We start from the raw sequence: 57,671 nt of genomic DNA on the forward strand, positions 1-57,671 counted from the left end.
CTCGGCCAGGCACTGCTTCGCCAACGACGCGTGCTGCTGAGGAGGAGTGCACACGTGGACCACGTCCACCTCCTCCTCCAGCAGCATTTCCGCCAAGCTGGCGAAGACACGCGGCACGCCCCACTTGTCGGCGAAAGCTCGTGCCCGGCCGGCGTCCACATCGACCACCGCCGCGAGGCTGGCGCGCTCTGCTGCGGCCTGGACGGCCCCGGCGTGGGCATTGGCGATTGCACCGGTTCCGACGATCGCCGTCCGATAACTGCGTTGGGACATTACCTCGTGCTCCTTTACCAGTCTTCCCTGCCGGTTCGGCAGGGAAGATACTGATCTCGCGTTGAATCAGGCCGCGTCGATCTCGGACTGAAGCTCTTGGATGAAGCTCTCGGCCGCGTCCTCGGGCGTGATCTGCCCGAACAACACCTGCTCGGTGTAGCGGCCGAGAATCGCCTCGATGCCGCTCCCACCGTTGGGGGTCACCCGCGGAGTCTCACCGACGGTGATCTCGTCGATGTACTGCAGGGCCGCGGTGTCCGTGTCGGTCAACTCACCGGCGATCGCCGAACGGACATTCTCGTTGGCTGGGACGCCTCGGTCGGTCAGCAACACCCCACCCGCTTCTTCGCTGTTGGCGAGGAAGTCGACGAACAATGCCGCCTCGTTCGGATGATCGGTGCGCGCGGAGATCGACCAGTACATCGACGGCTTGTAGTACGCGCCCGGGGCGGTCGCATCGGCCTCACCTGGCAGCTTGAGCAGCTGTAGCTCGGACCCGCTGGCTGCGGTGAGAGAGCTGAGCTGCGTGTTCCACCAGGTGGCGAAAACCGAGTTGTTGGTGGCCGTGCCGGACTGATCGAGTCCTGCGGTGGACCGCTCGATGGTGGTGGACGCGTCCGGCGCGATGCCTTCCTCGGCCAGATCGCTCAGGTAGGTCCAGTAGTCGGCCAGCACCTCCGGCGGGATGACCACGTTTCCGTCGTCGTCATACACCGATGCCCCGGCCTGGCGGGCCCAGATGTTCACCCCGCCGGCATCGAACCCCCAGGACTGCACCCCGGTCACGGCACCGCCGCTGGCCTCGGAGATCTCCCCGCCGATTTCCTTCAGGTCATCCCAGGACCAGGTGTCGTCGTCGGGCAGGTCGAATCCGTACTCCTCGAGAAGGTCGACGTTCACCACGAACGAATACGCCGACAGCCCCACGGGCAGGGCGTATTGACCGCCTTCCACGACACCGGTGGCCAGTGCGTTCTCGTCGAAGCCCGATGTGTCGAGGTGCCCGTCGACTGTTCCGAGGTCCAGCAGGGCGCCACGCTCGGCGTAGGAGGCCAGATACAGCTCGTCCATCTGGATGATGTCCGGCGCGTCGTTGGCGGCGACGGTGGTGGCGAGACTGTCCCAGTAGCCGTTCCAGTCCTTGAACTCCCCACGAACGGTGATGTGGGGATACTCCGCCTCGAACAGGTCGATGACATCCTGGGTCCGCTGGTGCCGCTCATCCGAGCCCCACCAGGTGAAACGCAATGTCACCGGGTCGTCCGACAGCTCCGTCTCCGCGCTGGCGTTGTCGTTGTCGTTGTCGTTGTTGTTGTCCGAGCCGGCGTCATCGCTTCCGCAGGCGGTCAGCGCGAGCGATGCGGCAACACCCAGCAATACCGCACGGGTAGCGAGGCGACGTGGATGAGGGTGGCGCATGGTAGATCCTCCATGTGGTGTGTGTTCGACATTGAACTGGCCGGCCGGTGTCACCGGTTGCCTACTTGCCGCCGGTGGTGGCGATCCCCTTGATGAGGTATCGCTGGCCGATGAGGAAAGCGAGGAAAACGGGGATCAGAGACAGCACACTCATCGCGAACATCGAGCCCCACGAGGTGGCGACCGTGGAGTCGACGAAGGAGCGCAACGCGACAGGCACCGTGTACATCTCTGGATCGGTCAGATAAATGAGCTGGGAGAAGAAATCGTTCCACGTCCAGATGAACGTGAAGATCGCCGTGGTGGCGAGCGCGGGGATCATCAGCGGCAAGATGACCTTCAGGAAGATCCGGCCGTGGCCGCAGCCGTCGATCCTGGCCGCCTCGTCCAGCTCACGCGGAAGCCCGCGGATGAACTGGACCATGAGGAAGATGAAGAACGCGTCGGTGGCCAGAATCTTCGGGATGATCAGCGGCAAGAACGTGTTCACCCACCCCAGCTGGGAGAACAGGATGTACTGCGGCACGATGATCACGTGGATCGGCAGCATGATGGTGCCGAGCATGATGGCGAACCACAACCGCTTGGCGGTGAACTCGAGCCTGGCGAACGCATAAGCCGCCATGGAGCACGCCACCAGGTTGCCCACGATGCAGCCGAGCACGACGATCGCTGAGTTGATCATGTAGTGCCCGAAGGAATGGGACAGCGCATCCCAGCCTTCGCTGTAGTTGTCCACCTGGAGCGTATCCAGGAAGACGCCCGTCTGCCGGAAGATCTCGGCGCTGGGGCGCAGTGAGCTGACCACCATCCAGACAACCGGATACAGCATGAGAAGAGCGGCCAGTATGAGCCCGGCATGTTTGGCCACCGAACGCACGGCCGCGGGCAGGACCGGATCTCTGGGCCGTCCCGACCTGCGGCCGGGCCCGCCCCGCCCCAGCGACACGTCAGCGCCCGGCCGGCCATGCCACCCACGCGGGGTGCCGTCGGCGGAGGTGCCGGGGACCTGCCCGGAACGAAGATCAGTCATCGTAGAACACCCAATACTTGGCCGCCCAGAAGTTCAGGACGGTGAATCCGGCAATGATCACGAGCAGCAACCACGCGAGCGCCGAGGCGTACCCCATGTCGAAGTTGTTGAATCCGCGCTGATACAGGTAAAGCGTGTAGAAGAGCGTCGAGTCCGACGGCCCGCCGCTGCCACCCGAGACGACGAACGCCTGGGTGAAGGACTGGAAGGCGTGGATCACCTGGAGCACCAGGTTGAAGAAGATGATCGGCGACAGCAGCGGCAACGTGATCCGCCAGAACTGGGTCCAGCGCCCGGCGCCGTCGGTTGCCGCGGCCTCGTAGTACATCCGCGGAATCTGCCGGAGGCCGGCCAGGAAGATGACCATCGGCGCACCGAAGGTCCAGACGTTCAGCACGATCAGCGTCGACAATGCCGTACTCGGATCGGAGATCCAGCCCCGTCCCTCGATGCCGACCATACTCAACACCTGGTTGATCAGGCCGTCCGCGCCGAAGATCTGCCGCCACAGCACCGCGATGGCGACACTCGAACCGAGCAGTGACGGAAGATAGAACATCGAACGATAGAACGCCAGCCCGCGCAACCCCCGGTCCAGGAGGAGGGCGAGCGCAAGCGCACACGCCAGCTGCAGTGGCACCGATATGCCCACATAGCGGAAAGTCACCCCCAACGACGCGTGGAGCCGGGAGTCCGACAGCATGCGGGTGAAGTTGTCCAAACCGCTGAACGACGGTGCTTGGATCAGGTTGTAGTCGGTGAAACCGAGCGCGAACGAGGCGGCGATCGGTCCGACGGTGATGACGAACAGACCGACGAACCACGGCAACAGGAAGACGGCAGCCGCCTTGTTGTCCCGCTTCCGCGCAGCAGCACCACCGCCCCCTCGCAGCCGCTGAAGCTCCCCGAGAGCACTCATGTCACTCCGTTCAACAAAGCTCTTGCCACCCTCGTGACCAGCCGGATCATGAAACTTGAAAGGTTGGGAAAACGTATTCCGTAGAAACGTATTCCACAGTTTGCATCCTGTTCGCCCCGGCGTCAAGAGTTCTGGCCGAAGCGCTGAACGCCGGCGCGGCCGCGCCACCCAGCGTCCGCGCTCAGCCCAGCAACGACAAGGCTCCCGGTGTGACCATTGCGGGCATTTCCGTCGAATCTGGGGAGGGGTGGGGGGGGTGGGCGCTTTGATAGGCCGACTGACTGGCGGCCGGTGTGTGCCCCCTCGTGTGAATCCTGACGGCCCACAGCGGCATTCCCTGGCACGACGATCATCACGACCCCCGTACTGGCCCGGCGGCCGGCGGGATTCACACAACGATCTTCACGACCGGTGTGTGCCCCCTCGTGTGAATCCTGACGGCCCACAGCGGCTTTCCCTGGCACGACGATCTTCACGATCCCTGAATACCGCCCGGCGGCCGGCGGGATTCACACAACGATCTTCACGATCCGCCCCCGCCGGCCACACACTGCCCCGCCGCCACACGGCCACGTTCACGACCAGCGACAACAGGCCCACGTCCGCAAGGCCAGGCGCGATGACCTGGGTCGTGAAGATCGTCGTGTCAAGAACGCCCCCCACGGACACTCGGCAGAACCCGCCCCAGCGATCCGTCCATGAACCCACCCACCGACACGTCACAAGCGCCTAAATGCGCTTCGGGCGAGCTTGCCCGAGGCGCGATCCGTCGCTCAGAGGCGGGTGATCGACCCGTCCGAGGTCCGCGCGACCGTACTGTCCCGCACGATGAGTCTCCCTCTCAGGACCAGGTGGACGCGGTCGGACCGGGCGCTGACGGCGAGCCGGATCGCCTCCGCCCCTGCCTCGGCCAGAGGCACCCCGATCGTGGTGAGCCGGGGTGTGACGTCCACGGCCAGCTGGATATCGTCGAAGCCGGTCACTGACAGCTGACGTGGTACGGAGATCCCCTCGGCGCGGAGCGCGCCGAGCCCGCCGATGGCGAGCAGGTCGTTGGCGGCCACCACCGCGTCGACACCCCCGCGAGCACCGGAGATCAGCTCTCGAACGGCGTCAAAGCCACCCTGCCGGGTCAGCTCGGAATAGACGATCCTGACCTGTTCGTGGCCAGCTCCCGTATCCTCCAGCCCGGAAACGAACCCCTCCACGCGGGCCGTCATCGCTGCCTGACCGGCCGGACCGGCCAGAACCGCGACCCGGCGATGTCCCGTCGCCCCGACGTATACGCCCATCTCCCGGGCCGATCCGCGGTTGTCGAAGCGGATGGAGTCAAAGTCGGTGTCGGTGTCGCCGACGATCACCACCCGACCGCCGTCACGCTGGTAAGCGAGCAGTTCCGCGGTGAGGCGACCGCCGAGTGCAGCGGCCTCCACCCTGCCCGTAGTGAGGACAAGCGCGCGCGGGCGAAGCGCCCGCAGCCGGCGGATCGTCTCCAGCTGCCGTTCCGGTGTGCCGCCCGTCGGCGAAACGGTGACGAAGGCTCCAGAACTGCGCGCCTCCTGCTCCATAGCCGCAACGAGAAGACCGATGGACGGCGTCGTGAGATCATCGGCCACCAGAGCAATCGAGTCACTGACCCGGCGCATGGCCCTGGCCGCCGCGTCGGCGGTGTATCTCAATGCCGACGCGGCGGCCAGGACCCGTTCTTCGTATTCCGGCGCCACACTGCGGGAGCTGCCGCCGAGCACCCGAGACGCGGTGGCTACCGACACTCCAGCCGCAGCCGCGACGTCGCGCAAGGTAACCGTGGGTCTCGAAGCGTGCGGCACTCGCCGTTCCTCCCGAACATGCAGCTCAGAGCATGATCACAGTCGTGCTCCGGCAAGTGGAGTCTCGCCTCGCCCAGCGGACTCGCTCGTACCTCGCTCGCCGATGCCCGCCACACCATGACGAGACTCCACTTGCCGGTGCCCCCTAGCCCACGCAGGCACCGTGGGACCTCTGGTCTATCGCTGTGACAATACTCGATGTTGCGGTCACGCAAGCGCCTCCCGCGCCCTCTCCGCGAACACGATCAGCTGCTCGCGAGCGTCCTCGTCCTCAACCTCTGAAGCGATCGAGATGAACCGGTCAAGGGCATCCCTGGCCTGCTGGTACTGCTCTCGCCCGGCGGCACGTTCGGCGATGGCCAGCTGGGTCCTGAGCTTGTTGTACTGACGCCGTTCAACCGCTCCTTCCGCGTGGAGTTCTTCGAGCAGCCCGGACAGCTCCGCGAACGGATCACCCCCGCCTACGTCCGGACGGTACACCGACAGCACGTAGGTGTGGGTTGACGTGCCGTCCGCGGACTGCACCTCGACGACGACGGTGCTCTGGCCCACCGGCACCTCGATGGCCGCCGACACCTCGCCGCTGGGCACCACGGAACCCATCACCGTGATCGTGGCGTCCGGGTTGACGGCCGTTGGCGTCAGGGTCAGCGTCTCGACCTCACCCGGCACCTCCAGCGCATACTCGAGTGAGTCCGGATCGAAGCCAGGCTCGAGAGTTCCAGTACTCGGTGCCAGATCGGTCAGCCTGGAGTCATTGGCCAGGTCCTGCCGGCTGATCTGGAGGAGGTACTCCCCTTCGGTGCCGTCCTCAGCGGTCACGACGATGACCACGTCCTGTCCATCCGGGCCGAGCTGCACGTTCTGTGTAGCCTCCGCACCCGGGCTCTGCTCCGCGCCGATCGACACCGACCGCGCGAACGGGCTGCGTGCGACCGCGGTCACCTCGACCTCGTCGACGCTGGCCGGCACATTGAGCCGGTAGCTGCCGTCAGCCGACTGGCTGGGCGTTCCGTGGCCGGTGGTGAGGGCCGCCAGCCCGGCATCATCCGGGGCGACGGCGACACCGTGGGCCACCCGAAGGTCGTCCACGTGCACGCTGCCATAGTTCGAGCTGTCGGCGTAGTAGTCCACCTGTGCGACGCCGTCCAGGGAGTTCCGGAACGTCGCCTCCTCGAAAATCTGCTCACCGTCGAGGAACAGGTCGAAGGTCTGGTTGACGGTGTCGAGCACCACCATGACGTGATACCACCGGCCAGGCTCGTAGCTCGTGATCGTATGTGTTGCCGTGCCCGAGTACGCCACGATGTTGTTCCTGGTGAACGCCACACTGACGACGTTCTGACCGCTGGAGTTGCGGATGTAGGGCACACCCCACCAGTGGTTCCCCGAGACGTAGGGCTCGTCGATCATGATCTTGGCCTCCACCGACACGATGCCGGTCAGGCCGGGGTCGAACGGCTGCAGCAGACTGGTCCGGCCGCTGTTGACCGTCCGGGTCAGCTTCGCGCTCTTGTTCGTGGCATCCGGCGCCTCCACGACGTCGACCCCGCCGCCGGAATGGCTGACCGAAAGCCCATCCGTGCCGTCGGCCAGCTGGCCGGTGGGCAGGTCGTCGAAATCGTGCACGACGACGTAGTCCGGAACCGGCTCGACCAGCAGCAGCCCACCGACGTCGGTGGTCATCAGCGGTTCGACATCCACACCGGATCGCTGCGCCGGTACCAGCCCGTCGGCTTCGGCCCGGACGGTGTAGCCCTCGCCGATGGGCACGTCGGCGGCGACGAACGTGCCGTCCCCGCCGCTGGTTGCCGTCCCGATGGCGTGGTCCCCGTCGAGAACGGTCACCACCGCTCCGTCCACGGGCTGGGCGGTCTGATCCAGCACTTCACCGGAGACGGACCCGATCTCGCTCGCCGACTCCAAGGTGAAATGAACGGTCGTGATGTTGCCGTGCCGCACGTCCGCGGTTTCGGTGACGCTCTCGTAGCCGTGCCGCTCCGCCGTCACGGTCAACCCGTCGGCGAAGGCCACGTCGTGCACCACGAACCTGCCATCCGAGCCGGTGGTGACGCTCTCCGGCACACTTTCGACGGTGACTGTGGCGCCGGAGACCGGGGAGCCCGCGGGGTTGCGAACCGTTCCCGTGACCGATTCGGTGGTGGCGTCGTCCGCCGTGGTGTACTCGAACGCACCACGGTCGGGGTTGCCGTTGTACAGCGGCGTCCCGGCATAATCGCGGCCGCCGTTGTGCTCGATCTCGACGCCGGTGTCGATCGCTGGCGATCCGGACTGGACCCGCAGGCCATGGGCCGTTTCCAGCTGCGGCCCCGTCTCGGGTGAGCCGGAGGGGCCGTCGAGCGGCGCATCGACGAACAGCGGATCCGCGACGATCGGCGCGTCGTCGTTGGCGGGAATCAGCAGGTCGGCGCCACCGTAGACGTTGTTGCTGTACCGGACCGATTCGGTGGTGCTCAGCGCGGCGTCCGGACGGGTCGAGTACAGGACGTTGTTGGTGATGTTGTACGTCGACTCCAAATACTGCCCGTAGCCGTAGATGAGGTAGTTACTGCGGTCGTTGTAGATCGTGTTGTTGTAGATCTCGGAGCGCGACTGCCGGTTCGAATGCAGGTAGATCTGGTATCGGGTGTTGCCGACGATGACGTTGTTGCGAACCACCGAGTCGCCGAACCCGAACTGCGCCAGCAGGATGCCGTCGCCGTTGCCGTGCACGAAGTTGTACTGCACCAGGACGTTGGTGGTGCCCCTGTCGGGGCCGATGCCGTTGTGGTCCGCGCCGCCGGATTTCCGGACGGTGCCGTACACCTCGTTGAACTGGATCGTCACGTCGTCGGCGTAGTAGGTCTCGATGCCCGACGTGCCCGTGCGAGCCACCACGTTGTGCTCGACCACCGCGCCACGGACGTTGGTCAGATAGACCCCGTTGGCTCCGTAGTCGCTGTCCGCCTGGGTGATGTAGTTGTTCCGGATCACCACGTTGGTGTGCGGCGCGAAGTCGGGGTCGCTGGAGTTGTTCCGGGTGCCCCACCCCGTCCGCTCGGCGATGATCTGACCGTCCTCGTTGCGGGCGTCCCCGGTGTACTGCTTGATGCTGATGCCGGCGAACGAGGTGTTGGCGATGGTCGAGTTCTCGATGACCACGTCGTTGAGGATGGTGGGGGTCGACGGTGGGGTGAAGATGTCCGGCACTGTTGTGTCGAACACGATCCCGCCGGTCCGCTTCGAGGCGTCCCAGCCGGTCTGGAACCGGATACCGGTCCTGTTGTTGGCCGTGCTGCCCCCGATCCAGTTCACCTCGCCGGTCACGTCGTGCACGTCGACGCTGTCGATCACGAAGCCGCTCAGTGTCTGGCTGTTGTCGCCGCTGACGTAGATGCCGCGGAAGTCCCCGAGGTTCTCGCCCGGTTCGCTGAGTGCGGGCGCCTCGTTGGTGAGTTCGAGGTTGCGGATGGTCCAGTGTTCCTGGTTGAACAGCCGAACCGCCTCACCGACTTCGCCCTCCCCGTCGATCCGAGGTTTGGGCCCATCGCCATAGCTGTCGATGGTGATCGGTGAACCGGCCGAGCCGGAGCCTTTGGGCCACAACTGTCCGCTCCACTGCTCCCCGGATCGCAGCAGAATGCGATCACCGGGTTCAAAAGTGGTCTCGTTGACCCGGTCCAGGCTCTGCCACGCTTGCCCTTCGTCCAAGCCGGACGCGGCGTCGTCACCCCCGGACGCGTCGACGTAATACGTTGTCCCGTCCGCTTCGGAAACCTCGGCTCCCGCTGCCCGGTCAGGTTCGGCAGCCGCCGCCTGCGGGGCCAGAACCAGCAGCGATCCCAAGACGGCGGCCGCGGTCGCACCGCACGAGATCATTCGCGCCGAGCGGCTGAGACGGGCTCGGATGTGGTCCCTGATGGATGGCATCAGTTCTCTCCTCCCTTGGCGCTCGACCATTCGGCACGAAGCGCCTCGGCGAATTGGGTCAGCTGCTCACGCGTCTCCTCGTCATCGATCTCATTCGCGAACCCGATGAACCGGTCGAGTGCGGCGTCGGACTCCTCGATCCGGCCGTGGCCGGCAGCACGGTCGGCGACCGCCAGCTGTGTGCGGAGCTTGTTGTAGTGACGGCGTTCGAGCTTGCCCTCGGCATAGAGGTCGTCGAGAAGGTTGCCGTCGTCATCACCGGGCGTGAAGGCCTCGCCCTGAGTGACGAAGACGTCGTCAACGTGGACCGCGCCGCGCTCACCCCCATTCGCGTACCAGGCGATTCGTGCGACACCGTCCATGCGAGTGCGGAACGTCGCATCGCTCAGGACACGTTCACCATCGATGTCCAGGTCGAACCGCTGGCCGATGGTGTCGACCGTGAGGCTGATGTCATACCACTTGCCGCGGGTGTACTGCCCGATCGTCTGCGCCGAGCCGCCATTGAAGGCCAAGATGTCGCCCCGCGCGAATGCGACGCTGATCGCCTGTTGACCATCGGCGTTGTACACGTAGGGCAATCCGAACCAGCCGGCCTGATCATCGTCACGCATGACCCTCCCGTCGATCCTGACCAGACCTTCAAGTGGCGTGTCGAACACCCGTGCCAGGTTGGTGCCCGCCGGATCGCCTTGTCCGGTTGTCCGGTGCAGGCGGACGCTCTTGTCGGTTGCTGACGGCACCTCGACCACGTCCACCGCGTTGCCGACCGAGACCACTCGCCATCCCTGCGTTCCGTCGGCCAGCGGCCCGGTCGGCAGGTCGTCGAAGGTCTCCGACACCCATTCCTCGGTTCCGCTGCTCCGGATGTACAGAGCGCCGACGTCCACGATGGCGGTGGGTGTGACGGAGACTCCGCCCCGCGGGAAACCTGTGTGCTCGCCGATCGACGCCGTCACCGTGAGCTCGGTGTCGGCTTCGACGCCGGTGACGGCGAACCTGCCATCAGCGCCGGACTGCTCGGCCGCCACCGGGGTGTCGTCGACGGTCACGGTCACCGTGGCGCCTGGGACTGGGTTCGCCTGCTCGTCCACCACCACACCGGTCAACGTGCCAGTGCTGAACTGCGCGGTCATCTCGAAGTCGTGGCGCACAGCGCTTCCCGGGGACACGGTGATCGTGGCCGAGTAGTCGTCGTAACCCTCGGCAGTCGCGGTGACCGGTGCATCGTCGGCGAACGGCACCTCAGTGATCCGGTAGAAGCCGTCATCCTCCGTGGTCGCCGAGTGTGTCTCCCCGTCAACCGTGACCGACACCTGCGCGCCGGACACCGGCACCTCGTACTGGTTACGTACGAGCCCGGACACGGTCTCCCACGTCTGGCCGGGCGGCGTCGTGTACTCGAAGGCCCCGATATCGGCGGCCGGCCCCGTGGGAACCGGTGTCCCCAGGAGATCCCGGTCACCGCGGTCCGCCATGTCACCGGCGGCGTTGACGAACACCGACTCCGGCGTCAGAGCGAAGCCTCGTGCCGTCTCCAGAATGGGACCGGTGTGCTCGTCGCCATGTGGTCCGGAAACGTCCGGGTCGAGGAACCGAGGCTCGCCCACCACGGCGGCGCTATCGCTGGAGGGGACGGTGAGCCCGGGTGAGTATCCGTTGTTGTCGTACGTCACGTTCGAGTTCTGGAGAAACGACACAGGTCGTGGCGAGACGAACAGATTGTTCCGCAGCTCGACCCGGCCGCCTACCCCACCGGAGACCATATTCGGCGCGTCGGTGCTGTAGAACGTGTTGTGGTAAACCTCGGCGAACGAGCCAGACTGCTGGCTCATGTGGAGGTTCCAGCGCTCGCTGTTGACCACGACGTTGTAGCGGACCACCGCGCTGCCGAAGTTGACGCCGCTCCGGCACGCGCAGAGCAGGATCCCGTCTTCGTTGCCGTGCAGATAGTTGTACTGGAAGAGCTGGTTGGTGGTGGCGATGTCCGGGTCCATCCCGTTGCCGTCCGCACTTCCCTGCGCGCTGCGGGTCCCGGAGATCTCGTTGAACTGGACCGTGACCTGGTCAGCGGCAAAGGTCTCGACGCCCGACACACCAACCCTGTCGATGACGTTGTGTTCGACCAGCCCACCGCGGACGTTGGTCAGATAGACCCCGTTGGCGCCGAAGTCGGCGTCCGCCTGGGTGAGGTAGTTGCCGCGGATCGTGACGTCGGTATGTGGTGTGAATCGCGAGTCGTTCTCCGTTCGGCGCTCGCCCCAGCCAGTGGTGACGGCGCCAGGGGCGTCGCCGGTGTACTGCTTCACGGCGATGTTGGAGAACGACGTGTTCTTGACCGTCGAATTCTGCACGGTGATGCCGTTCAGGATGGTGGGGTCACCGGGATCGGCGATGTCGGGCACCGAAGTCAGGAAGATGATGCCGCCGGTGTTCTTCGACCGGTCCCATCCAGTTCCCCAGGTCACGCCCGGTGAGTTGTTGCCCGGATTGCCGCCGATCCACTTGATCTCGCCACTGACGTCATGCACGTCGACGGAGTCGATCACGAAATGGCTGAGTGTCTGGCCGTTGTCGCCCAGCACACCGATGCCACGCAGGTCACCGAGGTTCTCGCCGGGGACGCTGCCCACTGGAACCTCGTTCGAGACGTCCAGGTTGCGAATCTCCCAGTGTTCCTGGTTGAACAGCCGAACCGCTTCCGCGACTTCGCCCTCCCCGTCGATGCGGGGTTTCGGCCCGTCGCCATAGCTGTCGATGGTGATCGGTGTTCCAGCTGCCCCGGAGCCCTTGGGCCACAACTGTCCGCTCCACTGCTCCCCGGATCGCAGCAGAATGCGATCACCGGGTTCAAAAGTGGTCTCGTTGACCCGGTCCAGGCTCTGCCACGCTTGCCCTTCGTCCAAGCCGGACGCGGCGTCGTCACCCCCGGACGCGTCGACGTAATACGTGGTCCCGACCGCTTCGGAAACCTCGGCTCGCTCCGCCCGGTCAGCTTCAGCTGCCGCCTGCGGGGCCAGAACCAGTAGCGATCCCAAGACGGCGGCTGCGGTCGCACCGCACGAGATCATTCGCGCCGAGCGGCTGAGACGGGCTCGAAAGCGAACCCTGATGGATGGCATCAATGCACTCCTCCTCGATCGTTGAGGTCGGGCCGTGCTGTGTCGTGCAATGGGAAAACGTATTCCACCACAGCCGCCAGGTATGTTCAAGGGGCATTTGGTGCAACCGGTACGAGCGTCCAGCACCACGAGAGGCATCGCTGGTGCACAATGTCGGACATGCGCAAGGGAAAGAAAAGTCCTGCTCAAGCTCCAGGTGACGGGCCTGGACCGACGGCCGCGAACGGCCCCCGTCGAGCTGTCACCTTGCGCGACGTGGCCCGCGAAGCCGGCGTCTCTCCGGCCACCGCCTCACGGGTGCTCAACGGCAGCATCCGCAACGTACGCGACGCAAACGCCGCCCGGGTTCGGGCCGCGGCCGCCAAGCTGAACTATGAGCCACACATGTCGGCCCAAGCCATCGCCCGGGGCTCGACCGCCACGGTCGCACTCGTGGTCCGAGGCATCGACGACCCCTATTTCTCCTCGATCGCCGCCGGTACCGTCCAGCGGGCCGAGCAGGCTGGCCTGATCGTCACCATGGCGGTGGCCGATCGATCGCCGGAGCGGGAACTCGAGATCGTCCGGACGTTGCGCGGTCAGCGGCCGCGGTCCATCATCCTGGCCGGAAGCCGCATCGCCGGCAACGGGATTCGCGAGACGCTCGTCGAGGAGCTCGCAGCCTACCGGGAGGTGGGCGGCAGCGTCGTCGTCATCAGCCAGCATGATCTTCCGTTCAGCACCGTGAGTGTCGACAACTCCGGTGGCGCGGAGCGACTCGCCCGAGCGCTGACCGGCCTAGGGTATCGCCGGTTCGGCATACTTCGCGCGCACACGTCGCTGCGGACTTCACAAGATCGGTACGAAGGGTTCGTCGCGGGACTCCGGCAGGCAGGGGCGCGGCTCGACGAGCAGTGGGTGATCGAGGCGGACTTCACCCGCGCGGGCGGATACGCGGCTGCCCGAGGGCTCGTCGAGCGGGACATAGCAGGATTGGAACTGGTTTTCGCCGTGAACGACGTGATGGCGATCGGTGCGATGACCGCGTTTCGCGAGGCAGGCATGACACCGGGACGGGATATCGCGGTCGCCGGCTTCGACGACATCGCGGCGGCGCTCGATGTGACACCGGCGCTGACCACCGTAGCCGTGCCTATGCATGACGTCGGCCGCACCGCTATGGACCTCGCACTGAGCGGCGACGACGCGTCAACGGTCCGCCACGTAACGGCCGACGTCGCACTCCGGGAGAGCACACCCCGAATCCGGCGACCATGAGGAAGCTTGCTGTCGCTCTGGCGACCATGAGGAAGCTTATTGTCGCGCGAGGTCACATCCGGGAATAGACGACGCGGCTCCTGAGATCTTGACGCATGCGCCAAAGGCGCTAAGCTTAGTCCAGTGACTTAGCCAGAAACTGGGAGGTCAGGTATGAGCCCGATCGTGAATGTGCACGACGCCAAGACACAGTTCTCCAAGCTGCTGGACCAGGCTCACTCCGGACAAGAAATCATTCTGGCCAAGGCCGGTAAACCATACGCACGTTTGATGCCTCTGGCACCCGAACCGCCGCGCCGGCAGCCTGGACGTCTTGCTGGTCGGGTCGATGACGCGTTCTTCGAACCCCTGCCCCCCGAAGAAATCGATGCCTGGGGCCAGTGGTAATGCAGGTCCTGCTGGACACTCACACCCTCCTGTGGTGGTTCACCGATAGCCCGCACCTACCGACCAGTGCCCGAGACGTCATAGGCAACGAATCCAATGACGTATTCGTCAGCGCGGCATCCGCATGGGAAATCGCCACGAAACAACGGCTCGGCAAACTTGACGAAGTCCCCCAAGCCGCCGAGCGGTTCGCCGAGTTGACGGCAGCCGACGGATTCGTGCACTTACCGATCACGTACCTGCACAGTCTCCGCGCAGCAGGATATGACACCACACACCGAGACCCCTTCGACCGCATGCTCGCCGCCCAGAGCGAACTCGAAAAGCTGCCGCTGATCAGCAAAGACCCAGCTTTCGAGCAGTTCGGGGTCAGCACGCTCTGGTGAGACGAAACGGTCGACTCGACGCATGCCTCGCCGTCAAGAGCGGGAACCCGCCTTGAAGGCGGCTTTCCGGGCGGCCTTGGATATCTTCTTGTCCGGGTGACTTGTCGGAAGCTCGTCGTCCGCCGCACGTCGCCGCTAAGGTAGAAGTTCACACCAATGTCAGATTCAAGTCGAATCCCCAGGATGGCTCCATGCGCATCGGTGAGCTGGCCGAACGTGCCGGCGTAAGTGAGCGTTCTCTGCGGTACTACGAGACCCAAGGGCTGCTCGTGCCTCGGCGCACCTCAGGCGGGCACCGCGAGTATCCCGAGTCGGCGGTCGACCGGGTGGTCCTGATTCAGATGCTGTTCGCCGCGAACCTGCACAGCAAGAAGATCGCCGAGCTACTCCCCTGCATGCGCGATCCCGACGGCGGCCCCAACGAGGTCGCCACTCCGCGACTGGTCGACGAGCTGCGAGCCGAGCGCAGCCGGATCGATCACACCATCTCCGACCTGCTGCGCTCCCGTGATCTTCTGGACGAAGTGATCTCCACCGCGTCGGAGGTCCACTCGCGCGACCACGCGAAAGCGTGACGTCAGCGTCATATGCGGCGGGCCGCGGCTGAAGGGCGGCAGAGCTCACGCAGAATGGGGCGGTGAGTACCGGCCAGGCAAGAGCGCATGGTGACCCGCCGCGCCCGCCGGTCTTGACGGTAGCGGCACGTACGGCCGTCAGCGACCTGTTTGCTGTCTTCACCCGGGCCGGCCGGCTGCTGATCCGTCATTGGCCGGTAGTCCTGGCGATCCTCTTCGCGGGTGAAGCCGCCCGCTACGCAGCCATCTGGGCGGCCGTCGAGCTCAGCGACCTCAGCGGAACCCTCGGCGTACTCGTACTCGCCTTCGCTCCATTGGCTGCGGCGTCCGCGCTGATCGGGGCGTTGTACTCCATTCGCCATTCGCTTCCGTCGTTGTCCGCGGCCACGTCCGGCGCACGCGGGACCGCAGGCATCGCGGCGCTGACCGGCAGCGTGCTCGTACCGTTCCTGGCGATCTACGCATCCTATGGATTCCTCGACGAGGACGTGTTCCGTTTCGTCAACACCGCCGTGGCCGACGAACTGTTCGATGTCGACGTGCTCTTGGGCACCGGCACGATCGACCCGAACCGTACCGCACTGGCCACCGGCCGGGTAGCCGTTCTTCTGGTGCTCATCGCCCTCACCCTACGGTTCGCCCTGGAAGCCTTGGGCCGCCGCCGGCACGTGCGGGGCCTGGTGTGGATGGCCGCGTACGTCGAAGCCCTATGGCTGATCACGCTGGCTCGCATGCTCAGCGCCCATGCGGGCACCGTCGTCGGACAGATCAAGGAGCTACCGGCCGTTCAGGTGATCGCTGATCTGTGGCATCCCCTCCTGGCGGCCGCCGGCCCCCTGGCCGATGTGTTCCGGCAGATCGCAGAGGTAGTGCCGCCCCTGCTCGGTTCGGCCGACACTCTGATCGTGGTCCCGCTGGCCTGGTTGGCGTTGGGTGCCATCGTCTATGAGAGCTTCCTCGACGAGCCACAGCGGCGCGGCGCGGCGCACCGCGCACCACCGCGCCGACACCTGGCCAGCCGGATGCCGCCGCCGATCCGAGCTGTCGGCCGTGAACTCAACTCGGGCCTCTCGCAACGTTTCGGTGAGATCAGCACCGGCCTGCGTCGGCTGGCGATGGCTGGACTACCGCCAGTACTGCTCTTCGCCATCGTGTTCATCGCTGCTCAACGGCTGGAACAGGTGCTGAATCTGGCGTGGCGCCAGATTCTGGGCCCGATGCCACTGGACACGGCGCTCGCGTTCGCGCCACACACCTCGATGGTCTCGCACGCTGTCGGGACCGTGGTGGTGGTCTGCCTGCTCGGCGCCGCGATCGATCGCTTCCTGGGCCGCGGGCAAGCGGCCGCCGGCACTGGTCACGACGCCACCCGGAACGCGAGGTAGCGCGGCGGACCCCACGTCAGCCGCACTTCGACCACTGTGACGTCTTCGGGCACCACCACCACCGGCTCGACGCTCCATTGCTCTGGTCTCGGGTCACCTTCGGGATCATCGGGACTCTCGAAGAGGTCCAGTGCCGGGCCGGGCGACTCGGGAGGAACACATGGCGAGCTCACCTGGCCAAGCGACGGCGCTGCGTGCTGGTAGACGTACTCGGTGCCGTCTGCGCCGACGAGGCTGAGCCGGCAACCAGCGAGCGGAACGTCAGGGTCCGCGACGAGTTCGAGTACGACGGCGACCCCTTGGGTTCCGGACGGGAGGTCGAGGTCGTCGCCGGGACGTCCGAAAGGCTGCGTTGCCTCCTCCAAGCTGATCAACCGCGCACGCAGCTCGATAGGCACATCTCCGCTCCGGTCGTAGCGGGAATCGGCGAAATCGGCCCACTCCCCTTGTTCGGCTGACACGGCCATTCGCGGGCGCTGCAGCCACCACCGGTCCTCCACGTGGTAGGAGCTGGCAACGAGGGCGGCTGTCAACACGAACGGCAGGGCGACCAGACCCCAGCGGTTACGCCGCCACCACCCGGATCCGGTCACGGGCGTGCCCCCGACCCCTCCGCAACCGTCTCGACCGCCACCCCGTTCTCATCGGCCGACCAACCCTGGGCGTCGGCCTCCGTCAGCCCGAGGTCGAAAACGGCCACGTCGTCGCGCCGGTGGTTGTCGTCGTTCGGCTGCGGCGCGAGGACCAGCTGGGCACCGGCCACCGCGTCCGCGGGCAACTCCACCGCGACGTACGCATGCCTGGGTATACCCGGCTGGGTGGCGCCGTTCATCGAATACGGACTACGTTGCGAACCGGCTTCGAAGATCCGGCCCTCCGCGTCGCGCACAGCGGCATAAGACAGCGTCTGAGGCTCGTGAGCGGCGGTGAAGGTGATCGGCACGACCACATAGACCCCCGTGGTCGAGAACGTGCGGCTGCCGCTGTCGAGCCGGGTCGAACCGACCGGTGCGCCGATCTCGATCGTGCCGTAGCGCAGGTCGAGCGGCTCACCCACCACACCGGCCCGCTCGAAGGGACGGGCCGCATCGTCGCTGTCGGGAAGCACTCGGTCTAACGCATGCCCAATCACCAGCACCGCCGCGATGATCGCGGCGACGCTCACCGAGCCGGCCACCGATCTGCGCGTGCGACGACGATGTTTCATCAGCCGTCATCACTCGGCATCCGGCGGCGTCACTGGGACGCGCCCGGCCGCCACCTGTTTGCGATCGAGCCATTCCATGGAGCGGTCCAGCGAACTCTCCCGCAAAGTCCGGCCCGCGATGACCACCTCGAGCTCCGTCGGGGCCGGAGAGTCCGACGCCTGCTCCCACACCATCGCCACCTCGTACGGGAGACCGGGTTGCAGTGCGTCCAGCCGCGAGCCGTCCGCCATGACGACGACGTTCGGTGCGGGCACCGGCGCGTCGTCATCGATGTCGGCGGCCCCGTCCTCGTCCGCAGCGAACGGGTCCGGAGCGTCGACCAGCCCGTCGACGCCTTGGAGGGCGACGGTGTCGGCGAGCATCCAACCGCCAAGCGTCCGCGGCCCGGTGACCGCGGCGGTGACCACGAGGGCGACGACCCGCGTCGAATCGTCCGACTCGGATATGCCCGGCAACTCGTCCAGTACCCGCGCGCGCTCGATCGTCACCCGAAAGGGGCCGGTATCGACCGAGGTACCGGCTACGAGCTGGTCCTTCTCCGCGCTGGCAGCGCGAACTTCCCCGATCAGCGCGCGCGGCGCGAAGTCCCCGGCGACACCCGCGACCGCAGCGGCGAAGGCAAGCACGCCACAGGCGAACAGGCCGCACCACAACGCCAGCCGTGCTCGCGCATTAGCCCGGACAACCCGCCGGACGCCCCCCTGGGTCCTCACAGCACCGGATTCTAATGTCGCCGCCGCCAAGCGGAAGCCAGTGTCGTGTTAACCACAACACTGGCGGTTAGCCGAGCTTACCCAGAACTTCAGCGAACTGCTCCTCATCGAACGCCCGCATGGTCGAGGTCCGGATATTACCCTGGGAGCCGATGGCCAGCAGAAAGGCGGTACCGGTCGCGTCGTCGGGAAAGTCGGCGATCGAGACGATGTCGCATTCGCCCACCGTCCAGTACACGTCTTTCAAGGTGCCGCCCATTCGTTCGGCCATATCTCTGGCCGCCTGAGCCCGGCTCACGGACTCCTTGAAGCTCTGGACCCCTTGATCGGTCCATTTGATGAGACTGATGTAGGTAGGCATTGCGCCTTCACCCCCGTGAGGCTTGTTCCAGCCCGATGCCGCCGTTGCCACCCGCACGGCGACTTGCTTCTACGGTACGTCTCTGCCGCCGTCTTGGGAACGTCTTGCCCGGGTGCGCTTTGCGAAGCTACGGCTCGACCAGGGCACGGAGCCTGTCGAAGGCGTCGGTCCAGCCACCCCGGTGCAGAGCGAGCCGCTCCTCTGTGGCGAATTCGCCGTGCGAGAGCGATACACGTGTGCCGTCGTTGACGGCCTGGAACGTCAATACGACGACCGTCTCCTGGTCGTCGGGGGCCGGTTCGTCCCAGCGGAACGTGTAGACGAGACGATTCGGCGGGTCGACCTCGAGGAACTCCCCGGACAGATGGAACGGGTCGCCGTCCGGTGGCTGCATTGTGAATCGGTAGCGGCCGCCTACGTGGACGTCGAGCGTGATCTCCGGTGTGGTGAATCCGTGCGGCCCCCACCACGTGACCAGCTCGGCCGGCTCAGTCAGCGCTCTGAAGACCCGGGCAAGCGGCGCGTTCAGCACCCGTGTCAGCTCGAGAACCCGGCCGCCCGGCTGCGCTTTCATCACGTCAGTCTCGCAGCCCGGCAAGGCGACCGGAAGTATCAGCGAACACGAGACATGCCGCGACGGTAGATCACGACTGCCGCGGCGATGCCGGCCGCCAACGCCGCGGCGAAGAATCCGGTGCCGACAACGCTGCCCCACACCGTCGCGCCACCCGTGCATACCTGTTCCACGTCAGGGATCTGCCCCGAGCCGACTTCCACCTCCGTGGATTCGGACACGCAGACCTCGCCGGAGGTGAAGCCGGCGCCGAGCGCCGCCCACAACGCCACCCCCGGCAGTGGCAACATGAACGTGCCCAGCAACTTCTCGCCTGGGCGCCACAGAGTTGAAACCCACAGCACTACCAACCCGATCAGCAACGTGACGATCGGCAGATAGAACATCAAAGCCAGGCTGCTGAGCATCACCAAAGCGATCACGGCTGGCGGCACCCAGGACGAACTCAGCGTCGCGGGAGCGGAGTCATCGCGCCGGCCACGACCTCCTACGTCGTCAGCCTCCGCGGCGATCGTCAACGGGTCGCCCAGCGACGCCAGGACGGCGTCGGCGTCGGCCGCCGCCCCACTCTCGCCAAGCGCGGACTCGATGTGCTCACGCACCGAGGCAACAATCTCCGCCCGCTCGAACACACCGCGCGCGGCCAGCGCGGCATCGAGTTCGTCCAAGTACAGCCGCACCTTCTCGAGCTGCGTGTTGTTGCGCATCGCTCCCTCTCCCGATCGTTCAGTCATCCCGGTCCACCTTGTGCCCCACAACTGCATCGACTGCCGCGCGAAACGGCACCCATGCCGACTCGAACACCCGCAGCGCCTCGCGCCCGTCAGCCGTAAGGCTGTAGTACCGGCGGGGTGGACCCGTGCTGGATTCCTGCCAAGATGTCGCGACCAGGCCCCCCTTCCGCAACCGGGACAACAACGGATACAACGTCCCCTCGCCAGCGAGCAGGACCCCGTCGGTCAGATGCTGGGCGATGTCCAGCCCGTACCGTTCACCGTCGCGTAGCAGAGCCAATATGCAGTACTCCAACGAGCCACGACGAAGATTCGTCAGGATCTGCGCCTCACTAGGTACCATGCGACACAACATAGCATGCGTGACAAGACACCCGCCGCCCACGACCTCCCCGTGATCATTGGCTTTGACCCCACGATCGTGGGGTCAAAAGCCAATGATCAAGAGGTATGAGGCAGGGCTCTCGCCCTCTGTGGTCGCCAGTCGCGGAACCCGATGACGATCAGGCGCATTTCGCGGCGCGCCTCGTCCCTGATCCGTTCCTCCAGCTCGGGGCTACCGGGTGGAAGCTCGGCGAGCTCTTCAGCATGAGCGACCATGTTCCGGACGAAGAGCCGCGACACCATGTGCACGTCGTCGCTGTGCCAGTTCTGAATGTTGGGCAACCGTGCCAGCACGACCGCCAGCTCGCTGACGAACAGGTCGAGCTCATGGCGGATGGCCAGGCGCACCACGGATGATCCCCCGACGCGTTCGCGCGACATGAACCCGAAGTGCGCCTGGTTCTGCCGGACGGCTTCGACCAGCACACGTGCGGACTCATCGATGATGTTGTCCAGGACATACGGGTCAGTTTGAGCGTCCCGGATCATCCGTCGCAGCGTGGCGAAGGATTGCTCGACCAGCGTCAGGCCGAGCTGTTCCATCGATTCGAAATGCCGGTAGAACGCGGCCGGCACAAGACCCGCGTGGCGCGTCACCTGCCGGATGCTGATCTGCGCGAAACCCAGCGTCCGGCTCAGCTCGAGGGCCGATGCGAGAATCGACTCGCGAGTTCGTTCCTTCTGCTCTTGCCGGGTGATAGCGCGCACGGCCTCGGACATGTCCACAGCATAGGCGTCCGACGGCCGCGCCGAGGAGTCGCCGCTCCGTCAACGGCGATACCGAGTGAACAGGTGTATCGACGTGTTCCATTTCACATCGTGGGCGTGTTGTCGACCTTTCCGGTGTGGGTAACACTCTTAGTGAACGACTGTTTACTGACCATTCGGAGGCGTCCATCGGCATCATCCGGCGTCTGCTCAGCTCGCGAGCTGTGGCGTCCCTGACGTCTCCCCATTCGATCGACCATTATCTCGAGCAGTTGCACCCGATGCTGGCCGTGCGAAACGTGCGGGCCAGGGTCGTTGAGGTGGTGCGCGAGAGCGACCAGGCGAGCACTGTGCTCCTGCGGCCCAACGGCGCCTGGCGAGGCTTCAAGCCTGGCCAGCATGTCCAGTTCGGGGTCGAAGTCGACGGAACGCGGAAGATCCGCTGCTTCTCGGTCTCCAGCTCGCGGGCACGCCAGGACGGACTGTTCTCCGTGTCGGTCAAGGCACATCCGGACGGATACGTTTCCCAGTTCCTCCACCACGAGTTGCGACCCAAGACTCTCGTCTACCTGTCGCAAGCCGAAGGTGACTTCGTGTTGCCGGATCCGGTGCCAGACCCGCTGTTGCTGATCAGCGGCGGCAGTGGGATCACCCCGCTGATGTCCATGCTGCGCACCCTGTGCGACACCGGCCACCGCGGGAACGTGACCTTCTTGCACTATTCCCGGTCCCGCGCTGACGAGATGTTCTCCGACGACCTCGATCAGATCGCGGTCGACATGCCCTCCGTGCGGGTGGTGCGCATCTACACGCGGGAGCCAGTGCCCGACGCCGAACTGGTGGGCCGTTTCGACGCCGGGCACCTGGAGCACATCGGGATCGATCCGGCCGACGCGGTCAGCTACGTGTGCGGACCGTCGGGCTTGATCTCCACGGTCAGCGACCTCTACGAGAAGCTCGGCGCAACCGGACAGCTGCGCACGGAGTATTTCAAGGTGCCGGCGGTCGACCTCGACGCAGCGGATGCCACGGGCGCCCTGACCTTCGAAAACAGCGCGAAGGTCGTGGACAATTCCGGCGAGACAATCCTGGAGCAGGCCGAGTCCGCCGGTTTGACCCCAGAGTTCGGCTGCCGCATGGGTGTCTGCAACACCTGCGCGATCCGGAAGAACCATGGTGCCGTCCGGCACGTCATCAGCGGAGATGTGGCCGCCAATACCGACGAGACCATCAAGATCTGTGTGAACGTGCCGGTCGGCGACGTGAACGTGGCTCTGTGAGCGATTGAGAGACGACCTTGCCAAAGAAACTCGCACCCATCGAGCCGCTCAGCGCGGTGAACCACGACGAGGCGCCGAAGCCACTGGTCGGTAAGGGCACAGACAAACGTTCCACCATCGGCCTCGAGTACATGACCTACGAACAGCTCGAAGAGTTCGGCGACGAGCTCGACGCCGTCCGCCGCCGGGTGCTGAACGATCTCGGCCAGGCCGACGCCAATTACATCCGTCGGGTCATCAAGGTGCAGCGGTCCTTCGAGGTGCTGGGGCGAATCGGGCTGTTCTTCCCGTTCTTCTGGCCGGTCTTCGTTCTCGGACTGGCACTCCTCGCGCTCTCCAAAATCATCGAGAACATGGAGATCGGGCACAACGTCTTACACGGCCAGTACGACTGGATGAACGATCCCATGGTGAACGGCAAGCGCTACGAGTGGGACATCGTGGCGCCCGCGGAGGATTGGAAGCGCAGCCACAACTTCGTGCACCACACCTACACGAACATCCACGGGATGGACCGTGACATCGGCTACGACCTCTTCCGCATCGACGAAGACCAGCCGTGGTATCCGCGCCACCGGTTCAACCTCCCGATCGCTTTCATGCTCATGCTGGTCTTCGAATGGGGGGTGATGCACCACAACATCGAGCGCGACGACTACCTCAGCGGCAAGATGTCCGAAGCCGAGTTCCAGGCCCAGAAGAAGCGGGCGTGGCGCAAGATCCGCCGCCAGGTGTTCAAGGATTACCTGCTGTACCCGGCCCTGGCCGTGCCGCTCATCCCATTCACGTCGTGGTGGGTGCCGCTGGCTGTCCTGGGCGCCAACGTCGTAGCCAACGTCATCCGCAACATCTGGTCGTTCAACGTCATCTTCTGCGGGCACTTCCCCGCTGACGTGCAGACCTTCACCGAAGAGGAAGCCGAGAACGAGAACCGCGGCCAGTGGTACCTGCGTCAGCTGCTCGGCTCGGCCAACATCAGCGGCACGCCGTTGTTCCACCTCTTGACCGGAAACCTCAGCCACCAGATCGAACACCACATCTTTCCCGACATCCCGGCGCGCCGGTACCCGGAGGTGGCAAACGATGTGCGCCGCCTCGTCGAGAAGTACGGCCTGCCGTACAACACCGGTCGGCTGTCCAGGCAACTGCTCAGCGTGGCCCGGCAACTCGCTGTGCTCGCGAAGAAGCCAGCCGACCCGTACAAGCAAGGCAACAGCCCCGAGTCGAAGGCCCTGCGCGAGGCCAAGCGAGAGGCCGCGGCCCACGCCGGCGGCGCGTGAGAATCGCGGCGGTCAGCGCCGGCTTTTGGGGACTTCCTACGAAAATCGTGCTACCGCGCGTGTTGTGACGGACGACCCCTCTACCCACCGGTAACCGGGATGCTTGGATAAGTGGCAACGCAGCCACGATCGTCTGTCGCCGGTTTTGTGAGGCTCGATTCGGTGTTCTCTCGTGTCGCCATCGTCAATCGTGGAGAGGCCGCGATGCGGCTCATCCACGCGGTCAGTGAACTCAACGCGGAGGGTGGGCCACACGTCGAGACCGTGGCGCTCTACACCGACGCCGATGCAACGGCCACGTTCGTGCGCAACGCGGACCACGCCTACTATCTCGGCCCGGCCGCGCAGCGCCCCTACATCGACCTCGCGGCGCTGGAGCGCGCATTGGTCGAGACCGGCGCCGACGCCGCGTGGGTCGGCTGGGGCTTCGTCGCCGAAGATCCCGCCTTTGCCGAGCTCTGCGAGAAGCTCGGCGTGACGTTCATCGGCCCGGACCCCGAATCGATGCGCAAGCTGGGCGACAAGATCGGCTCCAAGCTGATCGCCGAAGAAGTCGGTGTACCGGTCGCACCCTGGAGCCGCGGTCCGGTCGAGGACCTCGACGCCGCGCTGGCGGCGGCCGAACGGATCGGGTATCCCTTGATGCTCAAAGCGAGCGCGGGCGGCGGAGGCCGGGGGATCCGCGTCGTCACCGGCCCAGAAGAGCTGGCCGAGGCCTACGAGCGCACCTGTCTGGAAGCAGAACGCGCGTTCGGCAGCGGCGTGGTGTTCCTCGAGAGGTTGATCACCGGTGCCCGGCATGTCGAAGTCCAGGTGATCGCCGACGGCCAGGGCACCGCCTGGGCGCTGGGTGTGCGCGACTGCTCCGTGCAGCGTCGTAACCAGAAGATCATCGAGGAGTCGGCGTCGCCGGTCCTCTCCCCAGAACAGACCGATGAGCTCAAGGCCGCCGCCGAACGGCTCGCGCTCGCCGTCGGCTACCGCGGCGCCGGGACCGTGGAATTCCTCTACCACCCGAAGGACCAGCTGTTCGCGTTCCTCGAGGTGAACACCCGGCTGCAGGTCGAGCATCCGATCACCGAAGCCACCACGGGCATGGACCTGGTAAAGGCCCAGCTACACGTGGCCGCCGGAGGCACACTCAGCGGCACCGCCCCCGGTGAGCTGGGCCACGCCGTCGAAGCCAGGCTCAACGCCGAAGATCCCGACCGCGACTTCGCACCGGCCCCGGGCCGCATCGCGCTGCTCGATCTGCCCTCCGGCCCAGGCATCCGCGTCGACACCGGCGTCAGCGAGGGCGACGAGATCCCCTCAGACTTCGATTCGATGATCGCCAAGATCATCGCCTACGGGCGCACCAGGGACGAAGCGCTGTCCAGGCTGCGCCGGGCGATGCGGGAGACAACCGTCGTCATCGAGGGCGGCACCACCAACAAGAGCTTCGTGATCGACCTGCTCGACGAACCCGAGGTGATCAGCGCAACTGCTGACACCGGCTGGATCGACCGGGTGCGAGCCGACGGAAAACTGGTCTCCGACCAGCACTCCGGGGTCGCACTGGCGGCCGCGGCGATCGAGGCCTACCAGGACGAGAAACAGGTTGAGCTGCAACGCTTGCTGTCGACCGCGCACGGTGGGCGCCCACAGGTCCAGCACGAGAGCGGCCGGCCGATCGATCTCAAGCTGCGCGGCGCGAGCTACCGGCTCACCGTCGCCGAGACCGGTCCCGGCCGCTACCGGGTCGGGTTCATCACCGGAGATCACGTCCGGACGATCGACGCGGTCTTGGAGCGGTTCAGCGAGCACACCGGACAGGTCCACCTCAACGGCCACCGATTCCGGCTCGTCACCGGCACCCACGGGCCGATTCATCTGGTCGAGGTCAACGGCGTCACCCATCGGATCAGCCGGGACGAGGGCGGCGTGGTTCGCTCACCGGCGCCCGCGCTGGTGGTCGCCACCCCAGTGGCTACCGGTGACGTGGTCGAAGCCGACGCGCCGATTCTCGTGCTCGAAAGCATGAAGATGGAGACCGTGCTGCGCGCGCCGTTCCGTGCGCAACTTCGCGACTGCCTGGTCTCCGTCGGCAGCCAGGTCGGCACTGGCACACCGCTGCTGCGCCTCGAACCACTCGGCAACGCTGAGACCGAAAGATCCGCGGGGTCCACTGCGTCCGACCTCGATCTGCCGGCCGAACCGGATGGGCTCTCCGCCGGGCACCGGGTAGACCGCGGGCTTGCCGATCTGCGCAGCATGCTGCTCGGCTTCGATATCGATCCGCAAGACGACGGCCAGACGCTGCGCGGCTATCTCGCCGCCCGCGCCGAGTTGCCCCATCCGCCGCTGGCGGCCGAGGTCGCGCTACTCGAGCTGTTCGCCGATCTGTCAGAGATCAGCCGTAACAAACCGGCGGGCCTCGATGACGGAGCCAAGGCAGACACCCGGGTTCGAAGTCCGCGCGAACATTTCCATACCTATCTTCAAAGCCTCGACGCCGAACGGGCCGGACTGTCCGAGACGTTCCAAGGTCGCCTCACCCGGGTGCTGAGTCACTACGGAGTCGACGGCCTGGACCGCACACCCGCGCTGGAAGAGGCCGTGTTCCGCATCTTCCTCGCTCAGCAGCGGGCTGGTGCCGAAGCCTCCGTCATCACCGCGCTGCTACAACAGTGGCTGACCGAGCCACCTCCCGGGGGCGAGCTTCGAGAAACCGTCGGCCAGGCGCTGGAACGGCTCGTCGTGGCGACCCAACTGCGCTTCCCGGTGATCGGAGACCTCGCGCGCAGCCTGGTCTTCCGCTGGTTCGCCCAGCCACTGCTGCGCCGCACTCGCGCCGAGGTCTACACGCGAGTCCGGCATCATCTGCGTTACCTCGACCAGCATCCGGACGCTGCCGACCGTCAAGAACGGATCGCGGACATGGTCGCCAGTCCCGAGCCGCTCGTGCGGCTGCTGGGCCAGCGCATCGGCCGGCCGGACGCCGACATCGGCCCGCTGCTCGAGGTCATGAGCCGCCGGTACTACCGGGAACACGACCTGTCCGAGGTTCGCTGCGAACGGGTCGGCGACCGAGCTTTCGTCACCACGGAATACGAGCTCGACGGGCAGCCGCAGCGATCGCTGGCAACCGTTGCCGAGTTCACCGAGCTGCACGACGCCATGACGGCGGTGTCCGAGGCTGCCGCCGTCGAGCCAGCCTCCGCTGATCTTGTCGCAGACATCTATCTCGCTTGGACGGATCAGCCGTCCGACGTCGATGTCATGGCCGACGAGCTGCACCGGGCGCTGAGCGCCAGCACACTGCCCAGCAACCTGCGCCGGATCACCGCCACCGTCGCCGGGAGCAGCGGCGCCGTACTGCACCATCACTTCACGTTCCGGCCGTCCACGACAGGGCTGACCGAAGAGCGGCTGATCCGCGGCCTGCACCCGATGATCGGCCAGAGACTGCAGCTGCAGCGGCTGCGCCACTTCGACCTGACCCGGCTCCCGTCCGCCGACGAAGACGTCTACCTGCTGCGTTGTGTCGCGCCGAGCAATCCGTCCGACGAGCGGCTGGTGGCGCTGGCACAGGTCCGGGACTTGACGCCGCTACGCGATGCCGATGGCCAGATCCACGCCCTTCCCGCCATCGAGGGCGCACTAGGTGCCTGCCTCGACGCCATCCGCAAGGGCCAGGCACAACGACCGGCCAACAAGCGGCTGGACACCAACCGGATCTTTCTCTACGTGTGGCCGCCCAGCGATCTCACCCCGGACGACCTCCGGGCCATCGCCGAGCGTGTCGTGCCGACCACGGCCGGTGCCGGGCTCGAGGAGGTGGTCTTCCTCGGCCGTCAGCGTGACCCCTCGACCGGGCAGCTGCATGCGATCGCGGTGCGTATCTCGTACGACGTCGGCAGCGGCGTCCGGCTGGAGGTCACCGAGCCGCCATCGGAACCGATTCAGCCGCTGGACGACTACGGCCAGAAGGTGCTGCGGGCGCGGCGACGGGGCACCGTCTACCCGTACGAGCTCACCGGCATGATCGCCGGGCCAGGTGGGACGTTCGTCGAGCACGATCTCGACGAGGCCGGTGCGCTCTCCCCCGTCGACCGCCCGAAAGGGCTCAACAAGGCCGGCATCGTGGCCGGAGTAGCCACCACCCCGACCGAGCGGTACCCCGAGGGCATGAGCCGGGTGGTACTTCTCGGTGACCCGACCAAAGCCCTGGGCGCGCTGTCCGAACCGGAATGCGCGCGGGTCATCGCGGCGCTCGACCTCGCCGAACGGCTGCGGCTGCCAGTGGAGTGGTATGCGTTGTCCGCGGGTGCCCGGATCGCGATGGACTCAGGTACCGAGAACATGGACTGGATCGCGGCTGCGCTACGCCGCATCGTGCATTTCACCCAGGCCGGTGGCGAGATCAACGTCGTCGTCGCCGGGATCAACGTCGGCGCCCAGCCGTACTGGAACGCCGAGGCCACGATGCTCATGCACACGAAGGGCATCCTCGTGATGACACCGGACTCGGCGATGGTGCTGACAGGCAAACAGTCACTGGACTTCTCCGGTGGCGTGTCGGCCGAAGACAACTTCGGCATCGGCGGCTACGACCGCGTAATGGGGCCCAACGGCCAAGCGCAGTACTGGGCGCCGGATCTGCGGGCCGCGCATGGGGTGTTGCTCTCCCACTACGACCACAGTTACGTGCTGCCGGGAGAGGGCGGGCCGCGCAGGGCCGCCACAACCGACCCCACCGACCGCGATGTCTCCGACTACCCGCACTCCGTCGCCGACAGCGACTTCACCACCGTCGGACAGATCTTTTCAAAGGACACCAACCCGGACCGCAAGAAGCCGTTCGACATCCGCACGGTGATGCGGGCGCTGGCCGACCAGGACCATCCGGTCCTGGAACGCTGGGCAGGCATGGCAGACGCGGAGACCGCCGTCGTGCAGGACGTGCACCTGGGTGGGCGGCCAGTATGCCTGCTGGGCATCGAGTCGCGCTCAGTTCCCAGGCGCGGATTCCCGCCCACCGACGGCCCCGACACCTACACCTCGGGGACGTTGTTCCCGCGCTCGTCGAAGAAGGCGGCGCGAGCCATCAACGCGGCCAGCGGGAACCGGCCGCTGGTGGTACTGGCGAACCTGTCCGGGTTCGACGGGTCGCCGGAGTCGATGCGCAAGCTGCAGCTCGAGTACGGCGCCGAGATCGGCCGGGCCATCGTGAACTTCCGCGGCCCGATCGTGTTCTGCGTGATCTCCCGCTATCACGGCGGTGCGTTCGTGGTCTTCTCCAAGGCCCTCAACCCCAACATGACGGTGCTGGCCGTCGAAGGCTCCTACGCGTCCGTCCTGGGCGGCGCGCCGGCCGCGGCCGTTGTGTTCGCCGCCGAGGTCAACGCACGCACGGCGCGCGACCCGAGGGTCAGCGAGCTGGAGAGCCGCATCGCCGAAGCCGAGGGCGCGGAGCGGGGAGCATTGGTCACTCGCCTCGCCGATGTCAGGGCTTCGGTGCGGGCGGAGAAACTGGGCGAGGTCGCTACTGAGTTCGACACCGTCCATTCCATCCAACGCGCCCAGCGCATCGGTTCCGTGGACGAGATCATCCGGCCGGAGGATCTCCGGCCGCGGATCATCGCCGCCGTGGAGCGAGGACTGGCCCAGAGCACAGCAGCCACATGAGCAGCGGGCAGGCCGGGCGTGGTGGAAACCGCTAGCGAGCCTTGGCCGCAGGATGTGATGGGAATGGGGGTCCGACGTTGACGTTGAACGCTGAACTCACAGACATGCGGGCGGTCTACCTCAGGCCGGCCGGTGTGCAGCGTTGGCCGGTGCGTGAGCGCGCGGAGCGGCTCGACGCGCTGGCCGGAGCCGGCATCGACACCGTCGTGACAAAGCTGCGCGCTGCAGAGGGACCGTTCGCGGCGGAATGCCGGGCCCGCGGCCTGCGCCTGGTGGGTTCGTTCGGCTGCTTCATCGATCATGCCTTGCCCGCTGAGATACCCCCGCAGCTGCGCCCCGTCGACGAGCACGGCCGCGTCTTCGAGCCTATGCGCTGGTACCACGGCGTGATCCCGACGAGTACGTGGTACCTCGAGGCCCTCACCGACGAGTTGCGGGCCGTACTCGACAACACCGAGGCCGACGGCGTCGTGCTGGATTTCATCCGCTGGCCATGCCATTGGGAGCTCGAGCTCCGCCCGGGAGCCACCTGGAGGAGATCGTCGTTCGATCCGATCACCTTGACCCGGTTCAACGAACATCTGGCCAGCCTCGGTGAGCCTGGAATCGACCCCGCGGATCCGGTGCGTGCGGCAGCAACCGTGCGTGATCGGCTAGCCGCGACATGGGAGGAGTTCCGGTGCGACGTCGTCGCGGACGCATGCCGGCGCCTCACCGATGTCGTCACCGCCTCCGGCCGTTGGGCAGGTGCGTTCATCGTCCCGGCGACGGACGAACTGCGGCGCGCGGCGGTCGGGCAGGACACCCGGAAACTGGGCGAGATTGTCGACGTGCTCCTGCCCATGACCTACCACGCCGCATTACAGCGCCCGGCAAGCTGGCTCGCCATCATCGGCGCGGACATCGTGGCCACCACTGTGACCCCGGACGGCAAGCCGGCCGGGCCGCCGGTGGTGACCATGGTCCAGGGTCCCGCGACAGAAGACCACTGGGGTGTCTCCCCGGGTTCACCCGACTTCGCGCACGCACTTTCCACAGCCATGACCTGGCAGGATCACGGCTCTGGCTTCTGTGTGTTCCCCGGAGACGAATTCGGGCCGGACGAGCTCGCGGCCATCAGCGAGCATCGCCGGTAGCGCCGAGATGATCGGCGAGCGCGGCAAGAGCTGAGGGTTCAACCCCCGAACTCGTGCAGCGGCAGGCCACGCACACCGACGTCGCGGATACCGAAAAGAGCACCGGCCTCCGGTTCCGCCGAGTTGCCCAACCGGTGCCGCGACGTCGTGATCACCAGATCCCGCAGCTCGTCGCCGACGAACGCCACCGCTGTCGGCTGCCGGACCGGAAGCTCGACCACGTGGTCCAACCGGCCGTCGGAGTCATAGCGGCGAATCGCCGAGCCGCCGTACATCGCCACCCAGACACCGCCCTCGGCGTCGACGGCGAGGCCGTCCGGACCCCCCGGCGCCGACGCCCACTCGCGCCGGCCGGACAGCCCGGTGTCACTTGACCAGTCGAAGACGTCGATGCGGCCAGTGGAGGTGTCGATGTAATACGCACGCGACCCGTCGGGCGACCAGCCGATCCCGTTGGAGATGGTCACCGCGTCCACCACCGCCTCGGCACGCCCCGCGCGGTCGATGCGGTAGAGCGTGCCGGCCCCGGGGGTGGCCTCGTACGCCATCGATCCGAGGTAGAGGTTGCCGTCTGGGTCACATCCGCCTTCGTTGTTGCGCACCTGGGTATCCCTCCACAGCTGCGGCCACTGCTGGAGGGGTGCGGTCAGGGAGTCGTCGTCGGCGATCGCGAGGCGCCGTTCCTCCGCGACGATCCAGCCACCGCCTCGGCGTGCCCGGATCACGGCGGCCACCGCGCCGACGTTTCGCCGGCTGATCGCGCCGGTGGCGTCCATCTCGAGGATGTCCCCGGCGAGCATGTCCACCCAGCGCGGGCCGGCCCACCGCGGTGAGTACGCCGGGCCTTCGCCGTGCTCGCATACCGGCGGGGTGAGCTGTTCGACCTTCATGGTGTGTTCGGCTCCCATCACGGTGTTCATATCCGGCTGGCGGTACGCGAACGCTACCGCGATCACTTCACCTGGGCGTAGGAGCCAGCCACCGAGACGCTCAGCGGGAATTTGACGGGGAAGTCGCCGAACAGCAGCCGTCCCGCCTCATCCGCGGCGGCCCGTACTTCGTCGGCGACGACCTCGGCCAGCGCCGACGGCGTGTGGATCACGACCTCGTCGTGCAGGAAGAGCACAAGGTGGGGCCGAGCAGCGAACGGCTCCGGCACCTGCCCGTCGATAGCATCGGGCACCTGCCCCAATGCCCACAAGCGCCGCCGGATGGACGCCATCCAGCACATGGCCCACTCCGCGGCCGTGCCCTGCACCACGAAGTTGCGGGTGAACCGCCCCCACGAGCGGGCAGAAGACCTGGCCCGCGCCGCCTCAGCCTCTCCAGCACCGTCCTGGTAAGCCCCGGACTGCGTTTCGTGCCAGCTCGCGCCCGGCGGCGGCGAACTGCGGCCCAGGTGCGTGGTGACCACCTCACCACGCTCCCCGGCCCGGGCAGCCTCGTCCACGAAGGCCAGCGAGCGGGGAAAGGCCCGCGCCAGCCGTGGCAGCACCTGGCCGCTGGACCCGGTGGTCCCGCCGTACATCGCCCCAAGCATCCCGACCTTGGCCAGTTCCCGGGTGGCTACGGCACCGGAGGCCACGATCCCCTCGTACAAGTCAGCACCCCGGCCGTCGGCACCGCGCCCGGCAGCCGCCATCGCCTCGTCACCGGCCATCCCCGCCAGCACCCTCGGCTCGATCTGCGCGGCATCGGCGACGACGAACATCCAGCCGGGATCGGCGACCACCGCCCGGCGCACGCTCTTCGGGAGTTGCAGCGCTCCCCCGCCACGCGACGCCCACCGGCCGGTCACCACACCACCCACGACATACTCGCTGCGCAACCGCCCGTCACGCACCCACGCATCAAGCCAGGCCCACCCATTGGCGGTCATCAACCGGAACAGCGATTTGTATTCGAGCAGCGGTTCGATCACCGGGTGGTCAAGCCGCTCCAACTCCCACTTGCGCAAGCTGCGCGCACCCACACCGGCGTGATCCATCGCCCGGAGAAGGTCCCGGGGAGAGTCCAGGTTCAACCCTGCCGGAGCGTCCAGCGCCGCGCGGATCCGGCCGGCAAGGTCCTCCAGGCGCGCCGGCCTCTCTCCCGCTCGCGGCCGCGGGCCGAGCGCCTCGGTGAGGATGTCCTCATGGATCTCAGCCCGCCACGGCACCCCGGCGTGGTACATCTCGACGGCCACCAGCGCGCCCGCGGACTCCGCCGCCAGGAGCAAGCGCAACCGCGCCGCCTCGCAAGAACCTGCGACGGCCGCCCGCTGGGCATCGAGCTCCGCGAGCGGATCCGGCTCCACGGCCTCTTCGATCGGTCCCGGGGCACCGAACAACGTCGCCGGCTCGTGACCTGCCGCGCCGAGCGCACCATTGGTCAGCGCCGCCGGCGGCATCGTGTCCCACTGCTCCGACGACAACGTGGCGCCCGGCACCGAATGCCGCAAGATCCGGTGTGCCAACCGGAGGTCGTGGGCCCGCTCGATCCGCACGCCGGCCGCCAGCAGCAACGGATACCACCGGTTGGTGTCGCTCCATGTCCATCGAGGCATCGCGGCCGCGTCGGATTCGGCTGCGCGCACCACGCCCGCCAGCGCGGTTGCCCCGACGCGCCGTTCTGCGTCCTTGACGCGCAGACCGCGAACACGCACCGAGCCATCAGGCTCGGAGGCGACGACGGGCTGCATGCGCCCATACTGCCGCCTGCGACCGACAGACTATGCGCCAGCCTGAGCTCGAGGCCGGTTGTTCCGCACGCCCCGGCCGCGCCGGGCGATGTCACATTCCCGAGTACCCCTCCGTCTTGTTTATGAACGAAACGCGGCAGCACGGAAGGCGAGACGGGTATGGGTCACCCGGTTGTTGACAGCGCGCGGACCTTTGGTGACGCGAATCAATGGACGCAGCCATGAGCACCACGACGCGAACTCACGAAAAGGCCGGCGCCAGCACACATCCAGCCATCGAGCAGGCAGGCAAGCTGGTCAATTTCTTCGACGAACGGATCAGAGCAAGTAATTGGCTGAAGCGGAACCTGCGGAAGGTCTTCCCGGACCATTGGTCCTTCCTGCTCGGCGAAATCGCCATGTGGAGCCTGCTCTTGGTCATTCTGTCCGGGATCTTTCTCACGTTCTGGTTCAAGCCGTCGATGGCACACGTCACCTATGAAGGCGCCTACGTGCCCTTGCGCGGCCTGGTGGTCTCGGAGGCCTACGCCTCTACGCTCAACCTTTCCTTCGAGGTCCGCGGTGGCCTGCTGATGCGCCAAGTCCACCACTGGTCCACCCTGGTTTTCATCGCCGCCATGGCGGCACACATGCTGCGGCATCTTTTCACCGGGTCGTTTCGCAAGCCACGCGAGCTGAACTGGCTGGTAGGGCTCAGCTTGCTGGTTCTCGGCATCACCAACGGGTTCTTCGGCTACTCGCTGCCCGACGACCTGCTGTCCGGTACCGGCCTTCGGATCGTCGAAGGCGGAATACTGGCGGTGCCAGTGGTGGGAACTTACCTGTCCTATTTCATCTTCGGCGGCGAGTTCCCCGGAGAAGACATCATTTCCCGGTTCTACGTGTTCCACATCCTGCTGGTGCCGGGGGTGATTCTGGCGCTGCTCGCGTTGCATCTGGTCCTGTTGTGGTACCAGAAACACACCCACTGGGGCGGCCCGGGCCGGTCCGAGAAGAACGTGGTGGGCTACCCGTTCTTCCCGATGTACATGACCAAGGCCGGCGGCTTCATGTTCATCGTCTTCGGCTTCATCATCGTGATGGCGGCGACGATCCAGATCAACCCGCTCTGGCTCTGGGGGCCCTACGATCCGGCGTCGGTCAGTGCCGGAACTCAACCGGACTGGTACATCGGTTTCCTCGACGGCGCACTACGCATCATGCCCGCATGGAAGATCGACGTCTTCGGGTCAGAGCTGGCGCTCAGCGTCCTGATCCCGGCCGCCGTCCTCCCAGGCCTCATCGTCACCGTGCTGGCGTTGTATCCCTGGATCGAACGGAAGATCACCGGCGACACCCGTGAGCACCACGTGCTCGACCGCCCCCGTAACGTCCCGGTCCGCTCCGGTCTCATCGTCGGGTTCATCGTCTGCTACGTACTGCTGTGGATCGCCGGCGGGAACGACCTCTTCGCCAGCGTGCTGAACATCCCGGTCAACTGGGTCTCACGGTTCCTGCAGCTCAGTGTCATCCTCGGACCGCCGCTGGCGTTCTGGATCACCAAACGGATCTGTCTCGGCCTGCAACGTCGTGACCGAGACAGAGTCTTGCATGGTCGCGAGTCCGGCGTCATCGTCGTCAGCCCCGAAGGCGAGTTCACCGAACGCCACACAGCACTATCCGCCGCTGAGGCCTACACCCTCACCGCCCACGAACACCACGTCCCGTTCGACCCCGGGCCTCCCACGGACAAGCACGGCATCCCGAATCCGGCCTACAAGAAGAACCTGCGCCGGGCCCGCATATCCAGGTTCTACTTCGCCGATGTGATCCAGAAACCGACGACGGCAGAACTCAGCGCGGCACACGAGCGACACCAGGAGATCCAGGGTTGAGCCAGCCAGGCGGATACGTAGGCGACAGCCCCGGCGGTTCGAGCTACAAGGTGGGAAAGTCGAGTCGCCTGATGCGTTCGGGGTCGGCGAGTACCTCGATGACGGTGATCGCCTCAGCGACAACCGTGAAACCCATCAACACGAACGGCTTTGCGCTGAGCATCACCACAACTCCAGCGCGGCCATTGACCAGCACCGGGTGGAGGACCGCGTTGGGGATGGCAAACCACAACGCGCGGCGCGCCACCTCACCGGATCCGCGCACAATCACAGACAGCGGCTGTCGTGCGGCACCGCCGTCGGAATGCAGCACGACATCCGGATGGAGAACGGATACGAGCCGAGCGAAGTCGCCGTCGCGGGCTGCGGCGAAGAAGGCGTCGACGACCCTGCGCTGGCTAGACATGTCGGCGTCGGGAACCGTAGCTCCCCTGACGCGTCGCCGCGCACGGCTGGCCAGCTGACGTGCCGCGTCAGGTGTGCGTTCGATCATCGTGGCGATCTCGTCGAAGGGCACCGCGAAGACATCATGCAGTACGAAAGCCAGCCGTTCGGGCGGAGTCAGCGCATCGAGGACGAGCAGTAGAGCCGCGCCGACCTCGTCAGCCAGGATCGCTTCCTCGTCGGGGCCGACGGCATCGACACGATGCACTACCGGATCAGGCACATGGCGGTCGAGCGGGACCTCCGTTCTTGTCCTGCGAGAACGCAGCCTGTTGAGGCAGATCCGCGCTGTCACGGTCGTGAGCCAACCGTCGAGGTTGTCTATACCCTGCCCACCGGCACGGTCGAGACGCATCCACGTCTCCTGAACAGCATCCTCCGCCTCATCGCGGGTTCCCAGCATCCGGATCGCGAGAGCGCGCAGCCGATCCCGGCGCTCCTCGAACTCATCAGTCAGGTCCGCACCCATTGGTCACATCCCTTCGCCGCGACGGGTCATGGTAATGACCCGCCACCCCGGCGGATCGTGACGTCTGAGGAGCATTCCCATCATGCAACCACGAATCGATCAACCTGCGCCCGCGTACAGCCGCCTCGGCACCGTGACCCGCAAGATGGACGGAGCGGCATCGTGACCGGCATACGAATCGCCCTCTTCGGTGCTTCCGGCCGGACCGGTCGCCGTCTCATCGCTCAGGCCATTCCCGCCGGCCACGAGGTGATCGCCGTGACACGCCGCCCCGACAGCATCCGGCCGAGGGCTGGCCTGCGGGTGATAGTCGCCGACGCCACTAACACCACCGCTGTCGAGAAGGCCGTTGCGGGTGCCGACGCTGTGGCGTCCGCACTGGGGGTGCCCTACAGCCTGAAGCCGATCTCGATCTATTCCGCCGGGATCGCCAATGTGCTCGGTGCGATGGATATCCATGGCGTGCGACGCCTGGTCGTGGTCAGCTCAGCACCGCTCGATCCTGCGTACCGAGCCAGAGACTCGTGGCTGTTCACCCGCGCGATGGAGCCGCTACTCATGCGGTTGCCCGGGCGAACGACCTACGACGATATGGCCCGCATGGAGTCACAAGTCACCGGTAGTGGTGTGGAGTGGACAATTGTGCGCTCGTCGTGGTTGTTCGACGCAGCTGCCGTCAGCGCCTACCAGCTGGTCACAGGCACACCCACAGGCATGTACACCGCTCGTCCAGACCTGGCAGCCGCCATGCTCGCGCAGCTCACCGACCGGCGCTACCTGCGCCGTGTCGTCGCCGTGAACACCACCGAGGGCACGCCCCGCCTGGTCACGCAGATCTGGCGGGAGAACATCAAGGGCAGGTGACGCCGTCGCTGACCGGTCACCACGCTGGAGGCCGGCTCGCGATTCGACGGCCGGCTGAACCAGGTTCGGGCTCGTCGAGCAACGTGTTGAGCATTGACACTGCGGAGCCGATCCGCTCGAGGTCGGCGGTCATGCGCTGGCGTTCACCCAGAAGACGTTCCCGACAACCGTCGAGCATGGGCGAATCGTCCGACATGCACGCAAGAATCTCGCTGATGATGTCCAGGCCCAAGCCGGCAGACAGCAGGGTCTGGATCTGGCCGACGGTCCGCACGGCGTGGTCGTCGAAAATCCGATAACCACTCGGAGTCCGGCGCGGCTTCAACGCACCCTTCTCCTCGTAGTACCGCAACGCCCGCACGCTGACTCCGGTCCGTTGCGACAGTTCGCCAATCTTCATGGGTGTCTCAATGCGTTGTCGACTTGACTCTCACGTGGACGTCAGACTTTACCGTGCCAGCATGTTACTCCGCCTGGCCGTTCTCATGTTCTGCGTCTTCAGCATCACCACCGGCGAGTTTGTCGTGGCGGGGATCCTTCCCGAGGTTGCCGGGGATCTGGCGATCAGCGTCGGTACCGCGGGACTGCTGGTCACCGCGTATGCCTCCGGGATGATCATCGGCGGACCGATCCTGACCGCACTCACCGCTGGCTCGGACCGCAAGCGGTTGATGTTGATCTTGCTAGGTGTCGCTGTTGCGGGGAACGTGCTCTCCGCGCTCGCACCCAACTTCACCTGGCTCCTCGTTTCCCGCCTGGTCACGGCACTTGTGACGTCGACGTTCTTCGCCCAGGCGATTGTGGTCGCGGTTCGTTCGGCACCGCGCGAAAAGGCGGCCAGCACTGTGGCCAGGCTGGCATTCGGGATGAACCTTGCCATGATCCTCGGCGCGCCGATCGGCACCGCCATCGGCGGCGTGTGGGGGTGGCGGGCTACGTTCTGGGCTATTGGTTTGGCGTGCCTGGCCGGCTTCGGGCTGGTATCGCAGCTGATCACACCACCGAATGAGGAGTCCCGCGGCTCCGCTGTCGCCGAACTGCGCGTGCTCCGGCGGCGACCTGTGCTGTTAGCGCTGGCCATCACCGCGGTGGGCAACGTCGGCATCCTCATGGTGTTTATCTACCTGGCGCCCTTGCTGACCGGTCTTGCCGGTCATCCCGATGGCCGGTTGCCGCTTCTCCTGCTCGGGTACGGCGTCGGAGCCACGGTCGGCAACCTCGTGGGTGGGACTCTTTACGACAGGAATCCGCGGACGTTCCAACCCATGCTGCTGGGGCTGCTTGCCGCCGTACTCACTGGCACCTGGGTCATCGCACTTACGCCGGCGCCGACCGCTGTGGCGGTAGTCCTGCTCGGCGGACTCGGATTCGCCATCATTCCCGGAATGCAAACTCGCGTGATGCATGCGGCATCGGAGGCGCCAACCCTTGCCATGGCGGTCAACGCATCCGGTTACCAGGTCGCCGCAGCCTGCGCAGGCTTACTCGGCGGGTTCATCGCTGACTCCGGCGCAGGACCGCGGCCGATCTATCTCGTTGCGGCAGTATTCACCATCTGCGGCATGCTGCTCACCCTCGTCGGCGTGTCGGCCACCAATCCAGGAGGTCGAGCCCGCCGCCTAGCGGACAGACGCCGGTGATGACCGGGCGGCTGCGAAAGCGCTTGCGGGATAGCTGACTTTTATCAGATAATTTGGCTCCATGGTGCGGATGGCTGATCGAGTTCGGGACTTCAATCGGACCTACACCCGCCGCATGGGTCTGCTGACCGACCGGTACCTCGGTCAGCGCCGCCCGCTCTCGGCGAGGCCCGGCTGCTGTTCGAGATCGGAGAAAGCGCCAATCACGGTGAAACCGCGGATGGCGGGTGCCGCGTGGCCGTACTGCGTTCGCGGCTCGGCCTGGATTCCGGCTATCTGAGTCGCCTACTGCGCTCGCTGGAGGAGCAGGCCCTTATCACCGTGAAGCCCGATCAACGCGACGGCCGAGCGAGAGTCGTGCGCCTGACCAACCTCGGGGTTGACCAGTTGGACGAACTCAACCGCCGTGCCACCGAGGCTGCGGACGAACTCCTGACTCAGCTCGGCGACGTGGAACGTCAGCAGTTGATCTCCACGATGGGCCGGCTCCACGGCCTGCTCCGGCTCGCAGCAGTGACCGTGGCTCCGGCCGACCCCGCGTCCGAAATCGCGCGGCATTGCCTGACCCAGTATGCCCATGAACTGCGGCAGCGGTTTCCGGAAGGCTACGACGACGACGATCTTCTTGGTCCGGACGCGCTCACACCACCGCATGGGATTTTGTTGTGTGCGACGGAGGAGGAGCAGCCGATCGGCTGCGGTGCCGTCCATATGCTGCGGTCCGACGCCGGCGAGATCCGCCACATGTGGGTTCATCCCAGCGCCAGACGGATCGGCGTCGGCCGCCGCCTGATCACTGCTCTGGAAGAACAAGCCTACGGGCTCGGCGCCCGCACGCTCTGCCTTGGAACACACGACGTCCTGCGCGAGGCCATCAGCATGTACCAGGCGCCGGGATACGCGCCGACGCACCCATACGCCAAGGTTGCCCACACGCATCAGTGGTACGCCAAGACACTATGAGAACGACCGATCAGGCCGCGCCACGCCAACTGACATCGTGGTCAACGCCGGCTCAATGCCGCTCTTAGCTCGTCCAGCACAGGTGATCCGGCAAGCCCTTCAGGTGTCTGATACATCCGACAGGCCAGCCCCACTCGCCCGTCGTCGCCGGGGAACAGATCCCGGCGGTCGACCAGGACGGTCGGAGAACCACGGAATCCCAGCTTCTGGGCTTCCTCCAGTGTTTCCACGGCGCGGTAGGCAATCGTGAAGCCAATCTCTTCGGCGAGCGCACGCAGGCGCTCGTCCATAATTCGCCAGTTGGGGCAACCGTCGAAGTACAGCAGTTGCACGTCCATTGCGATTCCTCTCGTCCGCTTCGCTCTTCGCGTCACCCGCGAACTACGCTAGACGTTCCAGTGCACTGGAAGGTCAACTCCTATTGGAGTCGTCATGCTGATCGGCGAACTCGCGAAACGCACCGGCACCACGACCAAGACGCTCCGCTTCTACGAGGACGCCGGCCTTCTGCCGGAGCCACCGCGCACGCCCAACGGGTACCGGGACTATCCAGATCAGATGGCGGACCGAATCGGCTTTATCCACGCCGCCCAAGCGGCCGGGTTCGGGCTACGCGACATCTGGCAGATCCTCGGGATAAGCGACAGCGGCAACCGCCCGTGTGAGCACGTCGGCAGGCTGATCGATCAGCGCCTCGCGGAGGTGGAACAGCGTATCGCCGAACTCCAGCGGACCCGTCGCGTGCTGACCGAACTAGCCGAACGCACCGCTCGACTCGATCCAACCGAATGTGCCGGTTACTGCGACGTCATCCAGCCGAGCACGAGATGACGGCAGGCGCGTTCCGCACGACGTCATCTGAATATCGCAGCGGAGCATGGCGCTGTACGGTCGTACAGTAGTCTGTTCATTCGTATTGTCTGTCGCTGCTACATCAGCGAGGAGAATGCCGTGCAGTACCGCAACTGGGGTGAGAGGTGTCCTCGCTGGGACGGGATCCGCAGCGAGACATTGGACCTGGACGGCCGGCGGGTCCACATGCTCCTGGCCGACACCAGCCCGGACGCCCGCCCCGAGACGTCGCCCCAGCTGTTGTTGCATGGACTGGCTGGCAGCGGCACGGTCTGGCTGGACGTGATCACGTCGCTCACCGCGTTCGGGCCAGTCATCGCACCCGACCTACCCGGGTCGATCTTCGGCGAGACCACGATCGGCCGTGCCTGCCAGGCGCGGCTGGCTGCCAACGTCGTGTTCCTGGACCGGATGACGTTGCACGGGCTGTCCATGGGCGGCATGGCCGGGCTCCGGTTCGCCGCCGAGCACCCGGGCCGGGTCGACCGCCTGGTCATAGTGGATTCGCTGATGCCCGTGCCTATGCGGAGACTCGAACGATTCGGCTGGCAGACCCTCGGGCGGCTGGTGCTGACCGTGGGACCGGTGATCGCCCGGATGCTCGTGTGGGCCTGGGGCCGCCGGCTGGTGGACACCAAACTGCGGTACCTGACCGACCCGGAACAACTGGCCGCGGCAGGGCAGTCGTTCGGTGGAGACATGACCCGGGCCGCCCCCGAGAGCATCGCCCTCGCGGCCGACCAGATGCGCGAAGTCCCCAACCATCCGGCCCGGCTTGCGTACGCGGTGACTGCTTTCGCCTCTGCCACATCCGCGGCATTCGTGTCCCAACGCCGCATGCTGGCGGCGATCGACCGGGTATCAGCGCCTGTGCTGCTGGTCTGGGGCGATCAGGACCGGTTGGTGGCTCGTGAGGTCATCGACCACGTGCTTCAGCGGCGGCCCGACTGGCACCTGCAGGTCCTGGAGTCCGCCGGTCACGCCGCGCCATTGGAACACCCCGACGCGTACATCGAAGCAGTATGCGGCTGGCTGATACGGCCGATCTCGACCGTCCGGGGGCCCGATGTCGACTGAGGCGTCGGCATCCGTCGAAGCGAGTCTTGCGGACCTGACCGCACGCGCCCGGATCCGTCACGTAGCCCTAGCCCAGTTCGCCGAACGAGGCAGCACGGCCACCACCATCCGCGGTGTGGCGCGGGCAGCGGGTGTGTCGCCGAGCCTGGTCCAACACCATTTCGGCACCAAGGAAGGCCTCCGGAAAGCCTGCGACGCATACGTGATGCAACAGCTGCGCCAAGGTGTGGCCCGTGGCGTGACCGAGCAGGCGTTGGCCGACCCGGCGTTCGTCGCCGAGACACGTCGGACGGCTCCGGTAGTCCTGCGCTACCTGGCCCGGGCCCTCACCGACGGATGGCCCGCGGCGACCACTCTGTTCGACCAATCCGTCGCCCTCACCGAAGCCCACCTGACAGGCCAGGGAGCGACCGCGGGGCAATCGACCCGCAACCGTGCAGCGGTGTTCACCGCCATGAAACTGGGGGTAGTTGTCCTGCACGAACAGCTCTCACGGGCCATGGCCATCGATACCCTATCCCCGGACGGAATGTCCCAGGTCAGCGACGCGGTGCTCGACATTGTCTCACCCGCCTTCATCGGTAAGGATCTCGCCGACGCAGCCCGGCACGGCAACACGGGCGGCCCGCCTGAGTCCGCCGCTAGTTCTCAGCAGCGGCCGTGAAGATCTGGTCAGCCGTGCTCGTCGGTCGAAGTGTGTCATCGCTCAGCGGGAACGCGAAGCCGACCTTCCGCTGTCAGCGTTCTAGAGCAGGCAGGTCGAAGGTGTCCCCGGTCTGGTCGGCCCATTGCCGCAAGCGTTCATGCAACCCAGCGCGGATCGCGTAGTACGCGGGATCGTGCGCCAGGTTGACGAACTCGTACGGGTCGTCATCGAGGTTGAACAGCAGCCAGGGTTGTCCCTCGAAACAGGCGTACTTCCAGTTGTCGCGGGTGACGATTCCGCGCCATGCCTGGCCGACACTCTGCGGGTGCCGCGGCGCCACCGGGATGCCCAGGTAGGCGCTATCGGGAGGCCCGTCCCACACTGGGGGCCGGATACCGGGCGTGGTCACCACCGCGCTGTAGTCGGTGCCTTCCATCTGCGCCGGCACCGGAAGGCCGCACAAGCCCAGCGACGTCGGTGCGATGTCTACGTGGTTGACCGGCACATCCGGCCGGTTCGAGTTCTGATGTTCCCGGCTCGGCCCGCCGATCAGGAAGGGGATGCGGATCGATTCCTCCCAGGGCCCGGTCTTGCGCCACTGGCCGTGCGAGCCGTGCATGTCGCCATGGTCACTGAAGAACACCAGATAGGTGTTCTCAGTCAAGCCGAGTTCGTCGAGCGACGCCCGGATGCGCCCCACGTTGTCGTCGATCTGCTCGATTCCCGCGTAGTAGCCGGCCAGGTCGCGGCGGGCTCGCTCGGTCACGTCCCTGATATCCGGCACGTTCGGCCGCAGCCGTACGTCGCCCGGCGTGTGCCGGGCCATCGCCTCGGCCGGAGCGGTGTACGGGTTGTGCGGCGGCTGCATCGAGAGAACAGCGAAGAAGGGCTGCTCGGGACGGTCGGCCACCTGCGTTCCGAGCCAGCCGAGCAGGATGTCGGTCAGTCCGTCCGCCTCGAAGCCGGGAACTCGGAAGTGCTCCATCCCGTCGGCCGAATCGAGCACGGGCACCCCCTGTGGGGTTCCGCCCTTGTCGGTGTGGATTATGCAGTCGAACGGCTGATTACCGTTCTCGTAAGCCCACCAGTCCTCGAAGCCGCCGCGACGCTCCGGCGGGATCATCCGGTGCCGGATGTCGTCTCCCGGCATCACCGAGCCTCGCTCGGGGCTATTGCCGTCGAGATGCCACTTGCCGATGTAACACGTCCGGTAACCCGCGTCACGGAACGCATGGGCCACGGTCAGGGAGCCGTCCGGCAGCGGATCCCCATGCCCAGTCACGCCGTTGTTGTGCGGGTAGCGTCCGGTCACCATCGCCCCGCGGAACGGGCAGCACAGCGGCGCGCCGGAGACCGCACGGGTGAAGTTGGCCCCCTCGGCGGCAAGCCGGTCGAGGTTGGGGGTGAACACGTTCGGATCCCCCGCATAGCCGGTGGCCTGCGCCCGCATCTGATCGGTGATCACCCAGATCACATTGGCCGGGCGGTGCGCACCATCCATCGACATGTCGAACCTCAACTCTCTGTGGTGAGGCCCCATCGGGCCAGTTCCAGAATCCGTTCGCGGGGCACGACGCCGCAGCGCGCTGCCCACGCCGCCCACTCGTAAGCAAGCTCTCGCACCAGGCCGGGTCGCTCCCCTGCGAGATCGTGCAGCTCCGTCGGGTCAACGTCCACGTCGTAGAGCTCCCAGTCGCCCGGATACTCCCGGGCGAGCTTCCACGGCCCGCGCCGGACCGCGGCGTTGCCGATGTGCTCGTAGAACTGGCAGCGTTGCTCGTAGCCCGGCTTACCCCGCCATGACCCGAGCATGCTGATCCCTTCGAGCGGCAAGACCTCCCGCCCGGAATACGTGTCTGGGTAGGCCGCGTCCGCGACTTCCAGCAGCGTCGGCATGATGTCCGGCAGGTAGTGCGGCGCGTCGACGACGGTACCGGCCCGCTCTGCCAGCCCGTCCGGCCAATGGACGATGAACGGCGAGGCGATTCCGCCCTCATGGATCCAGCGCTTGTGCAGCCGGAACGGCGCGTTGGACACGTTGGCCCACGCCCGCCCGGCGAACATGAACGTGTCCTCACCCCCAGGCGGGTAACGCGGATCCTGCCCTACCCGGACCGCCCGGCCGTCGGTGGTCGCAGCCGGGATGATCTTCGGTCCCCGGTTCGCGTAGTCGGTGCCGAGACTGGCAGGTAGGTCCTCCGCGGAGCCGCCGTTGTCGGAGAGGAAGACGAATGCCGTGTTATCGAGCTGCCCGGTGTCACGCAACTCGTCCACGATCCGCCCGATCCCGCGATCCATGACCTCCACCATGGCCGCATACACCTCCATGCGCCGCTGCTCCCAGTCTTTGTCCTCGGCGTCCTCCCAGGCCGAAACCTGTGGATCCCGCGGGCTCAGCTCCGTCTTCTCACCGACGACGCCCAGCTCGCGCATCCTGGAAAAGCGGCGCTGGCGGACCACATCCCAGCCCTCGGCATACCGTCCCGCATAGGCGGCGATGTCGGAGTCCCTGGCGTGCAGCGGGAAGTGCGGCGCGGTGTAGGCCACGTAGCAGAAGAACGGCCGCTCGCCCTGCCCGGCGGCATGCTCCCGGATGAACGCCGCCGCGTTGTCGCTGATGGCGTCCGTGTAGTAGAAGTGCGGGTCGTCCCGCGCCTCGTGCGAGATGTCTTCCTCGCCTCGGTGCAGCCCGGCCGGGGCGAAGTAGTTGCCGCCGCCGTCCAGCGTGCCGAAGAAGCGCTCGAACCCGCGTCTGGTCGGCCAGGCCGCCGACGGCTCGTCCTTCTCGTGCGAGACGTGCCACTTGCCGCTCATGTACGTCGCGTAACCGGCCGCGCCGAGCGCTTCGGCGATCGTCACGCACCGGTCGTTCAAGTTCCCCGGGTATCCGCCCGGCCCGTCGTCATCCGTCAGTACGCCGATGCCGGCCTGGTGCGGGTGCAAGCCGGTGAGCAACGACGCCCGCGACGGGCTGCACCGGGCCGTCGTCGTGAAATGCCGCATCCGCACCCCGCCGTCGGCCAGCGCGTCGAGGTTCGGCGTCGCGATCTCGCTGCCGTAGCAGCCCAGGTCGGAATAGCCGAGATCGTCGGCGAGGACGAGAACGACGTTCGGCTGCTTCCCGGGCGGACTCACCGGCTGTCCTGCGTGCTCATCGACCGTCCCAGCCTGCGCATGAGGTTCTCGTGGCGACCGGGAGGCCAGGCGACGTCGGGCGCATGCCAGGAGATCGGCGTGGTCGGTGTCGTGGCTGCCAGGCGCTGCTCGAGGTCGTCGGCCAGATGGGCCCGCCCGGTATGCCTCAAGTGCTGGGCGTAGCGCGCGGGGTCGTTGTAGTACGTCGGGCCCGTTTGCAGCGTCGTGAGCATCGGATCGGGCAGCGCACCCGGCCGCCCGGCATAGTGGTGCCACCACTCGGCCAGGTGGCTGCGCATCTCGGCGGCAAGGTCCGGCTTCTCGTGCACCAGGTCGCGAGTCAGGTGCGGGTCGGCTGTGACGTCGAACAGCTGCTCCCACTCCGCGCGGAACGCGCCCGGATGATACGTACGGATATACATGTGGTCGCGGGTGCGCACCGCACGCTGGTACGTGTGGGCCCCGTGGCCGAGCACCAGATAATCACGGGACCCGATCCGCTCGCCGCGGATCGCCGGTGCGAACGATTCCCCCTGCCAGCCGTCGGGAACGGGGGCTCCGAGCATCTCGCACAGCGTCGGCGCGAAGTCGATGTTGTACAGCAGGCTGTCACAGCGCCGGGCTTCATCCGGCAGGTCGTCGGTGACACCGGGCCAGTACACCACCAGGGGAAGCCGGTGGGTGGGTTCGTTGGCGAGGCCATGCTCGGCGTAGGAGCCATTCTCTCCGAACGACTCCCCATGGTCCGCGCTGACGATGATCGCGGTCTCATCGGCGATCCCGAGCTCCTCCAGCGTGGCCATCAACTGCCCGAAGTAATGGTCCCAGTACATGATCGCGCCATCGAACCCATTGATGAGGTGCTCGAAGTCGGCACGGGTCCGGATCGCGTCTGGCATGGTGTCCGGCGCGGGCGACTTCCACTGGGCCCCGAAGTAATGCAGGTCCAGGGCACTGCGCGGGCCGTATACCTCGGAATGGGCGTCGATCGCGGCCTGGTCGGGCCACGCGGGAGGCGGGTCCGAGGCGGCCGCTCGCGCTGCCCATTCCGCCCCGGTGAGGTAGTTGGTATGTGGCTCCCAGTAAGTCAGGTGCAGATACCAGTTGTCCTCGTCCGCGTGCCGGCGCAGCCAGTCCACGGCCACCCGGTTGATGTCGTGCGCTTCCTCATCGTTGAGAGCTCCGGTGGCGCGGATGTTCTCCCGGAAGTTGCCGCAGAAGTGGTACGCGCGGTGCCGCTCGGCGAACATCGAGACCGCCGCCGTGTAATACCCGTGTTGTTGCAGCCGCTGTCCGAGCATCGGGCGGTGGGGGTCGGGACCGTGGCCCGGGTCCAGCCGGAAGCGGGCCGCCTCGCCGAAATGCCCGATCACGCCGTTGGTGATGCCGAACTGCCCGCTGGTCAACGCGGTCCTGGACGGCGCGCATGGTGAGTCGGAGCAGTAATACCGGTCGAAGACGACGCCCCGGTCCGCAAGCGCCTGAAGATTCGGCGTGGTCGGCCGCCGATATCCGTACGGCTGGGTGTGATCGGCCCGGAGCGTGTCGACGTCGACGTAGATGATCCGCATCAGATCCATCCCTCCAGCGCACCGACGAAGGCGTCGAGATCATCGCGGTGGATCGTGTGGCCAACGCCGGGCACGATCCGCACCTGCAAACCCCGTTGCCGCAACTTGCCGGCGGTCGCTTCGGAGAAGAAGTGGCTCTCCGTCGCGAGCAGCACCAGCGACGGCACGACGGGATCCAGGGGCACGACGTCCGCGCCGGCGATCAAAGCCGCGCCCTCGACCGTGTCCGGGTCCCAGTCGCGCAGTGTCGCCAGTTCGGTGTCGACGTCCTCCGAGCTCCATCGTGGGCTGCGTGCGACGATGTCCTCTCGCGTCGCATGTTTGAACTGCCTGAACTGGCGCGGGTCGCCGTTTCGGCCGTCGACCAGAAAGGCCGGATCGCCGTAGACAACACGAGCCGGACGCAGCCGATCGACGGCCAGTGCGAGCGCCACCGCGCCGAGCGAGTGGCCGATCGCGACGTCGATGCCTTCGGGCAACGATTCCACGAGGTCATCGGCCCAGTCCTGCGGCGTATAGCGGCCACGGCCGCTCTGGCCGTGCCCACGCAGATCCACACCGATGACCCGATAGCCCTGTTCGGCGATCTTCGGCGCGACCCGATGCCAGGTGCGCGAGTCGGACATGATGCCGTGAACCAGCAGGGCGGTTCGGTCCCTGTCGCCCCAGGTGCGCGTGTGCAGTCGCATCTTGCTCCTACTCCTTCTCGTGGCTGCCGGCCGTCGCCAGCGCGGACATCGACATTTCGCCGGCGAAGTGGCAGGCGGCGAGCTGCCCGCTCGGCGTCTCGGCCAGCACCGGCGCCTTCTCCACGCAGATCTGCCGCTCCGGGTTCGTGATCGGCCCAATGGGACATCGCGTCCGGAACCGGCAGCCGGACGGCGGGTTCTTGGGGCTGGGGAGATCCCCGGTCAAGACGAGACGTTCCCGCTCACGCGTCGCTATGGACGGAATCGGCGACGACGACATCAGCGCGACCGTGTACGGATGCTGTGGCGCGGCGTACACGGCCTCGACCGGTCCGGACTCGACGATCTTGCCCAGATACATGACCGCGACCCGGTCGGACAGGTGCCGGACGACGGAGAGGTCGTGGGCGATGAACAGGTACCCGAGGCCGAGCTCGTCGCGGAGCGTCTCCAGCAAGTTGATGATCTGGGCCTGGATGGAGACGTCCAGCGCGGAGACGGGCTCGTCGCAGATCAGCACCTGTGGCTGAACCGCGAGCGCCCGGGCGATGCCGATGCGCTGGCGTTGCCCACCGGAGAAGGCGTGTGGGTAGCGGTCGAGGTGCCTGTCATTGAGCCCGACTCGCCGGATGAGCTCGCCTGCCTCGGCGGCCCGTTCAGCCCGGGGCACCCCGCGCATCTCTAGTGCCTCGTCCAGTGACTGCCGGACCGTGCGGCGTGGATTGAGCGAGGCGTAGGGATCCTGGAACACGTACTGCACAGTCGACCGGAGCGTGTTCGCACCATTGGGTGTCGAGGCGTCCACCCGTTCAGGACCTATCCGGATTGCCCCCGACGACGGCTGGTTGATCCCCACCACAGTGCGGGCCAGCGTCGATTTCCCGCACCCGGACTCGCCGACCAGGCCCAGCGTCTCACCGCCGGCCACCGCGAGACTGACTCCGTCCACGGCGTAGACCGGATCCGGCCGGCCGAAGAGGCTGCGCCGGTCCGAGGCCACGTTCACCCGCAGGTCCTCGATCACCAGCAGAGGCGCCAGGGAACCCGAACCGGCATCACCAGATCGCGGAACCGAACCCGACGGGTCGCCGGACCGCGAAGCCGAGCCCGGCGACGGGAAGCCCTCCATGGTTCGGTCGGGCATCGGCGAGCGAGGAACGAGCGAGTCCGCGGGCGGGGAGGGCTTCCCGTCGCCGGGCGACCCAACAGCGGGAGGCGACTCCAGCGGCGGGATCGCGTCGCCGCGCTGGGTGACCCAGCAGGCGGCGGCACGGATACCGGGAGCATCGCCCTCACTGTCGCGAGCGAGTAGCTGCGGCACCTCGGTCCGGCAGTGCTCCTCGGCCAGCCGGCAACGCGGGTGGAACGCACATCCGCTGGGCAACTCGGCTGGATCGGGTGGCGCGCCAGGGATGGCGGGCAGCCCTTGGGTGCGTGTGCCGTCGTCCCCGTCGTCGATCCGTGGCATCGCCTTGAGCAGGTCGGCCGTGTACGGATGCTCCTGGCGTGTGAACAGCTCCTCGGCAGAACCACGCTCGACCACCCGCCCGCCGTACATCACAACGACGTCGTCGCAAGTCTCGGCCACGACGCCCATGTCATGAGTGATCATCAGCACCGCGACGCCGAGTTCGTCTTTCAGGCGAGCGAGCAGGCGCAGGATCTGCGCCTGGATGGTCACGTCCAGCGCGGTGGTCGGCTCGTCGGCGATCAGCAGTTTCGGGGAGCTGGCCAGCGCGATCGCGATCACCACACGCTGGCGCATCCCGCCGGAGAATTGGTGTGGGTACTCGCCGATCCGCCGCTTCGCATCCGGGATGCCGACCTGCTCGAGGAGCTCCAGCGCGTGAACATGTGCGGCGCGTTTGCCCGTGCCGTGCACGATCAGCGCTTCGGCGATCTGGTCCCCCACGGTCATCACCGGGTTGAGCGCCGACTGCGGGTCCTGGAAGACCATCGCGATCTCACGGCCGCGGACCTCGCGCATCTGATCCTGGGTCAGCCCACGCAGATCGCGACCGTTGAACAGGACCTCCCCGGCGACGATGCGGCCGGGCGGATGCACCATCCGCATGATCGACCGGGCCGTCACCGACTTTCCCGACCCTGATTCCCCGACCACACCGAGCACCTTGCCGCCGTGCAGCGTCAGGTCCACGTCGTTGACCGCGCGGACGGTTCCGGTATCGGTCGCGAACTCGGTGCGCAGCCCGCGCACCCGCAGCAACGGCGTGTTCATCGTTTCAGCACCGCCTTGTTCAACGCGTCGGAGAGCAGGGTGAAGGCAAGTGCGAGCAGGAGCAGCACCAGACCGGGCCCGATGATGTACGCCGGGTGCACCTCCACGTAACGGGCGCCGGTGTTGAGCATCGCGCCCAGCGACGGCACCGGTGGCGCGATTCCCAGCCCGACGATGCTCAGCCCGGCCTCGATGAAGATCGCGACCACCATGAACACCGAGGCGCTCACCACGATCGGATCGAGGATGTTCGGCAACACATGGCGCAACATGACGGTGCGTTTGCGCACACCCAGCACCCTGGCGGCCAGAACATACTCCCGTTCCTGCTCCACCAGCAGCCCGGCTCGTGCCTGCCGGCCGAAGCTCGGCAGGCCGACCACCAGGATGGCCAGGAACAACGACAGCCAGCCGGTGCCGATCATCAGCACGATCGTCATTCCCAGGATCAGCCCGGGGAATCCGAGGATGATGTCGAGCAGGCGTTGCATGCCGGTGCCCAGCCAGCGTGCGATCACTCCGGCCAGGCCCATCACGGTGCCAAGGGCCGCACTCAGCGGCACCGCCGTGAGCAGCAGGCTGATGTCCGTACGCAGACCGAACACGGTCCGCGCCAGGATGTCCCGCCCCAGCTCGTCGGTCCCGAGCCAGTGACGTGCTGAGGGCCCGGCGAGCGCGCCACTGCTCTGATCGTCGTAACCAGCCGGAAAGAGCACCGGCGCCAGGACGACCGCCAGGATGAGTAGGGCGAGCAGGCCGGCTCCGGCCGCACCGCGTGGGCGCTTCAGAGCCGCGGCATACCGGCGGAACGCGCCGGCACCTGATCGCCTGGAGGGCGACCGCCCGAGCGCGTCGGGACTACCCGTGCCGTCCGTTGGTCCGTTCACGGTTGTGGTGTTCGTCGCCATGGTCATGCCCCCAACCGGACACGTGGGTCCAGGCCAGCGAGGACCATCTCGGTCATGAGCTGCATCAGCACGGCGATGAGCACAGCACCGACGATGATCACTTGCACCAGGTTGTAGTCCGCGTTCTGCACACCCGTCACGGCTAGTTGGCCGATGCCGTTCCGGGCGAAGATCATCTCGATGACGACGGCGCCGGCGAGCATGTCTCCGAACCGCATGCCGAGCGCCACCACGGCCGGTCCGAGACTGTTGCGGACCACGTGCCGCACGCTGATCCGCCGCCGCGGGACCCCCTTGGCCACCGCCAGATCCACGAAATCCTGCTGCCAGACGTTGTGCATCGACGACTGCACCAGCCTGGCCACGCCCGCGGACATCGGCACCGCGAGCGCCACCGCTGGGAGGAGCAGATACTGCAGACCGATCACCGGATCGTCGAGCACCGCCACCTCGCCGCTGATCGGCAGCACCGGGAACGCGACGCCAAGGACGATGATCAGCAACAGTCCGGCCAGGAACGGCGGTGTCGCCAGCAGCAGCGTGTTGGTCGCGTCAGCCGTCAGCTGGGACAACCGCGACCGCGCCGATCCACCGAAGACACCCACGCCGATGCCTACCACCGTCAGGATCAGCATCGCCGCGATCGTCAACTCCAGCGTGCTACCGATCCGGTCCCCGATCAGCTCGGCCACGGGCCGCTTGAACTGCAGCGACTGCCCCAAGTCGCCGGTGAGCAGCCCGCCGATCCAGCTGAAGTACTGCTCCAGCAGCGGCCGGTCCAGCCCCATCTGCGCTCGCAGCACCTCGATCTGCTCCGCCGACGCGTCGGGACCGGCGGCCACAGCCGCCGCGTCACCAGGTGCCAGCCGCGGCAACAGGAACGCGATCACGCTCGTGGCCCCCAGTACCAGCAGGACCGACGGCGCACGTCTCAGCAGAAAACGGATCATGGTCTCATCCGTCCAGGGGGTTCCTGATCGGCCGTGGACACATCAGGCGTCCTCGAGGTACGCAGCCCCGAACGAGCGGCCGTACTTGCCGATCAGCTGGTCCTTCAGCGCGTCGGAGCGCACACTTGTGGCCGGGGATATGACGAACGGGAGAAAGAACGCCGCGTCCAGCAGATGCTCCGACAGGGCACGCAGTGCAGCGGTGGTCGCCTCGTCGTCGGGGCTGTTGACGAGCTCCTCCACGAGTCGCTTGTACTCGTCGTCGTCGTAATGACCCGTGTTGCCTTCAGGCCGCAGCTCGGGAAGCGAGTTGACCATGAGCGCGGGCGCTTGCCCCACGGTCGCGCTCCAGATGTGGAACATCTGCCCGAGCTCGTTGGCAGACCTGCGCGGCTCGAAGTCCGGGATGGAGTACTCCTCGACCGAGACGTTGAGGCCCGCCGCCTCAAGATCGCGGGCCACGATCTGGTAGACGCCGCGCGGGGCCGGCTGGGCGTGGATCGCGATCGTGACCGCTGCCCCGGCTGCTCCGGCCTCCTCGATCATCTGCTGTGCCCGGTCCGGGTCGTAGGTATACGTATCGGCTAGATCCGCCGGATAGCCGGTCGCGCTGTCGACCCACGGCAGGCTCGTGGCCTGGGCCACGCCGCCCATGACCTGCTCGACGATCCGTTCCCGGTCGATCGCGTATCCGACGGCCTGCCGGACCCGGACGTCGTCGAACGGCGGCAGCGTCACGTCGAAGCCGAACGCGTACACCAGTCCGTGGTTGGCGATGAGGCGGAAGTTCTCGTCGTCGACGACGGTCTGTATGTCCTGGGTGGTCATTCCGGAGCTCATCTGCGCGCGACCGGAGCGCAACGCGGACAACTGTGCGGTCGAATCACCGATGACCGTGATCTCGACGGCGTCCAGGTACGGCAGCTCAGAGTCCCAGTACGAGTCATTGCGGGTGAGCTTGAGCTCGGTGCCGGCGGTGTACTCCGACCAGACGAAGGGCCCGGTCCCGATGACCTCGGAACCGTCCTCCAAGCCCTCATAGGTCTCGTGGTCGATCATCGGCAGTGTGTCCAGAACGTCGAAGGCAATCTCCTGCAGCGGCGTCGGCGAGCTGATGACGACCTCGTAGTCGCCCGTCGCCTCTACCTCCCACTCGCTCAGGACGCCGGCCATCTCCGACAGACCGCCGCGCTCCCTGGCGTTGTCTACGGCGAAGAGCACGTCCTCCGAGGTGAAGTCCCGCCCGGAGTGGTACGTGACGCCTTCGCGCAGCCGAAGCACAAGCCGCTGGTTGCCGTCCTGGAACTCCCATTCGGTAGCCAGGACGGGGATCACCTCGTAGTTGTCATCGACGAGGGTGAGGGTCTCCAGGACGCTGCGGCACCAGAAGATGTTCCCCGGTCGCCCGGTGTTGTAGGCGCCCGGCACCGGCTCGGCCACCACGGACGTCACGAGGGTGCCGCCGCTGACAGGGTTCCCGCCGACGTCGCCGGTGGCTGCGTCGTCGGCGCTCTCCGCCTCTTCGACGGCTGAGCGGCACCCGGAGACGGCGACGAATCCCATCGCCGAGACCGCGCCGAGGAAGGCGCGCCGGGACAGCGCGTTGTTGTCCCGCACTCGACCGGTCACTTTGAACTGTCCTGTTGGGTACATCTGTGGACCACCTCACTCATTTCTCGCGCGGCCTGATACCGGCCCAGCGCGGTCAGCAGGGGTATTGCGGTCTGTCCGAACAAGGAGTGCTATTCGTCGGCCGAGGTGTGCGCGAGCAGGTCGACCGAGGTTGTGCCGTGAATGTCTGTGGCGGAGAAGCCGACGAGGACGTCGAATCGTCCCGGCTCGACGGCCCAGCGACGCTGTTCGGTGTCCCAGTGCTCGAACGCGCGGCGGTGCAGTGTGACCTCGACGGCCGCGGTCTCCCCCGCACCGGCCCGAGCCACAGCGAAGCCGGCAAGCCACCGCACCGGGCGGTCGATCGCCGATGACGGCCGCGCCAGGTAGACCTGGACCACCTGTTTGCCGGCCCGTTTCCCGGAGTTATGGACCGACGCGGCTACCGTGAGGATTGGGTCGTCGCTGCTGGGCGCCTCGTCACCGCGGACTTCCGGGGGTGCATCGACGCCGGTCAGCTCCCACGTCGTGTAGCCGAGGCCGTGCCCGAAGGGGTAGGCGGGTTCGCCGCCTGCGCGCAGCCAGGCCCGGTAGCCGATGTGGACGCCCTCGTCGTAGTCGAGTCGCCCATTCACCGGAGTGGTGTTGAACACCGGGGCGTCGTCCAGGCGTCCCGGCCATGTTGTCGGCAACCGTCCTCCGGGTTCGGCGGCACCGAGCAGGATGTCCGCCACCGCGTTGCCCATCTCCTGGCCACCGAACCATCCCAGCAGGATCGCCGCGACGCCCCCTCGCCAGGGCATTTCCACGGGCGCTCCAGAGTTGACGACGACGACGGTGCGCGGGTTCTCCGCTGCGACCCGTCTGACCAGCTCGTCTTGCCGAGCCGGCAATCGGAGGTCCTGCCGGTCGTAGCCCTCGCTCTCCACCTGTTCGGTGGTACCGACGACGACGATGGCCAGGTCAGCATCCCTGGCAGCCGTGACGGCGGCCTCCATCTCGGCCTCGGCCGAGCGGCGCGGTGGCCGCACACCGAGCCCGATGGAGACGCCGAGCCCACCGATCTCGTGCCGCAGCACGACCTCGGTCGGCTGGTTGCGGTCGAGGTCGAAGTCGGTGCTCCAGTGTGGCGGCCCGAGCATCTGCATGGCCGCGTCGGCGCGTTCGGAGACCACCTCACCGTCCAGAACGATGTTCCCGTCCACGGAGAAGGTGAACGTGCCGGCGCCGGTGAAACCCACGTCCCAGCTTCCGGCCCGATCGGCGATGAAGGTGGCGCTCAACTCGACAGCGGCGGCACCCACCGGAACGTCGGTCTCCCACCGCACCAGGTGGGTGGACGTCCGGTGTTCCTCCTCGAGCAGCGTCTCGTCGGCGCGCAGCCAGCGGACGCGCACCACCGCGGCTCCGTCCGCCGCACGCATCCGGTCGATCGGGATCTCCGGCAACCCGTCGTCCAGATGACAGCCGTGGACGTGCCTGACCTCGGCCAGCCCGTCGAGTGCGTCGCGCACACCGTCCAGGATCGACACCGTGTACGGGGCACGGACTTGTGCACTGCCACCACCCTGGACACGAGGCTGCGCGGCGAGCTCGCCGATCACGGCGACCGTGTGCACCTGTGCCGGATCGACCGGAAGCAGTCCGTCGTTGCGGACCAAGACCATGCCGTCACGTGCGGCCTCGCGAAGCTCGGCGCCATCCGCGGCCACCGTCACAGCGGCCGCCGGCACCACCGGCTCAGCAGCGGACGGGTCGCTGTCGAGGAAGGAAAGCGCGCCGACCCGGGCCGCGAGGCGCAGCATGTTGCCGACCTTGGCGTCGATGTCCGCCTCATCCACAGTGCCAGCGCGCACGGCCTCCTCAAGGGTGGCGCCCCACGGCCCATCGGGCCCGGGCATGGCGAGGTCCAGTCCAGCCCGCCCTGCCGCCACGGTGGAGCGGGTGGCACGCCAGTCGGAGACAACCGCACCGTCGAAGCCCCATTCACTGCGCAAGGGATCGTTCAGCAGGCCGTGCTCGGTCATGGTGGTGCCGTTCACGGAGTTGTAGGCCGCCATGGCCATCCAGACGCCCGCGTTGCGGACGAGATACTCGAACGGCGCCAGGTACACCTCACGGAGTGTGCGCTCGTCGACCCGAACGTCCACATGGCGCCGGTCGGTCTCGGCGTCGTTCGCGACATAGTGTTTGACGGTCGCGGCGACGCCGTTGTCCTGCAGGCCCCTCACGACCTCTGCCGCCATGCGCGCCGTCAGCAGCGGGTCCTCCGACCAGCACTCGAAATGCCGGCCACCGAGTGGGCTGCGGTGCAGGTTCACCGTGGGTGCCAGGACCACGTGTACGCCTTTGCGGCGGGCCTCGGCCGCCAGCACCTGGCCCACTCGCGCTGCCCGGTCGACGTCCCAGCTCGCCGCGACCGCGGTGGGCGACGGCAGGCATGCCGACGGATCGTCGTCGTCCCACAGCACGCCACGCACGCCGGACGGACCGTCGGCCAGGGCCATCTCGCCGAGGCCGATCGTCGGCTCGGCCGGGGTCGACCAGAAGCTGCCGCCGGTCAGCAGGCGGACCTTCTGCGCCAGGTCGAGCTTGCCGATCAGCGCATTGAGGTGGTCGTCGCGGATGTCACTCATCGGGTGGCCTCCTGGCCGGATGTTCCCGGCAAGGCGAGCCGCTGCAGATATGTCGCCATGATCGCGCACAGGTCTACCGAGGGATCGAGCAGCCACTGGACCTGCAGGCCGTCCATCACCGCGAGGATCTCAGCCGCCGTGTCGTCCGGGTCAAGCTCCGGGCGGAGCAGACCGGCCTCTTGGTCTCGCCGGACGTGACCGGCCACCGATGCCCTGACCCAGGTGTAGCGTCGCTGGAAGAACTCGCGCGCCGGGTGGGCGGGTTCGATGCTCTCCGCGGCGGTCACCGCGTACAGCCGCATCGACTCCGGGCTTTCCAGGTTGTGCCGGCACAGCGCCAGGAGCGCGTCCACGGCGGTGGCGCCGTCGAACACGGCTGCCATGTGCCTGGAACTGTCCTCGTCCCGGCGTTCCAGCGCAGCGATCAGCAGCTCCTCCTTGCTCCGGAAATGATGGAGCAGGCCCGGCTGGGAGATCCCGACCGTCGCGGCGATGTCTGCGAGAGACACCCCGCGGAATCCACTGTTCCCGAACGCCACCGTCGCGGCCTCCAGGATCTGCTCCCGGCGGACACCCCGAGGCTTGCGGTTTCGCACCGTCGAGGACTCGACCACGACCACTCCCTTGACTCTCGACTGACCAGCGCCGACGCTGCCACGGCACCCAACCAAACGTTCGCTCTGCGTATGGACGTTCGCATGGCGACCAGCTACTGTGATTGCGGTCACCTTACCGAGTACTCGGTAGGTAACGCCAGAGTTTCCGAGAAGTGAATTCCGCACACCGCACCGGCCCTCGTCCCGGGCCACACAAAAGGCCAGCTCAAGCCAGCCGAAGGAGAAGCAAATAACGATGACATATCGGCCTAACTTCCTCATCGTGGTCGCCGACCAGCTCCGCGCCGACGCCCTTGGCGCCTTCGGCAACACGCTTGCCCGGACACCGAACCTGGACCGCTTGGCTGGCACCGGCACCTCGTTCACCAACGCCTACGCGCAGCATCCGGTCTGCTCGCCGAGCCGCGCGTCGTTCCTGTCCGGCTGGTATCCGCACACGGCCGGGCACCGCTCGTTCGGCACCCCACTGCGCCCGGACGAGCCGAACTTCCTGCGTACGCTCCGGGAAGGCGGCTACCACGTCGCCTGGACTGGTGACCGGGGCGACACGTTCGCCCCGGGGGCCACGGAGCTCAGCGCGGACGAACACGGCTTCGCCATTGCGCCGACCAGTGGCCGCTGGTCCGGTGGAAGGAGCACGCCGACCGAGTTGCCCACGCTCACGACTGAGTCTGGGGCGCCGGTCCAGGTGGAGCGCGACCTGTGGGACCGGCTCTTCTATCAGGGCAGGGTGAGCGACCCTGACGACATCGACTTCGACGAGGCGGCCGTGCGCACCGCGGAGAGTTGGCTGCGTAAGCCGCCGGACCAACCATGGGTCCTGTTCGCTCCGCTGGTGGCGCCGCATTGCCCGTTCCGGGCTCCCGAGCCGTGGTTCTCACTCCACGAGCGCGACACCGTGCCCGATCCGGTCACCGGCAGCGGACCCGAGCCGGCGTACATGCAAGCCATCCGCGAGTCCTACGGCGCCGACCGCGCCACACCCGAGGTCTGGCGGGAGGTGATCGCCACGTATCACGGCATGGTCTCCCGGCTCGACGCGCACGTGGGGCGCCTGCTCGCCGGCGTGCAACGAGCTGAACAGGCGGACAACACCGTCACCATCTTCTTCTCCGACCACGGCGAGTATCTCGGAGACTTCGGCCTGATCGAGAAATGGCCCTCCGGGCTGCACAGCTGTATCACCCGAGACCCGGTGATCATCAGCGGTGCCGGCCTGCCGGCCACTGGTCCGGTCGAGGCG

At 66.7% G+C, this 57,671-nt stretch carries 47 protein-coding genes (2 of these 47 running past the window's edge); 17 read left to right on the forward strand and 30 right to left on the reverse strand.

What is annotated here, in order from left to right:
- From F7O44_RS20485 to F7O44_RS20515, 7 genes are all read right to left on the reverse strand, one after another.
- Window positions 1–273, reverse strand: partial view of a Gfo/Idh/MocA family protein gene (locus tag F7O44_RS20485; protein ID WP_162452130.1) — the beginning only. It extends 828 nt beyond the left edge of the window; the window shows 273 of its 1,101 coding nt (coding positions 1–273); its start codon is at window positions 271–273; its stop codon lies off the left edge, out of view.
- Window positions 274–339: 66 nt separating this feature from the next.
- Window positions 340–1,692, reverse strand: coding sequence for an ABC transporter substrate-binding protein (locus tag F7O44_RS20490; protein ID WP_162452131.1), 1,353 nt, complete (start codon window positions 1,690–1,692; stop codon window positions 340–342).
- A gap of 61 nt (window positions 1,693–1,753) precedes the next feature.
- A complete protein-coding gene (locus tag F7O44_RS20495; RefSeq protein ID WP_162452132.1) occupies window positions 1,754–2,725 on the reverse strand; it encodes a carbohydrate ABC transporter permease in 972 nt (323 codons plus the stop codon).
- Window positions 2,718–3,644: a carbohydrate ABC transporter permease gene (locus tag F7O44_RS20500; protein WP_162452133.1), complete on the reverse strand. Its 927-nt coding sequence runs from the start codon at window positions 3,642–3,644 to the stop codon at window positions 2,718–2,720. Before F7O44_RS20500 ends, F7O44_RS20495 begins: the two co-directional genes overlap by 8 nt.
- 773 nt (window positions 3,645–4,417) lie before the next feature.
- Window positions 4,418–5,473, reverse strand: coding sequence for a substrate-binding domain-containing protein (locus tag F7O44_RS20505; protein ID WP_162452134.1), 1,056 nt, complete (start codon window positions 5,471–5,473; stop codon window positions 4,418–4,420).
- Window positions 5,474–5,680: 207 nt separating this feature from the next.
- Window positions 5,681–9,403 carry a cadherin-like beta sandwich domain-containing protein gene (locus tag F7O44_RS20510; RefSeq protein ID WP_162452135.1) on the reverse strand — a complete coding sequence of 1,241 codons (3,723 nt, stop codon included), beginning with the start codon at window positions 9,401–9,403 and terminating at the stop codon, window positions 5,681–5,683.
- On the reverse strand, window positions 9,403–12,525 hold the full coding sequence (locus F7O44_RS20515) for a carboxypeptidase regulatory-like domain-containing protein (protein ID WP_162452136.1): 3,123 nt from the start codon (window positions 12,523–12,525) through the stop codon (window positions 9,403–9,405). The genes F7O44_RS20510 and F7O44_RS20515 overlap by 1 nt, the downstream gene beginning before the upstream one ends.
- Window positions 12,526–12,780: 255 nt before the next feature.
- Between F7O44_RS20515 and F7O44_RS20520 the strand changes: the two genes are divergently transcribed.
- From F7O44_RS20520 to F7O44_RS20540, 5 genes are all read left to right on the forward strand, one after another.
- Window positions 12,781–13,782: a LacI family DNA-binding transcriptional regulator gene (locus F7O44_RS20520; RefSeq protein WP_222851540.1), complete on the forward strand. Its 1,002-nt coding sequence runs from the start codon at window positions 12,781–12,783 to the stop codon at window positions 13,780–13,782.
- A gap of 153 nt (window positions 13,783–13,935) precedes the next feature.
- Window positions 13,936–14,169 (forward strand): type II toxin-antitoxin system Phd/YefM family antitoxin, encoded by a 234-nt coding sequence (locus F7O44_RS20525; protein WP_162452138.1) that lies wholly within the window; start codon window positions 13,936–13,938, stop codon window positions 14,167–14,169.
- On the forward strand, window positions 14,169–14,555 hold the full coding sequence (locus F7O44_RS20530) for a type II toxin-antitoxin system VapC family toxin (protein ID WP_162452240.1): 387 nt from the start codon (window positions 14,169–14,171) through the stop codon (window positions 14,553–14,555). Before F7O44_RS20525 ends, F7O44_RS20530 begins: the two co-directional genes overlap by 1 nt.
- Window positions 14,556–14,746: 191 nt before the next feature.
- Window positions 14,747–15,130: a MerR family transcriptional regulator gene (locus F7O44_RS20535; protein ID WP_162452139.1), complete on the forward strand. Its 384-nt coding sequence runs from the start codon at window positions 14,747–14,749 to the stop codon at window positions 15,128–15,130.
- Window positions 15,131–15,192: 62 nt separating this feature from the next.
- Window positions 15,193–16,515, forward strand: coding sequence for a hypothetical protein (locus F7O44_RS20540; RefSeq protein WP_162452140.1), 1,323 nt, complete (start codon window positions 15,193–15,195; stop codon window positions 16,513–16,515).
- On the opposite strand, the gene F7O44_RS20545 is transcribed toward F7O44_RS20540, so the two are convergent.
- The 8 genes from F7O44_RS20545 to F7O44_RS20580 all read right to left on the reverse strand — a co-directional run bounded on the left by F7O44_RS20545 (window position 16,488) and on the right by F7O44_RS20580 (window position 21,209).
- Window positions 16,488–17,108 (reverse strand): hypothetical protein, encoded by a 621-nt coding sequence (locus F7O44_RS20545; protein WP_162452141.1) that lies wholly within the window; start codon window positions 17,106–17,108, stop codon window positions 16,488–16,490. The genes F7O44_RS20540 and F7O44_RS20545 overlap by 28 nt on opposite strands.
- Window positions 17,105–17,722, reverse strand: coding sequence for a hypothetical protein (locus F7O44_RS20550; RefSeq protein ID WP_162452142.1), 618 nt, complete (start codon window positions 17,720–17,722; stop codon window positions 17,105–17,107). The genes F7O44_RS20545 and F7O44_RS20550 overlap by 4 nt, the downstream gene beginning before the upstream one ends.
- Before the next feature lie 9 nt (window positions 17,723–17,731).
- Window positions 17,732–18,436 (reverse strand): hypothetical protein, encoded by a 705-nt coding sequence (locus F7O44_RS20555; RefSeq protein ID WP_162452143.1) that lies wholly within the window; start codon window positions 18,434–18,436, stop codon window positions 17,732–17,734.
- A gap of 67 nt (window positions 18,437–18,503) precedes the next feature.
- Window positions 18,504–18,797 carry a GYD domain-containing protein gene (locus F7O44_RS20560; protein WP_162452144.1) on the reverse strand — a complete coding sequence of 98 codons (294 nt, stop codon included), beginning with the start codon at window positions 18,795–18,797 and terminating at the stop codon, window positions 18,504–18,506.
- 127 nt (window positions 18,798–18,924) lie between these two features.
- Window positions 18,925–19,371 (reverse strand): SRPBCC family protein, encoded by a 447-nt coding sequence (locus F7O44_RS20565; protein WP_162452145.1) that lies wholly within the window; start codon window positions 19,369–19,371, stop codon window positions 18,925–18,927.
- Window positions 19,372–19,409: 38 nt separating this feature from the next.
- On the reverse strand, window positions 19,410–20,105 hold the full coding sequence (locus tag F7O44_RS20570) for a DUF1700 domain-containing protein (RefSeq protein WP_162452146.1): 696 nt from the start codon (window positions 20,103–20,105) through the stop codon (window positions 19,410–19,412).
- Window positions 20,098–20,448: a PadR family transcriptional regulator gene (locus F7O44_RS20575; RefSeq protein WP_162452147.1), complete on the reverse strand. Its 351-nt coding sequence runs from the start codon at window positions 20,446–20,448 to the stop codon at window positions 20,098–20,100. The genes F7O44_RS20570 and F7O44_RS20575 overlap by 8 nt, the downstream gene beginning before the upstream one ends.
- Before the next feature lie 98 nt (window positions 20,449–20,546).
- Window positions 20,547–21,209: a TetR family transcriptional regulator gene (locus F7O44_RS20580; RefSeq protein ID WP_162452148.1), complete on the reverse strand. Its 663-nt coding sequence runs from the start codon at window positions 21,207–21,209 to the stop codon at window positions 20,547–20,549.
- Between the two features lie 125 nt (window positions 21,210–21,334).
- Between F7O44_RS20580 and F7O44_RS20585 the strand changes: the two genes are divergently transcribed.
- The 4 genes from F7O44_RS20585 (at window position 21,335) to F7O44_RS20600 (ending at window position 30,563) form a co-directional block, all read left to right on the forward strand.
- Entirely contained in the window at window positions 21,335–22,477 is a 1,143-nt protein-coding gene (locus F7O44_RS20585; RefSeq protein WP_222851542.1) for a ferredoxin reductase, read from the forward strand.
- A gap of 131 nt (window positions 22,478–22,608) precedes the next feature.
- Window positions 22,609–23,757, forward strand: coding sequence for a fatty acid desaturase family protein (locus tag F7O44_RS20590; RefSeq protein WP_162452242.1), 1,149 nt, complete (start codon window positions 22,609–22,611; stop codon window positions 23,755–23,757).
- Window positions 23,758–23,961: 204 nt separating this feature from the next.
- Window positions 23,962–29,427, forward strand: a complete 5,466-nt coding sequence (locus F7O44_RS32000) for an ATP-binding protein (protein ID WP_187361522.1) — start codon at window positions 23,962–23,964, stop codon at window positions 29,425–29,427.
- A gap of 77 nt (window positions 29,428–29,504) precedes the next feature.
- Window positions 29,505–30,563 (forward strand): hypothetical protein, encoded by a 1,059-nt coding sequence (locus tag F7O44_RS20600; RefSeq protein WP_162452150.1) that lies wholly within the window; start codon window positions 29,505–29,507, stop codon window positions 30,561–30,563.
- Window positions 30,564–30,601: 38 nt separating this feature from the next.
- Here F7O44_RS20600 and F7O44_RS20605 read toward each other — a convergent pair whose 3' ends face one another.
- The gene (locus F7O44_RS20605; protein ID WP_222851543.1) at window positions 30,602–31,519 is read right to left on the reverse strand and encodes an SMP-30/gluconolactonase/LRE family protein; all 918 of its coding nucleotides are present in this window, start codon (window positions 31,517–31,519) and stop codon (window positions 30,602–30,604) included.
- The gene (locus F7O44_RS20610; protein WP_162452151.1) at window positions 31,516–33,243 is read right to left on the reverse strand and encodes a bifunctional 3'-5' exonuclease/DNA polymerase; all 1,728 of its coding nucleotides are present in this window, start codon (window positions 33,241–33,243) and stop codon (window positions 31,516–31,518) included. The genes F7O44_RS20605 and F7O44_RS20610 overlap by 4 nt, the downstream gene beginning before the upstream one ends.
- A 209-nt stretch (window positions 33,244–33,452) precedes the next feature.
- Here F7O44_RS20610 and qcrB point away from each other — a divergent pair, with 209 nt between their 5' ends.
- On the forward strand, window positions 33,453–35,117 hold the full coding sequence (gene qcrB / locus F7O44_RS20615; RefSeq protein WP_425501403.1) for a cytochrome bc1 complex cytochrome b subunit: 1,665 nt from the start codon (window positions 33,453–33,455) through the stop codon (window positions 35,115–35,117).
- Window positions 35,118–35,160: 43 nt separating this feature from the next.
- Here qcrB and F7O44_RS20620 read toward each other — a convergent pair whose 3' ends face one another.
- Complete coding sequence (locus F7O44_RS20620) at window positions 35,161–36,030, reverse strand: sigma-70 family RNA polymerase sigma factor (protein ID WP_162452153.1); 870 nt, start codon at window positions 36,028–36,030, stop codon at window positions 35,161–35,163.
- Between the two features lie 162 nt (window positions 36,031–36,192).
- Between F7O44_RS20620 and F7O44_RS20625 the strand changes: the two genes are divergently transcribed.
- Entirely contained in the window at window positions 36,193–36,894 is a 702-nt protein-coding gene (locus F7O44_RS20625) for an NAD(P)-dependent oxidoreductase (RefSeq protein ID WP_222851544.1), read from the forward strand.
- A gap of 16 nt (window positions 36,895–36,910) precedes the next feature.
- Here the strand turns inward: F7O44_RS20625 and F7O44_RS20630 are convergent, their stop codons facing one another.
- Window positions 36,911–37,294 carry a MerR family transcriptional regulator gene (locus F7O44_RS20630; protein ID WP_162452154.1) on the reverse strand — a complete coding sequence of 128 codons (384 nt, stop codon included), beginning with the start codon at window positions 37,292–37,294 and terminating at the stop codon, window positions 36,911–36,913.
- A 61-nt stretch (window positions 37,295–37,355) separates the two neighbouring features.
- On the opposite strand from F7O44_RS20630, the gene F7O44_RS20635 reads away from it, so the two are divergent.
- Both F7O44_RS20635 and F7O44_RS20640 read left to right on the forward strand, forming a co-directional pair.
- Entirely contained in the window at window positions 37,356–38,534 is a 1,179-nt protein-coding gene (locus F7O44_RS20635) for an MFS transporter (RefSeq protein ID WP_162452155.1), read from the forward strand.
- Window positions 38,535–38,711: 177 nt separating this feature from the next.
- Window positions 38,712–39,497, forward strand: coding sequence for a helix-turn-helix domain-containing GNAT family N-acetyltransferase (locus tag F7O44_RS20640; RefSeq protein ID WP_246221298.1), 786 nt, complete (start codon window positions 38,712–38,714; stop codon window positions 39,495–39,497).
- 41 nt (window positions 39,498–39,538) lie between these two features.
- On the opposite strand, the gene F7O44_RS20645 is transcribed toward F7O44_RS20640, so the two are convergent.
- Complete coding sequence (locus F7O44_RS20645) at window positions 39,539–39,835, reverse strand: thioredoxin family protein (RefSeq protein WP_162452157.1); 297 nt, start codon at window positions 39,833–39,835, stop codon at window positions 39,539–39,541.
- A gap of 94 nt (window positions 39,836–39,929) precedes the next feature.
- Here F7O44_RS20645 and F7O44_RS20650 point away from each other — a divergent pair, with 94 nt between their 5' ends.
- From F7O44_RS20650 to F7O44_RS20660, 3 genes are all read left to right on the forward strand, one after another.
- A complete protein-coding gene (locus tag F7O44_RS20650) occupies window positions 39,930–40,328 on the forward strand; it encodes a heavy metal-responsive transcriptional regulator (RefSeq protein WP_162452158.1) in 399 nt (132 codons plus the stop codon).
- A 120-nt stretch (window positions 40,329–40,448) separates the two neighbouring features.
- Window positions 40,449–41,426, forward strand: coding sequence for an alpha/beta fold hydrolase (locus F7O44_RS20655; RefSeq protein WP_162452159.1), 978 nt, complete (start codon window positions 40,449–40,451; stop codon window positions 41,424–41,426).
- The gene (locus F7O44_RS20660) at window positions 41,416–42,090 is read left to right on the forward strand and encodes a TetR/AcrR family transcriptional regulator (RefSeq protein WP_162452160.1); all 675 of its coding nucleotides are present in this window, start codon (window positions 41,416–41,418) and stop codon (window positions 42,088–42,090) included. The genes F7O44_RS20655 and F7O44_RS20660 overlap by 11 nt, the downstream gene beginning before the upstream one ends.
- 73 nt (window positions 42,091–42,163) lie before the next feature.
- On the opposite strand, the gene F7O44_RS20665 is transcribed toward F7O44_RS20660, so the two are convergent.
- The 10 genes from F7O44_RS20665 to F7O44_RS20710 all read right to left on the reverse strand — a co-directional run bounded on the left by F7O44_RS20665 (window position 42,164) and on the right by F7O44_RS20710 (window position 56,425).
- Window positions 42,164–43,579 carry a sulfatase family protein gene (locus F7O44_RS20665; RefSeq protein WP_162452161.1) on the reverse strand — a complete coding sequence of 472 codons (1,416 nt, stop codon included), beginning with the start codon at window positions 43,577–43,579 and terminating at the stop codon, window positions 42,164–42,166.
- Window positions 43,580–43,587: 8 nt separating this feature from the next.
- Window positions 43,588–45,207 (reverse strand): sulfatase-like hydrolase/transferase, encoded by a 1,620-nt coding sequence (locus tag F7O44_RS20670; RefSeq protein WP_162452162.1) that lies wholly within the window; start codon window positions 45,205–45,207, stop codon window positions 43,588–43,590.
- Window positions 45,204–46,778: a sulfatase family protein gene (locus F7O44_RS20675; RefSeq protein WP_162452163.1), complete on the reverse strand. Its 1,575-nt coding sequence runs from the start codon at window positions 46,776–46,778 to the stop codon at window positions 45,204–45,206. Before F7O44_RS20675 ends, F7O44_RS20670 begins: the two co-directional genes overlap by 4 nt.
- On the reverse strand, window positions 46,778–47,467 hold the full coding sequence (locus F7O44_RS20680) for an alpha/beta fold hydrolase (protein WP_162452164.1): 690 nt from the start codon (window positions 47,465–47,467) through the stop codon (window positions 46,778–46,780). The genes F7O44_RS20675 and F7O44_RS20680 overlap by 1 nt, the downstream gene beginning before the upstream one ends.
- Before the next feature lie 7 nt (window positions 47,468–47,474).
- Window positions 47,475–49,706, reverse strand: coding sequence for a dipeptide ABC transporter ATP-binding protein (locus F7O44_RS29695; RefSeq protein WP_222851545.1), 2,232 nt, complete (start codon window positions 49,704–49,706; stop codon window positions 47,475–47,477).
- Window positions 49,703–50,620, reverse strand: coding sequence for an ABC transporter permease (locus tag F7O44_RS29700; protein WP_222851546.1), 918 nt, complete (start codon window positions 50,618–50,620; stop codon window positions 49,703–49,705). Before F7O44_RS29700 ends, F7O44_RS29695 begins: the two co-directional genes overlap by 4 nt.
- Window positions 50,617–51,564, reverse strand: coding sequence for an ABC transporter permease (locus F7O44_RS20695; protein WP_162452165.1), 948 nt, complete (start codon window positions 51,562–51,564; stop codon window positions 50,617–50,619). Before F7O44_RS20695 ends, F7O44_RS29700 begins: the two co-directional genes overlap by 4 nt.
- 42 nt (window positions 51,565–51,606) lie before the next feature.
- A complete protein-coding gene (locus F7O44_RS20700; protein ID WP_162452166.1) occupies window positions 51,607–53,217 on the reverse strand; it encodes an ABC transporter substrate-binding protein in 1,611 nt (536 codons plus the stop codon).
- 89 nt (window positions 53,218–53,306) lie between these two features.
- Window positions 53,307–55,811 carry a beta-glucosidase family protein gene (locus tag F7O44_RS20705; protein ID WP_187361477.1) on the reverse strand — a complete coding sequence of 835 codons (2,505 nt, stop codon included), beginning with the start codon at window positions 55,809–55,811 and terminating at the stop codon, window positions 53,307–53,309.
- Complete coding sequence (locus F7O44_RS20710; RefSeq protein ID WP_162452167.1) at window positions 55,808–56,425, reverse strand: TetR family transcriptional regulator; 618 nt, start codon at window positions 56,423–56,425, stop codon at window positions 55,808–55,810. Before F7O44_RS20710 ends, F7O44_RS20705 begins: the two co-directional genes overlap by 4 nt.
- 238 nt (window positions 56,426–56,663) lie before the next feature.
- Between F7O44_RS20710 and F7O44_RS20715 the strand changes: the two genes are divergently transcribed.
- A protein-coding gene (locus F7O44_RS20715; RefSeq protein ID WP_162452168.1) for a sulfatase family protein crosses the window boundary here: on the forward strand, window positions 56,664–57,671 show its 5' portion. 489 nt of this gene lie beyond the right edge of the window; 1,008 of the gene's 1,497 nt are visible here — the first part of the coding sequence; it begins with the start codon at window positions 56,664–56,666; the stop codon falls past the right edge of the window.

The organism is Phytoactinopolyspora mesophila, from assembly GCF_010122465.1.
Lineage (GTDB): Bacteria > Actinomycetota > Actinomycetes > Jiangellales > Jiangellaceae > Phytoactinopolyspora > Phytoactinopolyspora mesophila.

Bases quoted from the DNA above. Each gene is read 5' to 3' on its own strand.
- F7O44_RS20490 (WP_162452131.1), bottom strand. From the start codon at position 1,692: ATGCGCCACCCTCATCCACGTCGCCTCGCTACCCGTGCGGTATTGCTG.
- F7O44_RS20495 (WP_162452132.1), bottom strand. From the start codon at position 2,725: ATGACTGATCTTCGTTCCGGGCAGGTCCCCGGCACCTCCGCCGACGGC.
- F7O44_RS20500 (WP_162452133.1), bottom strand. From the start codon at position 3,644: ATGAGTGCTCTCGGGGAGCTTCAGCGGCTGCGAGGGGGCGGTGGTGCT.
- F7O44_RS20510 (WP_162452135.1), bottom strand. From the start codon at position 9,403: ATGCCATCCATCAGGGACCACATCCGAGCCCGTCTCAGCCGCTCGGCG.
- F7O44_RS20515 (WP_162452136.1), bottom strand. From the start codon at position 12,525: ATGCCATCCATCAGGGTTCGCTTTCGAGCCCGTCTCAGCCGCTCGGCG.
- F7O44_RS20525 (WP_162452138.1), top strand. From the start codon at position 13,936: ATGAGCCCGATCGTGAATGTGCACGACGCCAAGACACAGTTCTCCAAG.
- F7O44_RS20530 (WP_162452240.1), top strand. From the start codon at position 14,169: ATGCAGGTCCTGCTGGACACTCACACCCTCCTGTGGTGGTTCACCGAT.
- F7O44_RS20535 (WP_162452139.1), top strand. From the start codon at position 14,747: ATGCGCATCGGTGAGCTGGCCGAACGTGCCGGCGTAAGTGAGCGTTCT.
- F7O44_RS20550 (WP_162452142.1), bottom strand. From the start codon at position 17,722: ATGAAACATCGTCGTCGCACGCGCAGATCGGTGGCCGGCTCGGTGAGC.
- F7O44_RS20560 (WP_162452144.1), bottom strand. From the start codon at position 18,797: ATGCCTACCTACATCAGTCTCATCAAATGGACCGATCAAGGGGTCCAG.
- F7O44_RS20565 (WP_162452145.1), bottom strand. From the start codon at position 19,371: ATGAAAGCGCAGCCGGGCGGCCGGGTTCTCGAGCTGACACGGGTGCTG.
- F7O44_RS20570 (WP_162452146.1), bottom strand. From the start codon at position 20,105: ATGACTGAACGATCGGGAGAGGGAGCGATGCGCAACAACACGCAGCTC.
- F7O44_RS20575 (WP_162452147.1), bottom strand. From the start codon at position 20,448: ATGGTACCTAGTGAGGCGCAGATCCTGACGAATCTTCGTCGTGGCTCG.
- F7O44_RS20580 (WP_162452148.1), bottom strand. From the start codon at position 21,209: ATGTCCGAGGCCGTGCGCGCTATCACCCGGCAAGAGCAGAAGGAACGA.
- F7O44_RS20590 (WP_162452242.1), top strand. From the start codon at position 22,609: ATGACCTACGAACAGCTCGAAGAGTTCGGCGACGAGCTCGACGCCGTC.
- F7O44_RS32000 (WP_187361522.1), top strand. From the start codon at position 23,962: ATGCGGCTCATCCACGCGGTCAGTGAACTCAACGCGGAGGGTGGGCCA.
- F7O44_RS20610 (WP_162452151.1), bottom strand. From the start codon at position 33,243: ATGCAGCCCGTCGTCGCCTCCGAGCCTGATGGCTCGGTGCGTGTTCGC.
- qcrB (WP_425501403.1), top strand. From the start codon at position 33,453: ATGGACGCAGCCATGAGCACCACGACGCGAACTCACGAAAAGGCCGGC.
- F7O44_RS20620 (WP_162452153.1), bottom strand. From the start codon at position 36,030: ATGGGTGCGGACCTGACTGATGAGTTCGAGGAGCGCCGGGATCGGCTG.
- F7O44_RS20630 (WP_162452154.1), bottom strand. From the start codon at position 37,294: ATGAAGATTGGCGAACTGTCGCAACGGACCGGAGTCAGCGTGCGGGCG.
- F7O44_RS20635 (WP_162452155.1), top strand. From the start codon at position 37,356: ATGTTACTCCGCCTGGCCGTTCTCATGTTCTGCGTCTTCAGCATCACC.
- F7O44_RS20645 (WP_162452157.1), bottom strand. From the start codon at position 39,835: ATGGACGTGCAACTGCTGTACTTCGACGGTTGCCCCAACTGGCGAATT.
- F7O44_RS20650 (WP_162452158.1), top strand. From the start codon at position 39,930: ATGCTGATCGGCGAACTCGCGAAACGCACCGGCACCACGACCAAGACG.
- F7O44_RS20660 (WP_162452160.1), top strand. From the start codon at position 41,416: ATGTCGACTGAGGCGTCGGCATCCGTCGAAGCGAGTCTTGCGGACCTG.
- F7O44_RS20665 (WP_162452161.1), bottom strand. From the start codon at position 43,579: ATGTCGATGGATGGTGCGCACCGCCCGGCCAATGTGATCTGGGTGATC.
- F7O44_RS20675 (WP_162452163.1), bottom strand. From the start codon at position 46,778: ATGCGGATCATCTACGTCGACGTCGACACGCTCCGGGCCGATCACACC.
- F7O44_RS20680 (WP_162452164.1), bottom strand. From the start codon at position 47,467: ATGCGACTGCACACGCGCACCTGGGGCGACAGGGACCGAACCGCCCTG.
- F7O44_RS29695 (WP_222851545.1), bottom strand. From the start codon at position 49,706: ATGAACACGCCGTTGCTGCGGGTGCGCGGGCTGCGCACCGAGTTCGCG.
- F7O44_RS29700 (WP_222851546.1), bottom strand. From the start codon at position 50,620: ATGACCATGGCGACGAACACCACAACCGTGAACGGACCAACGGACGGC.
- F7O44_RS20695 (WP_162452165.1), bottom strand. From the start codon at position 51,564: ATGATCCGTTTTCTGCTGAGACGTGCGCCGTCGGTCCTGCTGGTACTG.
- F7O44_RS20700 (WP_162452166.1), bottom strand. From the start codon at position 53,217: ATGTACCCAACAGGACAGTTCAAAGTGACCGGTCGAGTGCGGGACAAC.
- F7O44_RS20705 (WP_187361477.1), bottom strand. From the start codon at position 55,811: ATGAGTGACATCCGCGACGACCACCTCAATGCGCTGATCGGCAAGCTC.